Origin of the sequence: Streptomyces sp. NPDC091279 (assembly GCF_044757465.1) — a bacterium.
Classification (GTDB): Bacteria; Actinomycetota; Actinomycetes; order Streptomycetales; family Streptomycetaceae; genus Streptomyces.
This window is the reverse complement of sequence record NZ_JBIVVA010000019.1, coordinates 57349-115019: the sequence shown is the minus strand read 5'-3', so window position 1 is coordinate 115019 and position 57671 is coordinate 57349. Positions and strand designations below refer to the sequence as shown.

Annotated in this window: 45 protein-coding genes and 1 riboswitch (1 of these 46 running past the window's edge); of the genes, 13 read left to right on the top strand and 32 right to left on the bottom strand. The window is 71.1% G+C overall.

The genetic code is table 11. The annotated features are described in order from the left end of the window. Window positions 1–35 carry the end of a septation protein SepH gene (gene sepH, locus ACIQOU_RS34595; RefSeq protein WP_401543845.1) on the top strand. The gene continues 997 nt to the left of window position 1, outside the view, so the window shows 35 of its 1032 coding nt (coding positions 998–1032); its start codon lies beyond the left edge, outside the window; its stop codon occupies window positions 33–35. A 91-nt stretch (window positions 36–126) separates the two neighbouring features. Here the strand turns inward: sepH and ACIQOU_RS34590 are convergent, their stop codons facing one another. After that, window positions 127–960 carry a sulfurtransferase gene (locus tag ACIQOU_RS34590; protein ID WP_401543883.1) on the bottom strand — a complete coding sequence of 278 codons (834 nt, stop codon included), beginning with the start codon at window positions 958–960 and terminating at the stop codon, window positions 127–129. Window positions 961–1243: 283 nt separating this feature from the next. On the opposite strand from ACIQOU_RS34590, the gene ACIQOU_RS34585 reads away from it, so the two are divergent. Next, entirely contained in the window at window positions 1244–2047 is an 804-nt protein-coding gene (locus tag ACIQOU_RS34585; RefSeq protein WP_401543843.1) for a VOC family protein, read from the top strand. Window positions 2048–2060: 13 nt separating this feature from the next. Here the strand turns inward: ACIQOU_RS34585 and ACIQOU_RS34580 are convergent, their stop codons facing one another. From ACIQOU_RS34580 to ACIQOU_RS34565, 4 genes are all read right to left on the bottom strand, one after another. Then, a complete protein-coding gene (locus ACIQOU_RS34580; protein WP_401543841.1) occupies window positions 2061–2708 on the bottom strand; it encodes a thymidine kinase in 648 nt (215 codons plus the stop codon). Between the two features lie 37 nt (window positions 2709–2745). Next, window positions 2746–3933, bottom strand: coding sequence for an alkaline phosphatase family protein (locus ACIQOU_RS34575; RefSeq protein ID WP_401543839.1), 1188 nt, complete (start codon window positions 3931–3933; stop codon window positions 2746–2748). Beyond that, on the bottom strand, window positions 3933–4520 hold the full coding sequence (locus ACIQOU_RS34570) for a DUF5998 family protein (RefSeq protein WP_401543837.1): 588 nt from the start codon (window positions 4518–4520) through the stop codon (window positions 3933–3935). Before ACIQOU_RS34570 ends, ACIQOU_RS34575 begins: the two co-directional genes overlap by 1 nt. Before the next feature lie 163 nt (window positions 4521–4683). Beyond that, window positions 4684–7509, bottom strand: coding sequence for a GNAT family N-acetyltransferase (locus ACIQOU_RS34565; RefSeq protein WP_401543834.1), 2826 nt, complete (start codon window positions 7507–7509; stop codon window positions 4684–4686). 198 nt (window positions 7510–7707) lie between these two features. On the opposite strand from ACIQOU_RS34565, the gene ACIQOU_RS34560 reads away from it, so the two are divergent. Then, window positions 7708–7989: an HPr family phosphocarrier protein gene (locus tag ACIQOU_RS34560; RefSeq protein ID WP_401543831.1), complete on the top strand. Its 282-nt coding sequence runs from the start codon at window positions 7708–7710 to the stop codon at window positions 7987–7989. A gap of 252 nt (window positions 7990–8241) precedes the next feature. Here ACIQOU_RS34560 and ACIQOU_RS34555 read toward each other — a convergent pair whose 3' ends face one another. The 4 genes from ACIQOU_RS34555 to ACIQOU_RS34540 all read right to left on the bottom strand — a co-directional run bounded on the left by ACIQOU_RS34555 (window position 8242) and on the right by ACIQOU_RS34540 (window position 13090). Next, window positions 8242–8934: a GntR family transcriptional regulator gene (locus ACIQOU_RS34555; RefSeq protein WP_401543828.1), complete on the bottom strand. Its 693-nt coding sequence runs from the start codon at window positions 8932–8934 to the stop codon at window positions 8242–8244. Window positions 8935–9123: 189 nt separating this feature from the next. Beyond that, on the bottom strand, window positions 9124–9906 hold the full coding sequence (locus ACIQOU_RS34550) for a M23 family metallopeptidase (RefSeq protein ID WP_401543825.1): 783 nt from the start codon (window positions 9904–9906) through the stop codon (window positions 9124–9126). A gap of 12 nt (window positions 9907–9918) precedes the next feature. Then, window positions 9919–10080, bottom strand: a riboswitch (cyclic di-AMP (ydaO/yuaA leader). A 242-nt stretch (window positions 10081–10322) separates the two neighbouring features. Continuing rightward, window positions 10323–11711 (bottom strand): M16 family metallopeptidase, encoded by a 1389-nt coding sequence (locus ACIQOU_RS34545; protein ID WP_401543822.1) that lies wholly within the window; start codon window positions 11709–11711, stop codon window positions 10323–10325. Next, on the bottom strand, window positions 11708–13090 hold the full coding sequence (locus ACIQOU_RS34540) for a M16 family metallopeptidase (RefSeq protein WP_401543819.1): 1383 nt from the start codon (window positions 13088–13090) through the stop codon (window positions 11708–11710). Before ACIQOU_RS34540 ends, ACIQOU_RS34545 begins: the two co-directional genes overlap by 4 nt. Window positions 13091–13370: 280 nt before the next feature. On the opposite strand from ACIQOU_RS34540, the gene ACIQOU_RS34535 reads away from it, so the two are divergent. Then, window positions 13371–15827 carry a DNA topoisomerase (ATP-hydrolyzing) subunit A gene (locus ACIQOU_RS34535; RefSeq protein WP_401543816.1) on the top strand — a complete coding sequence of 819 codons (2457 nt, stop codon included), beginning with the start codon at window positions 13371–13373 and terminating at the stop codon, window positions 15825–15827. Between the two features lie 450 nt (window positions 15828–16277). On the opposite strand, the gene ACIQOU_RS34530 is transcribed toward ACIQOU_RS34535, so the two are convergent. Next, entirely contained in the window at window positions 16278–17369 is a 1092-nt protein-coding gene (locus tag ACIQOU_RS34530) for a CobW family GTP-binding protein (protein WP_401543814.1), read from the bottom strand. 580 nt (window positions 17370–17949) lie between these two features. Here ACIQOU_RS34530 and ACIQOU_RS34525 point away from each other — a divergent pair. Continuing rightward, window positions 17950–18846 carry a DUF6082 family protein gene (locus tag ACIQOU_RS34525; protein ID WP_401543811.1) on the top strand — a complete coding sequence of 299 codons (897 nt, stop codon included), beginning with the start codon at window positions 17950–17952 and terminating at the stop codon, window positions 18844–18846. Between the two features lie 1121 nt (window positions 18847–19967). Here the strand turns inward: ACIQOU_RS34525 and ACIQOU_RS34520 are convergent. Beyond that, window positions 19968–21134, bottom strand: a complete 1167-nt coding sequence (locus ACIQOU_RS34520) for a citrate synthase/methylcitrate synthase (RefSeq protein ID WP_401543809.1) — start codon at window positions 21132–21134, stop codon at window positions 19968–19970. Window positions 21135–21243: 109 nt separating this feature from the next. Between ACIQOU_RS34520 and ACIQOU_RS34515 the strand changes: the two genes are divergently transcribed. From ACIQOU_RS34515 to ACIQOU_RS34500, 4 genes are all read left to right on the top strand, one after another. Further along, the gene (locus ACIQOU_RS34515; RefSeq protein WP_401543807.1) at window positions 21244–22500 is read left to right on the top strand and encodes a citrate synthase; all 1257 of its coding nucleotides are present in this window, start codon (window positions 21244–21246) and stop codon (window positions 22498–22500) included. Window positions 22501–22553: 53 nt separating this feature from the next. After that, window positions 22554–23516 (top strand): sucrase ferredoxin, encoded by a 963-nt coding sequence (locus ACIQOU_RS34510; protein WP_401543805.1) that lies wholly within the window; start codon window positions 22554–22556, stop codon window positions 23514–23516. Between the two features lie 215 nt (window positions 23517–23731). Continuing rightward, window positions 23732–25402, top strand: coding sequence for an ATP-binding protein (locus ACIQOU_RS34505; RefSeq protein ID WP_401543802.1), 1671 nt, complete (start codon window positions 23732–23734; stop codon window positions 25400–25402). Further along, a complete protein-coding gene (locus ACIQOU_RS34500) occupies window positions 25399–26079 on the top strand; it encodes a response regulator (RefSeq protein ID WP_401543800.1) in 681 nt (226 codons plus the stop codon). Before ACIQOU_RS34505 ends, ACIQOU_RS34500 begins: the two co-directional genes overlap by 4 nt. Before the next feature lie 42 nt (window positions 26080–26121). Here ACIQOU_RS34500 and ACIQOU_RS34495 read toward each other — a convergent pair whose 3' ends face one another. The 3 genes from ACIQOU_RS34495 to ACIQOU_RS34485 all read right to left on the bottom strand — a co-directional run bounded on the left by ACIQOU_RS34495 (window position 26122) and on the right by ACIQOU_RS34485 (window position 28915). Then, window positions 26122–27171 (bottom strand): ABC transporter substrate-binding protein, encoded by a 1050-nt coding sequence (locus tag ACIQOU_RS34495; RefSeq protein WP_401543797.1) that lies wholly within the window; start codon window positions 27169–27171, stop codon window positions 26122–26124. 63 nt (window positions 27172–27234) lie between these two features. Beyond that, a complete protein-coding gene (locus tag ACIQOU_RS34490; protein WP_401543794.1) occupies window positions 27235–28110 on the bottom strand; it encodes an ABC transporter permease in 876 nt (291 codons plus the stop codon). Beyond that, entirely contained in the window at window positions 28100–28915 is an 816-nt protein-coding gene (locus tag ACIQOU_RS34485) for an ABC transporter ATP-binding protein (RefSeq protein ID WP_401543792.1), read from the bottom strand. Before ACIQOU_RS34485 ends, ACIQOU_RS34490 begins: the two co-directional genes overlap by 11 nt. 160 nt (window positions 28916–29075) lie before the next feature. Between ACIQOU_RS34485 and ACIQOU_RS34480 the strand changes: the two genes are divergently transcribed. Next, window positions 29076–29768: a response regulator gene (locus tag ACIQOU_RS34480; protein ID WP_401543789.1), complete on the top strand. Its 693-nt coding sequence runs from the start codon at window positions 29076–29078 to the stop codon at window positions 29766–29768. Between the two features lie 51 nt (window positions 29769–29819). On the opposite strand, the gene ACIQOU_RS34475 is transcribed toward ACIQOU_RS34480, so the two are convergent. From ACIQOU_RS34475 to ACIQOU_RS34450, 6 genes are all read right to left on the bottom strand, one after another. Beyond that, window positions 29820–31412 (bottom strand): cation acetate symporter, encoded by a 1593-nt coding sequence (locus ACIQOU_RS34475; protein ID WP_401543786.1) that lies wholly within the window; start codon window positions 31410–31412, stop codon window positions 29820–29822. After that, window positions 31409–31978: a DUF485 domain-containing protein gene (locus tag ACIQOU_RS34470; RefSeq protein WP_401543881.1), complete on the bottom strand. Its 570-nt coding sequence runs from the start codon at window positions 31976–31978 to the stop codon at window positions 31409–31411. The genes ACIQOU_RS34475 and ACIQOU_RS34470 overlap by 4 nt, the downstream gene beginning before the upstream one ends. Before the next feature lie 69 nt (window positions 31979–32047). Beyond that, a complete protein-coding gene (locus ACIQOU_RS34465) occupies window positions 32048–32728 on the bottom strand; it encodes a response regulator (RefSeq protein WP_401543783.1) in 681 nt (226 codons plus the stop codon). Beyond that, window positions 32725–33876, bottom strand: coding sequence for a sensor histidine kinase (locus ACIQOU_RS34460; RefSeq protein ID WP_401543780.1), 1152 nt, complete (start codon window positions 33874–33876; stop codon window positions 32725–32727). Before ACIQOU_RS34460 ends, ACIQOU_RS34465 begins: the two co-directional genes overlap by 4 nt. Continuing rightward, window positions 33873–34397 (bottom strand): DUF1453 domain-containing protein, encoded by a 525-nt coding sequence (locus ACIQOU_RS34455; protein WP_401543777.1) that lies wholly within the window; start codon window positions 34395–34397, stop codon window positions 33873–33875. The genes ACIQOU_RS34460 and ACIQOU_RS34455 overlap by 4 nt, the downstream gene beginning before the upstream one ends. A 259-nt stretch (window positions 34398–34656) precedes the next feature. After that, entirely contained in the window at window positions 34657–36780 is a 2124-nt protein-coding gene (locus ACIQOU_RS34450) for a type IIA DNA topoisomerase subunit B (RefSeq protein ID WP_401543774.1), read from the bottom strand. A 440-nt stretch (window positions 36781–37220) separates the two neighbouring features. Here ACIQOU_RS34450 and ACIQOU_RS34445 point away from each other — a divergent pair, with 440 nt between their 5' ends. After that, window positions 37221–37451, top strand: coding sequence for a hypothetical protein (locus ACIQOU_RS34445; RefSeq protein ID WP_401543771.1), 231 nt, complete (start codon window positions 37221–37223; stop codon window positions 37449–37451). 107 nt (window positions 37452–37558) lie between these two features. Here the strand turns inward: ACIQOU_RS34445 and ACIQOU_RS34440 are convergent, their stop codons facing one another. From ACIQOU_RS34440 to ACIQOU_RS34410, 7 genes are all read right to left on the bottom strand, one after another. Next, on the bottom strand, window positions 37559–38431 hold the full coding sequence (locus ACIQOU_RS34440) for a serine protease (RefSeq protein WP_401543768.1): 873 nt from the start codon (window positions 38429–38431) through the stop codon (window positions 37559–37561). Between the two features lie 137 nt (window positions 38432–38568). After that, window positions 38569–40098 (bottom strand): RNA polymerase sigma factor, encoded by a 1530-nt coding sequence (locus ACIQOU_RS34435; protein ID WP_401543765.1) that lies wholly within the window; start codon window positions 40096–40098, stop codon window positions 38569–38571. A 416-nt stretch (window positions 40099–40514) separates the two neighbouring features. After that, entirely contained in the window at window positions 40515–41402 is an 888-nt protein-coding gene (locus ACIQOU_RS34430) for a FadR/GntR family transcriptional regulator (RefSeq protein WP_401543762.1), read from the bottom strand. Between the two features lie 162 nt (window positions 41403–41564). Then, window positions 41565–43487 carry an ATP-binding cassette domain-containing protein gene (locus tag ACIQOU_RS34425; RefSeq protein ID WP_401543760.1) on the bottom strand — a complete coding sequence of 641 codons (1923 nt, stop codon included), beginning with the start codon at window positions 43485–43487 and terminating at the stop codon, window positions 41565–41567. Window positions 43488–43647: 160 nt separating this feature from the next. Further along, window positions 43648–44403, bottom strand: a complete 756-nt coding sequence (locus tag ACIQOU_RS34420) for an NUDIX domain-containing protein (RefSeq protein ID WP_401543757.1) — start codon at window positions 44401–44403, stop codon at window positions 43648–43650. Window positions 44404–44544: 141 nt separating this feature from the next. Further along, window positions 44545–46491, bottom strand: coding sequence for a glycogen debranching N-terminal domain-containing protein (locus tag ACIQOU_RS34415; protein WP_401543755.1), 1947 nt, complete (start codon window positions 46489–46491; stop codon window positions 44545–44547). Window positions 46492–47199: 708 nt separating this feature from the next. Continuing rightward, entirely contained in the window at window positions 47200–48807 is a 1608-nt protein-coding gene (locus tag ACIQOU_RS34410) for a DUF4192 domain-containing protein (protein ID WP_401543752.1), read from the bottom strand. Window positions 48808–49049: 242 nt separating this feature from the next. Between ACIQOU_RS34410 and ACIQOU_RS34405 the strand changes: the two genes are divergently transcribed. Together ACIQOU_RS34405 and ACIQOU_RS34400 are read left to right on the top strand one after the other, a co-directional pair. Then, window positions 49050–51215 carry a RecQ family ATP-dependent DNA helicase gene (locus tag ACIQOU_RS34405; RefSeq protein ID WP_401543749.1) on the top strand — a complete coding sequence of 722 codons (2166 nt, stop codon included), beginning with the start codon at window positions 49050–49052 and terminating at the stop codon, window positions 51213–51215. A gap of 409 nt (window positions 51216–51624) precedes the next feature. Then, entirely contained in the window at window positions 51625–52248 is a 624-nt protein-coding gene (locus ACIQOU_RS34400) for a hypothetical protein (protein WP_401543747.1), read from the top strand. A gap of 440 nt (window positions 52249–52688) precedes the next feature. Here the strand turns inward: ACIQOU_RS34400 and ACIQOU_RS34395 are convergent, their stop codons facing one another. The 5 genes from ACIQOU_RS34395 to ACIQOU_RS34375 form a co-directional block, all read right to left on the bottom strand. Next, entirely contained in the window at window positions 52689–53303 is a 615-nt protein-coding gene (locus ACIQOU_RS34395) for a hypothetical protein (RefSeq protein WP_401543744.1), read from the bottom strand. Window positions 53304–53371: 68 nt separating this feature from the next. Then, window positions 53372–54073, bottom strand: a complete 702-nt coding sequence (locus ACIQOU_RS34390) for a ribonuclease HII (RefSeq protein ID WP_401543741.1) — start codon at window positions 54071–54073, stop codon at window positions 53372–53374. 1147 nt (window positions 54074–55220) lie between these two features. Beyond that, complete coding sequence (locus ACIQOU_RS34385; protein WP_401543738.1) at window positions 55221–56138, bottom strand: ADP-ribosylglycohydrolase family protein; 918 nt, start codon at window positions 56136–56138, stop codon at window positions 55221–55223. Window positions 56139–56150: 12 nt separating this feature from the next. Beyond that, window positions 56151–56810, bottom strand: a complete 660-nt coding sequence (locus ACIQOU_RS34380) for a histidine phosphatase family protein (RefSeq protein ID WP_401543736.1) — start codon at window positions 56808–56810, stop codon at window positions 56151–56153. Between the two features lie 118 nt (window positions 56811–56928). Next, window positions 56929–57534: a YdbC family protein gene (locus tag ACIQOU_RS34375; protein ID WP_401543733.1), complete on the bottom strand. Its 606-nt coding sequence runs from the start codon at window positions 57532–57534 to the stop codon at window positions 56929–56931. Between the last annotated feature and the right edge of the window lie 137 nt (window positions 57535–57671).

Sequence of the window (57671 nt, the reverse complement as noted above, 5' to 3'; positions counted from 1 at the left end):
TCTTCGGCACCCGCCGCAAGAAACAGCAGGAGTAATTTTCGGCCACCCCGACCGGCACCGCCGACCCGGCCGTGTACGAACGGTGGTGAGGGCCCGCGTCCGGGAACGGCGCGGGCCCTCTGCCGTTCACTGCGGGTCGGGGCCGACCGCGACCGGGCGCTCGGGGTCCGCCGACCACTGCGACCAGGAGCCGACGTACAGGGCGGCCGGAATCCCCGCGACCGCCAGCGCGAGCACCTCGTGCGCGCCGGAGACACCGGAGCCGCAGTACACGCCGACCCGCGTGCCGTGCGCCGCGCCCAACGCCGTGAAGTGGTCGGCGAGTTCCCGGGCCGGCCTGAACCGCCCGTCCGGGTCGACGGTCTCCACGGTGGGCGCCGACACCGCGCCCGGGATGTGCCCGCCGACCCGGTCGATCGGCTCGACGTCACCCCGGTACCGCTCCCCCGCGCGCGCGTCGAAGAGCACCCCGGAGCGGGCCAGCGCCGCCGCCTCGTCGGCGTCGAGCAGTCCGTCGGCGCCCGCGACCGGCTGGAAATCGCCCTCGGCCGGGGTCGGCGCTGCCGTCTGCCGTTCGCCCGCCCAGGCCGGCAACCCGCCGTCCAGGACCCGCACATCGGGGTGGCCCGACCAGCGCAGCAGCCACCACGCGCGGGCCGCCGCCCAGCCCTGGCCGCCGTCGTAGACGACGACCGGCCGGCGCACCGCGACGCCCGCCCGGCGCATCGCGGCGCCGAACACGTCGAGGTCCGGCAGCGGATGGCGGCCGTCGGCGCCGGGGGCGTCGGCCAGTTCCGTGTCCAGGTCGACGTAGACGGCGCCCGGCAGATGCCCGGCGGCGTACTCGGCACGGCCGGCCCCCTCGGCGGCGCCGAGCTGCCAGCGGACGTCGAGCAGGACCGGCGGGTTGGGTCCGGCGAGCAGGGCCGCGAGTTCGGTGGCGGAGATGATGGCGTTCATGTCCGCCATCCTCGCGCACAGGGGTGGCCGCACCGTCGGCATCCGGCTACTCTCCCCGCCGACGGACCGGCGCACGGCGTCGCGACGTTCCGTTCCGGTGGTCGACATCTCCTTGCAATCCCCTTGAAACGGGCGGAACATCGCGGTCCGGTCATTCTGCCGGCGCCGGTGATGAGCGCGGCGTGCCCGGGGCGCGTGGTGGTGCCGGGGGTGCGAGCATCGGCACGGGGACGCGTACAGCGGCAGCGACACGGCCACCGCGAGGGGCCGGGGAGAGAGTGACATGACCGAGGCACGGCGACCGTCCGGCCCGAACGGCGAGCGGCACGCGGGGCGTCCGCCCGGCACGCCTTCCTGGGTGAGTCTGATGGTCCACGGGGTCGCCGCGACCCAGGAGTTCTACGGGGCGCTGTTCGGCTGGGAGTTCCGGCCGGGGCCGCAGCAGCTCGGCCCGTATGTGCGGGCGCTGCTCGACGGTCACGAGGTGGCCGGAATCGGTCAGTTGCCGCCGGACCGGCATCTGCCGATCGCCTGGACGCCGTATCTCGCCTCGGACGACGTCGACCGGACCGCCGACGCGGTGCGGGGGTGCGGCGGGACCATCGGGGTGGGGCCGTTGGACGCGGCGGAGGCGGGGCGGCTCGCGATCGGCTCGGACCCCTCGGGCGCGGTCTTCGGGATCTGGCAGGCGGCGCGCCATCCCGGCACGAGCCTGACCGGGGTGCCGGGCACGCCCGCGTGGAACGAGCTGGTGACCTTTGAGACGGGGAGCGTAGTCAAGTTTTACCAGACGGTGTTCGGCTATACGCAGGACGCGGTGGTCTCCCCCGACTTCGACTACGTGACCCTGCGGGTGGCGGGGCGGCCGGTGGCCGGGCTGCACGGGGTGGGCGCCGCGCTGCCCCGGGAGCGGGGGCCGCACTGGCTGACGTACTTCGAGTCGGCCGACGTCGACGGCTCCCTCGCGCGCGTGCGGGAGCTGGGCGGGCAGATCCTCACCCCGGCCCACGACTCCGCCCACGGGCGGGTGGCGGTGGTGGCCGATCCCGAGGGTGCCCGGTTCTCGCTGATCGAGCGTCCGCGCTGAGCCGGGGCCCCGGTCAGGCCGACGACACGGGCAGGACGTCCGGGGAGAGGGCGGCCGCGCGGGACGCCGCCGCCGTCATCCGGCGTCGGTGGTGGCGGCGGCACAGCACCTCGTAGCCGACGGCCTCGGCCTGGTTGACGTCGCCGACGACCACCTGGGCACCCTCGACGACCATCTGACCGCCCACCGTACGGGCGTTGTGGGTGGCGCGGGCGCCGCACCAGCACAGCGCCTCGACCTGGAGCACCTCGACCCGGTCCGCCAGCTCCACCAGGCGCTGGGAGCCAGGGAACAGCTTGGTGCGGAAGTCGGTGGTGATGCCGAAGGCGTAGACGTCGAGGCCGAGGTCGTCGACCACGCGCGCGAGCTGGTCGATCTGGCCGGGGGCGAGGAACTGCGCCTCGTCGGCGATCACATAGTCGGCCCGGCCGCCCCGCGAGAGGTGGTCGACGAGATGGGCGTACAGGTCCTGGTCGTCGCGGACCTCCACGGCGTCGGTGACCAGGCCGAGGCGGGAGGAGAGCTTGCCCTCGCCCGCCCGGTCGTCGCGGGTGAGGATCATGCCGGTCAGGCCGCGCGCGGAGCGGTTGTGCTCCATCTGGAGAGCCAGCGTCGACTTCCCGCAGTCCATCGTTCCGGAGAAGAACACCAGCTCGGGCATGGCGGAGTGAGCACCTTTCGGCAGGGGCGGGGATCGGTCAGGAGCGTACTTCGAGCAGCGGGACGAGCTGCTCGGCGGGGGTCATCGAGCCGTGGTTGCCGACCATCGCGGACTCCTTCGGCTCGCGTTCGGAGGCGACGATCAGCACGTCGTCCCGGGCTGCCGCGACGACGTCGCCGAGGCGCCCGTACACGCGCTCGTCGACGCGTGGGCCGAACCAGCCCGCCTCGATCGCCTCGTCGCGGGAGGCCACCCAGAACTGTTCCCCGAGCACCTCGCGCCAGCAGGTCAGCACGTCGTTCTGGGCGCCGGGCACCGCGTAGACGTGCCGGGCGCGGCCCTCGCCGCCCAACAGGGCGACCCCGGCGCGCAGTTCCCAGTCGGCGTCGAAGTCGATGCGGTGGTCGTCGTCGAAGGGGATGTCGAGCATGCCGTGGTCGGCGGTGACGTACAGGGCGCTGCGCGGCGGGAGTTGCTCGGCGAGGCGCTGGACGAGGCGGTCGACGTACATGAGTTGGCCGCGCCAGGTGTCGGAGGCGACGCCGAAGCGGTGGCCGGCGCCGTCCAGTTCGGCGTAGTACGTGTAGACCAACGACCGGTCCCCGGCGGCGAGTTCCTCGGCGGCGAGGTCCATGCGGTCCTCGCCGGTGAGCTTGCCGCGAAACGTTCCGCCGCTGAGGGCGACCTTGGTGAGCGGGGTGTTCTGGAAGGTCGGCGCGGAGACCTGGGCGGCGTGCACGCCCGCGTCCTGGGCGAGTTGGAAGACGGTGGGGTAGGGCTGCCAGACGTGCGGTGCCGTCCAGGGCTGCCAGCGCAGCTGATTCATCAGCGCGCCGGTGTCGGGGTCGCGGACGGTGTAGCCGGGCAGGCCGTGCGCGCCGGGCGGGAGTCCGGTGCCGACGGAGGCCAGCGAGGTCGCCGTCGTCGCCGGGTAGCCGGCCGTGATCGGGCGTCCGGTGCCGCCTCGGGAACTCGCCAGGAGCCCGTTCATGAACGGGGCTTCGAGGGGGTGCGCCCTCAGCTGCTCCCAGCCGAGGCCGTCGATCAGGAAGACGCAGGCGCGGTCGACGGGGGTCAGCTCCTCGATGCCGGCGGGCAGTCCCGGCACGCCCATGCCGGTGGCGAGGGTGGGGAGCAGGTCGGCGAGGGAGCCGCTGCCGTACTGGGGCAGCGGGGCGGAGTCGGGGGCGAGAGGCTGCGGGTCGTCCCAGGCGGGCTGGGCCATCAGCGGGTGACGTCCGCGGTCGCCTCGGAGAGCGACTGCGCGAAGGCGAGGGCCTGGCGGACCGTCTCCGGGCCGTCGCCCGCCTCGCTGACCCGCAGGCTGAGGTCGTCGGCGGTGGAGCTGCCGGTGTAGCCGTGGTCGGCGTCGCAGTTGGGGTCGCCGCAGGCGGCCGGTTCGAGGTCGATCCGGGAGACGGCGCCCCAGCCGATGGTGAGCACGACCTCGCGGGGCAGGGTGCCGGGCGCGTACTGCTCGGGGTTGGCGACCACGCGGCTGAGGACCACCGAGGAGATGCGGTCGATCTTCACGGACTCGGTGGACGTGGTGGCGTAGGGCGTCGGGGAGGTGCTGTCGGCGGCCTGCTCGTCGGTGTGGCTGACGATGAAGCGGTTGCCGGTGAGGACGAGCACGGTGACGTGCCTGCGCACCTCGTTCTGGTCGAACGTCGTCTCCTGGTGGACCAGGTACGACCGGATGGGCTCGCCGCCCACGGCGGCCTCCACCGCCTCGGCCACGAGGGCCGGGTAGTAGCCGCTGCGCTCGATCGCCGCACGCAGCCCCTGGGTCGTCGTACTGGTCTTGGCCATGTGTCCCATCCTAATCCGTGGGCGGGGGCGGCCCTGCCAAGTCGGGGGCGACGGGCTGCGCGGGGAGCGCCGGACGCGGCGGCGCGGTCGGGTCCCGGGGTCCCGGTCCGGCTCGAACACGGCTGTCCTGGGCGGGCGTTCGAGCCCGGTCGCCGGGTGTCCCTCAGTACACCGGGAGGGTGCGGGGGCCGAGGTCGTCGCGGGCGGGCGGGGGCGACAGGCGCAGGGAGGCGCCGAGGACGGTGAGGCCGCGCGGGGCGACGACGACGGGTTCCAGGGTGACGGCGACGACCTCGGGGTGGTCGTCGACGAGGCGGGAGACCCGCAGGAGCAGCTCCTCCAGGGCGGGCGTGTCGACGGGGGTCGAGCCGCGCCAGCCGAACAGGAGAGGGGCCGTGCGGATCGCGCGGACCAGGGAGAACGCCTCCCGGTCGGTGACCGGCACCAGGCGGTGGGCGGTGTCGCCGAGGAGCTGGGATGCGGCTCCGGCGAGCCCGAAGGAGAGCACGGCTCCGGCGGCCGGGTCGATGACGGCCCGCACGACGGTGTCCACGCCGCGTGGCGCCATCGCCTGCACGACCGGGCGCAGTTCCCGGGGCGTCCCGAACAGCTCGCACAACTCGGCGTACGCCCGCCGTAGTTGCTCCTCGTCGGCGAGGTCGAGCCGGACGCCGCCGAGATCCGCGCGGTGGCGCAGATGCGGCGCGGTGGCCTTCAGGGCGACCGGGTAGCCGAGGCTTTCGGCGGCGCGGGCGGCGTCGTCCGGGGTGCGGGCGGGCGTGGCGGTGCGGACGGTGATGCCGTACCGGCCGAGCAGTTCGCGGGTCTCCTCGGTACCGAGGGTGAAGCGTTGGCCGCGCGTGAGCAGGCCTGCTATCTGTCGGGCGGCGCCCTTCTCGTCGATGTCCTCGAACTCGGGGACCCGGCCGGGTTCGGCGCTCTCGCGTCGCCACTGGGCGTACTTCACGGCTTCGGCCAGCGCCCGGACGGCGCGCTCGGCCGCGGGGTAGGCGGGGATGAGCCGCGGGGCGGTCTCGGTGGCGGGCGCCGGTTCGGGGGCCGGTGGCGGGAGCTGCTGGGAGGGGCGCAGGCGGCGGGTGCCGGTGGCCGTCGGGTCGGCGCGCGGCGCGGTGCCGGTGGCGGCGGAGAGGGCCGCGGCGAGGCCGCCCAGCTCGACGTGGACGACCAGGACGGGCTTGCCTGGAGCCTGTTCGGCGGCCGATCTGAGGGCCGCGGCCAGCTCGGCGTCGGCCACCGGGGCCTCGCCGATCGCGGGGATCGCGGTGACGATCACGGCGTCGCAGGAGTCGTCGCCGAGGGCGCCGAGCAGGGACGCGTGGAAGTCGGCTGCGGTGGCGGCGGTCGTCAGGTCGAGGGGGCGGGCGGGGCGCAGCCCCTCGGAGAGGCAGGCGTCGTAGGTGAGCAGGCCGAGCGATTCGGAGTTGCCGAAGATCGCGACCCGGGGGCCGGACGGGAGGGGCTGGCGGGCGAGGAGGAGGCCGGTGTCGACCAGCTCGGTGATGGTGTCGACGCGGATCACCCCGGCCTGCCTGAGCAGTTCGGTCACCGTGGCGTGCGGGAGCCGGGTGGCGCGGACGGCGTGGCCCTGCGGGGTGGAGCCGGCGCTCTGCACGACGACCAGGGGCTTGGCGGCGGCGGTGCGGCGGGCGAGGCGGGTGAACTTGCGGGGGTTGCCGATCGACTCCAGGTACATGAGGACGACGTCGGTGTCGGGGTCGTCGTACCAGTACTGGAGGACGTCGTTGCCGGAGACGTCCGCGCGGTTGCCGGAGGACACGAACGTGGAGACGCCGGTCACGCCGGTGACGCCGCCGCCGCGCCGGTGCAGCCGGGACAGCAGCGCGATGCCGATGGCGCCGGACTGGGCGAACAGGCCGATCCGGCCGGGGCGGGGCAGCTCGGGGGCGAGGGAGGCGTTGAGGCGGACCCCGGGGGCGGTGTTGATGATCCCGAAGGCGTTCGGGCCGACGACGCGCATGCCGTACGTGCGGGCGCGGCGCACCAGCTCGCGTTGGCGCGCGCGGCCGTCGGTGCCGCTCTCGGCGTACCCGGCGGAGACCACGACCAGGCCCTGGACGCCGTGTTCGCCGCACTCGGTGACGACGTCGAGGACGCGCTCGGCGGGTACGGCGACGACGGCGACGTCCACGGGCGCGTCGATGTCCCGTACGGAGCGGTGGGCGGGGACGCCGTCGAGGGCGGCCGTGTCGTCGGGGAAGCCGCTGTTCACGGCGTAGAGGCGGCCGGTGTAACCGGCGTCCTTGATGTGGTGCAGGATGCCCCGGCCCACTCCGCCGGGGACGCGTCCGGCGCCGATGACGGCGACCGAGCCGGGGACCAGCAGCCGGCGCACGGAGCGGGCCTCGGCGCGCTGCTCGCGCGCGTGCTGGACGGCGAGGGAGCGGTCGGTGGGTTCGAGGCCGAACTCCAGGCGGACGACGCCGTCCTCGAAGCTGCGCCTCTGGGTGTAGCCGGCGTCCGTGAACACCTTGATCATCTTGTTGTTGGCGGGCAGCACCTCGGCGGCGAAGCGCCGGATGCCGCGCTCCCGGGCGACGGCGGCGATGTGCTCCAGGAGGGCGGAGGCGACGCCGCGTCCCTGGTGGGCGTCCTGGACCAGGAAGGCGACCTCGGCCTCGTCGGAGGGCCCGGAGGCGGCCATGCCGTCGGCGTCGATGCGGTCGTAGCGTACGGTGGCGATGAACTCGCCGCCGATGGTGGCCGCGAGTCCCACCCGGTCCACGAAGTCGTGGTGCGTGAAGCGGTGGACGTCCTTGGCGGACAGGCGAGGGTAGGGCGCGAAGAAGCGGTAGTACTTCGACTCGTCCGAGACCTGCTCGTAGAAGCTGACCAGGCGATCGGCGTCATCGACGGTGATCGGCCGGATGCGCGCGGTACCACCGTCGCGCAGCACCACGTCGGCCTCCCAGTGAGCGGGGTACTCGTGCCGGTCCGACGCGGTCTGCATGGGCCCCAGAGTACGGCTCGCGTCTGACAACGGCGCGAGGCAGAGTCTGTGGAGAACGCGCGAGGACGGGAGCACCGGACGGCGGGCCGAGGCCGCGGCCCGACGACCGGTTCCGGGGCGGACACGGGTCCGTTCCGGGCTTCTTCACGTGTGGGAAACTGGTCTAGACAACCCTGAGAAACTGAAGGGCAGCATCACATGGCTGAGCGCCGCGTCAACGTCGGCTGGGCCGAGGGCCTCCACGCCCGTCCCGCCTCCATCTTCGTCCGGGCCGCCACGGCCGCCGGTGTCCCGATGACGATCGCCAAGGCCGACGGCAACCCCGTCAACGCGGCCTCCATGCTGGCCGTCCTGGGTCTGGGCGCCCAGGGGGGCGAGGAAGTCGTCCTGGCCTCCGACGCCGAGGGCGCGGACGCCGCGCTGGACCGGCTGGCCAAGCTGGTCGCCGAGGGCCTGGAGGAGCTGCCCGAGACGGTCTGAGCGCCTCGCGCACCACGCCGGAGCCGCGTCGCCCTTTCCGGGCGGCGCGGCTTCGCCGTTCCCGGGCGGCGGGCGTGCATCGGACAGCGTGCGGGAATCGGACAGCGTGCGTGGAATTCGCCGTCGCCGCGATCCGGAATCACCGATCGCGGGCATACGTGGGGCGCGTCGCCACAATTGCCGACGCGCGTGAATTCAGGCAGCGGAAAGGAACGTCCACCGAATTGCACTTCTTTGTATACGGCGCCCGTGTTAATGACGCAGGCCCGACATGTTTACGGGAGGTTGCGAGTTCCTCACACGATCGGCGCGGTCGGGGCCGCCGAAACGCAGCCGGTGGCCCGCGGTCGAGCGCTCGGTGTGCAGGGCGGTGATCGCCCGCGCGCGCTCGGCGTCACCGCGGGTCACCGCGTCCACGATCGCGCCGTGCTCGGCCCAGGACTCGGCGGGGCTGAGCGGCGCGTCCACCGCGTACATCCAGGCGATCTTGTGGCGCAGCTGGGTGAGCATCGAGGTCAGGGCGGGGCTGCCGGCGGCCTGGGCGAGGGTCTCGTGGAACCAGCCGCCCAGTGAGCGCAGATCCTCGCTGTTGCCCCTCCTGGCGCGCTCCTGACCCAGCCTGACCAGGCCGCGCAACACCTTGAGGTGGGCCTCGGTGCGCCGCTGGGCGGCCCGGGAGGCGCCGAGCGGCTCCAGGAGCAGGCGCATCTCCAGCAGGTCGGCGGCCTCCTGCTCGGTCGGTTCGGCCACGCACGCGCCCGCGTGCCGACGGGTTACGACGAAGCCCTCCGCCTCCAGGGTGCGCAGCGCCTCGCGCACGGGGACGCGGGAGACGCCGTAGCGGCGGGCGAGGAGTTCTTCGGTGAGCCGGCTGCCGCGCTCGTAGGCACCGGCGACGATGTCGTCCCGGATCGCCGTGCACACCGAATGCGCCGGAATACGCATGACAGCCTCCGCATTAATCCCCGTGAAACGTCGCCGATTGACGCGTGTTCATTGACTCTATGGCAATGAGCGAGAATTTCCGATGGCGGACCGGAATCCATGGATATTTTTTGGACAGCGGGGCGTGGGAAACGAGGAAAACCCCGGCTCACAGGGAACCGGGGTTTCACACGAGGCGCTGGGGTGCCGTCAGACGCTCACACCGTGGGCGCGGAGGTAGGCGACCGGGTCGATGTCGGAGCCGTACTCGGGGCTGGTCCTGGCCTCGAAGTGGAGGTGCGGGCCCGTGACGTTGCCGGTGGCGCCGGAGAGGCCGATCTGCTGGCCCGGGGTGACCGTCTGGCCCGCGGAGACGCCGATGGACGACAGGTGGCCGTACTGGGTGTACGTGCCGTCGTTCATCTTGATGACGATCTGGTTGCCGTAGGCGCCGCCCCAGCCGGTCTCGACGACGGTGCCGGAGCCGACCGCGTGCACGGAGGTACCGCTCGCGGCGTGGAAGTCGACGCCGGTGTGGCTGCCGGAGGACCACAGGGAGCTGCCGGCCTGGTAGCCGGTGGAGACGTAGGAACCGCTGATCGGCAGCACGAAGGCGTTGAGGCGGGCGCGCTCGGCGTCGCGGGCGGCACGCTCCTTGGCCTCGTGCTCGGCCTTGGCCTTCGCCTCGGCCTTCTTGCGCGCGGCCTCCTGGGCGGCCTCCTTGCGGGCGGCCTGTTCGGCGGCCTGCTTCTGCGCGGCGGCCTGGGCGTCGATCCTGTCGGCGACCCGGTCCCCGAGGGTGACGACGGGGGTGAGACCGGTCTGCTCGACGGCGTTCTCGGTGAAGCCGACGTTCTCGGCGGCGAGCGCCGGGGCGGCCAGGGTGCCGACGACGCCGGTGGTGGCGAGGGCCGCGATGCCGGCCGCGCGGGCGGTGGTGCGCTGCGTGCGGGTGGGCCGGCGGTGCTTCCCGGTGGCGCAGTTGAACGCCATGTGGTGGCTGGTCCTTTCCTTCCCTCTCGCCTACCGGGTTAGCTGACGGGTTCGGAGCAGGAAGGTCTCCTACGGACCCCCTCGACCAGCGCGGGCGTCCGATTCACCCCAGGGACTGCGTGGGTCCCCGGCTCCCCTGGCTCGCGCCGTGGGGGGACTCGGCGATGACTGCCCGGTGCCGCGGGATGCGGCGCGGTGCCTGACGGACAGCCGGGGAGACGCTAAGCGGGCCGCCGTTCGATCCTCAAACGGATCACTGTTTTTGTAGCGCATCCCACAGGGCAGACGGGCAGCCTCTCCCTCAATTCGGACACTCCGCGGCCATGTCGGGGACACCGGAAGGCCCCGGCGACGTCTCCGTCACCGGGGCCTGTCCTGACGACTCCTCAACGTCGTTCCCGCGCGCGGGTGCCCGGCTACTCCGCGGCGACGACGGTGACGTCGCCGATGCCGAGGGCCTCGACGGGCTCCTTGATGGCGGCGGCGTCCCCGACGAGGATCGTGACCAGACGGTCCACCGGGAAGGCGCTGACGACGGCCGCGGTGGCCTCCACGGTGCCGGTGGCGGCCAACTGCCGGTACAGCGTGGCCTGGTGATCGTCCGGCAGATGCTGCTCGACCTGGTCGGCCAGGGTGCCCGCGACGGCCGCGGCGGTCTCGTACTTGAGCGGCGCCACGCCGACCAGGAACTGCACGGCGGCGTCCCGCTCGGCGTCCGTCAGCCCCTCCTGCGCGACTCCGCGGACCACCTTCCAGAGGTCGTCGAGGGCCGGTCCGGTGTTCGGCGTGTCGACGGAGCCGCTGATGCCGAGCATCGCGATCCCGGTGCCGTCCGGCGCCGAGCGCAGCACCTGGGTGAACGCCCGCACGCCGTAGGTGTAGCCCTTCTCCTCGCGCAGGACGCGGTCCAGGCGGGAGGTGAGGGTGCCGCCGAGGCAGTAGGTGCCGACCACCTGGGCCGGCCACACCCGGTCGTGCCGGTCGGCGCCGACGCGGCCGATCAGCAGCTGTGTCTGGACGGCTCCGGGGCGGTCGACGATGACGACGCGTCCCCGGTCGTCGGCGGTCACCGGGGGCATCTTCCGGGCCTCGGCGGGGGCGCCCGTCCAGGCGCCCAGGGTGTCGCCGAGCAGGGTGTCGAGGTCGATGCCGGTGAGGTCGCCGACGACGACCGCGGTGGCCGTCGCGGGGCGGACGTTGCTCTCGTAGAAGGCGCGGACGGCCGCCGAGTCGATGGCGCGCACCGACTCCTCGGTGCCCTGGCGGGGCCGGGACATGCGCGAGGTCTGCGGGAACAGCTCCTTGGAGAGTTCCTTGGCGGCCCGGCGGGACGGGTTGGCCGTCTCGTGCGGGATCTCGTCGAGCCGGTTGTCGACCAGCCGTTCGATCTCGCTGTCGGCGAACGCGGGCGCCCTGAGCGCGTCGGCGAGCAGTCCGAGGGCCCGCTCCAGGCGGGACGCCGGCACCTCCAGGGCGATGCGGACACCGGGGTGGTCGGCGTGCGCGTCCAAGGTGGCGCCGCAGCGCTCCAGTTCGGCCGCGAACTCCTCGGCGGAGTGCTTGTCGGTGCCCTCGGAGAAGGCCCGCGCCATGATCGTGGCGACGCCTTCGAGGCCGGTCGGCTCGGCGTCCAGGGGCGCGTCCAGGCCCACTTCGACGGCGACGACCTGCTGGCCCGGGCGGTGGCAGCGCAGGATCGTCAGGCCGTTGTCGAGGGTGGCCCGCTCGGGTGCCGGGAAGGCCCAGACCTTGGGCTCGCCGCCCTGCGGCTGGGGGTGGAAGTCCATCGTGGCGAGCTCGGTCACCGGGCCGCCTCCTCGGTCTCGTCGGTGGCCGCGGCTTCCGGCGCGTCGGCTTCGGTGTCGGTGTCGGTGTCGGTGTCGGCAGTGGGCTCGTAGACCAGGACCGCGCGGTTGCGCGGATGCAGGCGCGCCTTGGCGACCTCCTGGACCTCCTCGGCCGTCACGTCCAGGACGCGTCCGACGGCGGTGAGGGCGAGCTGCGGGTCGCCGAACAGGACGGCGTACTTGCACAGTTCGTCGGCGCGGCCGTGGACGGTACCGAGCCGGTCCAGCCACTCGCGCTCCAACTGCGCCTGGGCGCGCTCCATCTCCTCGGCCGTCGGCCCCTCCTCGGCGAACCGGGCCAGCTCCTCGTCGACGGCCCGCTCGACGGCGGCGACCTCCGCCTCGCCCGACGTCTTCACGTCGAGGATGCCCAGCGAGGGCGCCCCGGCGAAGCGCCACAGCCCGCCCCACGCGGTGACGGCCGTACGGTCGCGGCGCACCAGGCGGTTGTAGACGCGGGAGGACTCGCCGCCGAACAGGACGGTGAGCGCCAGGTCGGCCGCGTCGCACGCACGCGTACCGTCCGCCGGCATCCGGTAGGCGGCCGTCAGCGCGCGCGAGGGGACGTCCTCCTCGACGACCTCGCGCAGTTCGTCGCCGATGATGTCGGGCAACGAACCGTCACGGGGCGCGGGCTTGCCGTCGTAGGACGCGATCGAGCCGAAGTACTTCTCCACCCAGGCGAGCGTCTGCTCCGGGTCGATGTCCCCGACGATCGACAGGACAGCGTTGTTGGGCGCGTAGTAGGTGCGGAAGAACGCGCGCGCGTCCTCCAGGGTCGCCGCGTCCAGGTCGGCCATCGAGCCGATCGGCATGTGGTGGAAGGGGTGGCCCTCCGGGTAGGCGAGGGCGGCGAGCTTCTCGATCGCGGTCCCGTAGGGGACGTTGTCGTAGCGCTGCCTGCGCTCGTTCTTGACGACATCCCGCTGGTTCTGAAGGGATTCCTCGTCGAGGGCGACGAGGAGGGAGCCCATGCGGTCGGCCTCCAGCCAGAGCGCCAGCTCCACCTGGTGGGCGGGCATGGTCTCGAAGTAGTTGGTCCGCTCGAAGCTGGTGGTCCCGTTGAACGAACCGCCCGCGCCCTGCACCAGCTCCGCGTGCCCGTTGCCCTTGACCTGTCCCGAGCCCTGGAACATCAGGTGCTCGAAGAGGTGAGCCAGGCCGGTACGCCCCTTGACTTCGTGGCGTGAACCCACGTCGTACCAGAGGCACACCGCCGCGACCGGGGTCAGGTGGTCCTCGGAGAGCACCACGCGCAGACCGTTGGCCAGGCGGTGCTCGGTCGCTGTCAGGCCCCCGGAGCCGGCCTGGTTGGTGGCCGTGTGACCCATCGGCATGTACGTCCCTTCGATCGCGGATGCGGCGGCGGGAACCGCGGTTCCCCCACCGGTCCTGCCACTGTATGCAAGCGTGCGGACCGGCGGCGAAGTTCCCGGACGACGTACGCCCACAGCGGATCGCGTAGCCTGCGGGCAGCCGAGCCGAGGTCGGGACGTCGCCTGACGTCACCGGCGTTGTCAGCGATGTCAGTGCCTCGGTCCACAATGGTTCGTGTCAGATCCCGTTCATGCTCGCGTTCATGCTTGAGCCACCAGAAAACAGGAGGAGCCGGCAGCGATGGCCCGCCGCAGCACGAAGACCCCGCCGCCCGAGGACGCGTACGAGGAGAAGATCCTCGACATCGACGTCGTCGACGAGATGCAGGGCTCCTTCCTTGAGTACGCGTACTCGGTCATCTACTCCCGAGCCCTGCCCGACGCGCGCGACGGTCTCAAGCCGGTGCACCGTCGCATCGTCTACCAGATGAACGAGATGGGCCTGCGCCCCGACCGCGGCTACGTGAAGTGCGCGCGTGTCGTCGGCGAGGTCATGGGCAAGCTCCACCCGCACGGCGACGCGTCGATCTACGACGCCCTGGTGCGCATGGCCCAGCCGTTCTCCATGCGCGTGCCCCTCGTCGACGGCCACGGCAACTTCGGTTCGCTGGGCAACGACGACCCGCCCGCCGCCATGCGGTACACCGAGTGCCGTCAGGCCGAGGCGACGAGCCTGATGACGGAGTCGATCGACGAGGACACCGTCGACTTCGCGCCGAACTACGACGGCCAGGAGCAGGAACCGGTGGCCCTGCCCGCCGCGTTCCCCAACCTCCTGGTGAACGGCGCCTCGGGCATCGCCGTCGGCATGGCGACGAACATGGCGCCGCACAACCTCGCCGAGGTCATCGCCGCCGCCCGGCACCTGATCCGCTACCCGAACGCGGATCTGGACACCCTGATGAAGCACGTCCCCGGCCCCGATCTGCCCACCGGCGGGCGGATCGTCGGCCTGTCCGGCATCCGGGACGCATACGCGACGGGCCGCGGCACCTTCAAGATCCGCGCCACGGTCGAGATCGACACCGTCACGGCCCGCCGCAAGGGCCTGGTCGTGACCGAACTGCCGTTCACCGTCGGCCCGGAGAAGGTGATCGCCAAGATCAAGGACCTGGTCGGTTCGAAGAAGATCCAGGGTATCGCCGACGTCAAGGACCTCACCGACCGCGCGCACGGCCTGCGCCTGGTCATCGAGATCAAGAACGGCTTCGTGCCCGAGGCCGTCCTGGAGCAGCTCTACAAGCTGACGCCGATGGAGGAGTCCTTCGGCATCAACAACGTCGCGCTGGTGGACGGCCAGCCGCTGACGCTGGGTCTCAAGGAGCTGCTGGAGGTCTATCTCGACCACCGCTTCGAGGTCGTCAGGCGGCGCAGCGAGTACCGCCGCAAGAAGCGGCGCGACCGCCTCCACCTGGTGGAGGGCCTGCTCACGGCGCTCGTCGACATCGACGAGGTCATCCGGCTGATCCGTTCGAGCGAGAACTCCGCGCAGGCCAAGGAGCGCCTGATGGAGCGCTTCGGCCTGTCGGAGATCCAGACCCAGTACATCCTGGACACGCCGCTGCGGCGCCTCACCAAGTTCGACCGCATCGAGCTGGAGTCCGAGAAGGACCGGCTCAACGCGGAGATCGAGGAGCTGACCCGCATCCTGGATTCGGACGCGGAGCTGCGCAAGCTGGTCTCCACCGAACTGGCCGCGGTGGCCAAGAAGTTCGGCACCGAGCGGCGTACGGTCCTGCTGGAGGCGTCCGGCGCCCCGGCTGCCACCGTGCCGCTCCAGGTCGCGGACGACCCGTGCCGGGTGCTGTTCTCGTCGACGGGGCTGCTGGCCCGTACGGCGAACGGTGAGCCGTTCCCGGACGACGGCGAGGCGCGGCGGGCCAAGCACGACGTGATCGTCTCGGTGGTGCCGGCGACGACCCGTGGTGAGATCGGCGCCGTCACGTCGACGGGCCGGTTGCTGCGGATCAACGTCATCGACCTGCCCCAGCTGCCGGAGACGGCGACCGCGCCGAACGTCGCGGGCGGGGCGCCGGTGTCGGAGTTCGTCTCCCTGGAGGGCGACGAGACGCTGGTCTGTCTGACCACCCTGGACGAGTCCTCCCCGGGTCTCGCGCTCGGCACCGCGCAGGGCATCGTGAAACGCGTGGTCCCCGACTACCCGTCCAACAAGGACGAGTTGGAGGTCATCACCCTCAAGGAGGGCGACCGGATCGTCGGCGCGATCGAGCTGCGCACCGGCGAGGAGGACCTCGTCTTCATCACGGACGACGCGCAGTTGCTGCGCTACCAGGCCGCGCAGGTGCGCCCGCAGGGCCGTCCGGCGGGCGGGATGACGGGCATCAAGCTGACCGACGGGGCGAAGGTCATCTCCTTCACGGCCGTCGACCCGGCGTCGGACGCGGTGGTGTTCACGGTCGCGGGCTCGCGCGGCACGCTGGACGACTCGGTGCAGACGACGGCCAAGTTGACGCCGTTCGACCAGTATCCGCGCAAGGGCCGGGCCACCGGCGGCGTGCGCTGCCAGCGGTTCCTGAAGGGCGAGGACTGCCTGTCGCTGGCCTGGGCGGGCGCCGTCCCGGCCAAGGCGGCCCAGAAGAACGGCACTCCGGTCGACCTCCCGGAGATCGACCCCCGCCGAGACGGCTCGGGCGTATCACTGGCGAAGACGGTGTCGGTGGTGGCGGGCCCGCTGTAGGACCCGTCCCCGGGTCGCCCCCTACGCGCGCGTGCCGAGCGTACGTACGCGCAGGGACCGGCCCGCTCTCACCTCCGGGCTCCTTGCCGGTGCGGGAGGGGGTGCGGTTCTGGTGGAGGCGGGGCTCCGTAGACGCCGTTACCGGGTCGCCTCTACACGCGCGCTACCTACCGGCTCGGCCCCTACGCGCGCGTGCTGTGCGCGCACGCCGGGACCGGCCCAACTCCCGCCCCTGGACGCCTCGTCGACGTGCGAGGCGCGGTGTCGGTGGTGGCAGGGCTGCCGTAGGCGCCGTTACCGGGTCGGCCTCTACGCACGCGCGTGCTGTGCGCGCACGCCGGGACCGGCCCAACTCCCGCCCCTGGACGCCTCGTCGACGTGCGGGCGCGGAGGGAGGTGATGGTGGGGCCGCTGTAGACGTCGTTACGGGGCGGGCCCTACGCGCGCGTGCTACGCCTGTGCGTCAGGGGCGACGCCGTTCCCGTCTCCGGGCTCCTCGTCGGTGTGCGAGGCGTCGCGGACGTAGCGCAGGACGCCCCACATGGCGTGTTCGTCGGCTGCCTGCGGGGTGTCGCTCGTGCAGGCATCCAGTTCCTTGCCGAGCGTGGGCGCGTCGATGCCGGAGCCGATGAGGACGAGTTGGGTGCGGCGGTCGTCGTCCGGGGTCCAGGGCTCGGGGTAGAAGCGCAGGAACCGTCCGACGGCGTGGACGGCGTACCGGTTGCGTGGGTCGTGGGCGCCGAAGTCGACATATCCCTTGATCCGGTACAGCCCTTCGGGTCTGCGGTCGAGGAACTCCATCGTCCGCCGGGGGTCCATGGCCGTCTCCGCCGTGAACGACACGCTGTCGTAGGCCGCGTGCAGATGACCGGCGTGGTCGTGCCCGTCGCGGTCGTGCAGGTCGTCGAAGGTGAGCTGCCCGATACGTTCCTCGCCGGGCCGGCAGTCGAAGAGGAACTCCGGGTCGATCCGGCCGTATCGCGCGGGGACGATCGCGGCGCCGTCGACAAGGGAGGCGACGCGAGCGAGGACCCGTTCGGCATCGGGCGCGCGGTCGAGCTTGTTCACGACGACGAGGTCGGCGAGGGCGAGATGGCGGTCGATCTCGGGGTGCTTCGCGCGCGTGTCGTCGAACTCGGCGGCGTCCACCACCTCGACGAGCCCCCCGTACACGATCCCCGGCTGATCGCTGGCGAGGATCATCCGGACGAGTTCCTGGGGTTCGGCGAGACCGCTGGCCTCGATGACGATGACGTCGATACCGGCGGCGGGCCGGGCGAGCCGGTCGAGGTACTGGTCGAGTTCGGTGACGTCGACGGCGCAGCACAGGCAACCGTTGCCGAGCGACACGGTGGAGTCGCCGAGCGCCCCGGCGACGGCCATGGCGTCGATCTCGATGGCGCCGAAGTCGTTGACGATCGCGCCGATCCGGCTGCCGCCGCTGCGGTGCAGGAGGTGGTTGAGCAGCGTGGTCTTGCCGGAACCGAGGAACCCTGCCAGCACGACGACCGGGATCTGCCGGGCACTCCGACTCACTGCCATACCTCGCCCTGCCTCTCGCACGCCGCCGCACACGCCGGATCACGCCCCCGCGCACCCGCGGGGAGGCAACGCCGACCTCGGAATTCCGGTCCAGGATACGAGCCGGGGGCACCTCCTTGGGGTGAGGTGTTGTCGGCTGGGGGGGGGCGGGCTGACGGGGAGGCGTGAGCGGGGGGCGTGAGCGGGGGAGCGCTCGCGTGAGTCTGCCGGGGGTGTGCGCGGGGCGCATGGGGAAGGGTGAGCTGGTGACTCGCTCCTCTGATCCTGGCGGCCGGATACGCGCGGGGCGGACGGGAAAACGCGAGCGGGCAACTCGCTCGGCTGAGCCTGCCGGCAGTGTGCGCGGGGCGCATGGGAAAGCGCGCGGGCAACTCGCTCGTCCGTGCGCCCGGAGCGGACGGGGGCGAGGTGCCGGTTCGTGCGACCCTCGCTTCCCTCTGTGCGCCGTTTCTCCGCCTTCCTGCCGGTCATACGCGTCGGCACCCTGGGAGGAGGCAAGCGCCGCCCTTCGCTCGCCGCTCCCCCACAGTCGATCCGCACCCCGACGAGCGGCGGACGGCCGCCTGAATCGGGGGTTGACATGACCAGATGGAACGCCGGTCCACGGGGACTCTGTTTCGCGAGTACAGCCGGGCTGGGGGTCGCGGTCGGGGCCCTCGCCGCAGCCTGCGGTGCCGCCGTTGGCGCCTTGGTGGCGCAACGCCGGATACTGGGTGAACTGCGGGGCAGGGTCGATCAGTTGGAGGGGCAGCTGCTGGAAGGGCAGGCGCTGGAGGGGCGGCGGCAGGAGGGGCAGCGGCTGGAGAGGGTACGGCTCGAAAAGTCGGGGTGGGAAGGGCAGCGGGCGGAGGGGCAGCGCCGGGAAGGGCACCAGCAAGAGGGGCTGCGGCTCGAAGGGCAGCGGCAGGAAGGGCTACGGCTCGACGTGGAGCACCTTGAAGTGCGGCGCCTTGAGGTGGAACGCGTGGAGGGGCAACGGCTCCACGGGGACGCCGCCCAGCCTCGACGTCGGGACAACCTGGCCCAACAGCAGCTGCTGCACTGGGAGTTCCTCGGCAAGGCCGCCGACGATCCCCACCTCGCGGAGGCGCTGGACGCCTTCGAGGCCCCGTCATCGCCGACCCGGCGGGCCCCGTACCTGTTCGCCAACTCCCTCTACACCAACCAACTGTTCGCATACCGGGTCGGCAACATCGACCGCCAGGAACTCTTCGGCTTCCTCCACGGGCTGCTCCAGAACCCCATCGTCAGGGAGTACTGGCATGCGACTCGACATCAACGGGGCGCCATGGCCGACGGCTCCGGCACCCTCGGCGGCTTTGACCGCTCCGACGGTTCCGACGGTTCTGACGGCTCCGACGGTTCTGACGGTTCTGACGAAGCAGCGCTGGGCCGTGTGGTCGATGACCTGCTCCAGCAACTGGAGGACGCGGAGGGGGAGGAGTGGTGGGTGGTGGGGGAACCGGGGGTGGAGTGAGTTGGCGGTGGGCGGGGTTGAGCAGGGGGCGGGGGTTGAGCAGCCGGGGGGGGCGGCGGGGTTGAGCAGGGGATGAGGGTTGAGCCGCGAGGGGCGGGGGTTGAGCAGGTGGACGGGGTGGCAGGGGCCCGGGGTGGAGTCGTGGTGGGTTGATGCTGGTTGACGGGGCGTCGGGGTGATGGACGGGACCGTCCATCGGTTGATGAGACTGCCGGATGGTTGATGGGGCCGTCAGGTAGTTGACCGGGATATCGACCTATTGACCGGCCGTCGGGTTGGCGGACCTGCGGTAGATGTTGAGGCTTTGGGCGCACCGAGTACGTCAACTCCATGAACCTCGTCAATGCCGTCAACTGCATCAACGTCGTCAACCCGGACAGCGCCTCGTCCGCGCCCTCTTGGGCTCCCCCGAACCAGTAACGGCGAAGCGATCAGGCGCTTTGACGCGTGGGTGGCTAGCGCGTGGGTGGCTAGCGCGTGGGTGGTTAGACACGCTGGTCGTTGGCAGTTGACCTTTCAGGCACCTTGGCGGATCGGCCGCCCCAGGCTCGTAGGCGAGTCAGCTCCTCCGGGGACGTAGCTGGCCGGATGCGCAAGCGATCGACAGCCGCCCCCTCCGGACACTGGGCGCCTGCCGCTCCGGGCACGTAGACGAGAACGGCCGTTCCCGGCGCCTGGCCATTCGTTCGCCCGGCCGCCTGGCCGCCTGGCCGCCTGGCCGCCTGGCCGCCTGGCCACACCATCAGCTCCGAGAGCGGCTCAGCGAGGTCCGCCCCGCATGCCCACCGAGATTGGCCGGGGCCCAAAGCCAGGCCGGTCCAGGCACCCCATCGAGGTCAGCCCGCGCATCCAGCAAGGTCGGCCACTTCGACCACCTCACCATTCCGCACGCCCAGATGACCCCAACCCGCCACCAGACAACCCAGTTGGAGCGGCCGGAGAGCGCGATTCCCCCGCCCAGGGCACCCCCGCCCGTCCGGGGCACCCGCCCATTCAGGACCGCGCCCCGCCCCCAAGCTCCACAAGAAGCCACGCCCGGACACCGCCCCTCACGGAGCCTCCGCCCCACAAGCCCCCCACCTCACAAGGCCCTCGGCCCTCGCCCCGCAGAGCCGCCCGCCTCAAGAAACCTCCGGCACCCTCACCGGCGCCGCCGGCCCCACGTACCGTGCCACCGGCCTGATGATTTTCGAGTCCTCCGCCTGTTCCAGGATGTTCGCACTCCAGCCCACCACGCGGGCCGCCGCGAACGTCGGGGTGAACAACTCGCGAGGCAGGCCGCAGAGTTCCATGACCACGCCCGCGTAGAACTCGACGTTCGTGTGCAGTTCCCGCCCCGGCTTCAACTCCGCCAGGATCGACTCCACTTGACGCTCCACCCGCACCGCGAACTCGACGCGCGCACCGCCGAAGCTCTCGGCCACCTCGCGCAGCATGCGGGAACGAGGGTCCTCCGTCCGGTAGATCGCGTGGCCGAACCCCATGATGCGTTCGCCCGCGAGGACCCGCTCGCGAATCCAGGGATCGATGCGGTCGGGCGTGCCGATCGCGTCGAGGGTGTCCAGCGCACGGCTCGGCGCCCCACCATGCAACGGTCCCGAGAGCGCGCCGACCGCTGCCACGAGACAGGCGGCCACGTCCGCGCCCGTCGACGCGACGACCCGCGCCGTGAAGGTTGATGCATTGAATCCGTGATCAATGGTTGAGATCAAGTATTGCTCGATCGCCCTGGTCTGCCGCGGGTCAGGTTCCGAACCCGTCAACATGTACAGGTAGTTGGCCGCACAGGAGAGGTCGTCGCGTGGTTCGACGGGGTCAAGACCCTGGGCGAGCCGGTACAGAGCGGTGAGCAACGTAGGAACCGCCGCCGCAGCAGCGACCGCGTCCCGGCGACGTTCACCCGCGTCGATGTCGTACACCGGGCGGAACCCCTTCGCCGCACCGAGCAGCGACAGCGCGGTGCGCAGGCCGGAGAGCGGACCGGACCTGCCGGTCGCCGCCGCGATGTCGGGCAGCGCGGCACGCACCTCGTCGGGCAGTCGCCGCAGGGCCGTCGTCTCGGCGATGAAGGCGGCGCGCTGGGTGGCGTCCGGCAGTTCGCCATGGACCAGGAGATGCCATACGTCCTCGAAACTGCGGGTATGCGCGAGGTCGACGGCGGAGTACTGCCGGTAGTGGTAGAAGCCCTCGCGCCCTCGGACGTCGCCGACCTCGGTGTCGGTGACGACGACGCCGGCGAGCCCACGCGGTACCTCGATGGGGGCGGCCCCAGACCTGTTGACGAGCATGATTCCTCCCTGGACTTGATTCGACTGTCCACTCTTGACTCATCCTCTGTCAATATTGATCGAGTCAATGCACTCAATCCACCTGTCCTTCTGCCGATACGGTGACCCCATGCGCGATCCAGAGCCCTCCCCCAGTCACGCCGAACGGCGACTGACCACCAAGGAGACCGCCGAACTGCTGGGCGTGAAGCCCGAGACCGTGTACGCGTACGTGAGCCGCGGCCAACTCGGCAGCCGACGCGTCCCCGGCGGCCGGGGCAGCACCTTCGACGCCGACGAGGTCACCGCACTCGCCCGGCGCAACAGACGGGACAGCGCGGGGGGTCCGGCCACCGGCGGCGAACTCTCCGTCCGCACCCGCGTCACACTCATCGAGGCGGACCGCTACTACTTCCGGGGCGTCGACGCCACCGCGCTCGCCCTGCGCCACTCCTACGAAGAGGTCGCGGAGTGGCTGTGGACCGGCCGGATGAGCCCGGGCGTGGAGTTCACCGCGCCCGCAGCCTCCGTCGCCGTCGCCCGCCGTGCCGTCGACTCACTGCCCGAACACACCGGCCCCACCGACCGGTTGCGGGTCGCGACGATCGCCGCCTCCACGGCCGACCCGCTGCGCTTCGACCTCTCCGAGGACGCCGTGCTCGGCACCGCGCGCACGCTGATCCCCACCCTCGTCGCCGCCCTTCCCCAGGCCGGTCGCGGCCACCGGGACGAAGGACCACTGGCCCGCCGACTGTGGGGACGGCTGAGCGGAAAAACACCCGCCGAAGCCTCCCTGCGCGTGCTGGACACCGCGCTTGCCCTCCTCGTCGACCATGACCTCGCCGCCTCGACGCTGGCGGTGCGGGTCGCCGCGTCGGCACGCGCGCACGCGTACGCGGCCGTTTCCGCGGGGCTCGGCGTCCTGGAGGGCCCGCTGCACGGCGCGGCGGGCGGACACGCCCACCGACTGCTCCTCGACGTGCTCGACCAGGGTGACGCCGCCCCCGTGATCGCCGAGGAGTTGCGCGCCGGACGCCGTATCCCCGGGCTCGGCCACCGGCTGTACCCCGGCGAGGACCCCCGCGCGCGCGTGCTGTTCGGCCTGCTGGAGGAGATTCCCGAGTCCGCCCCGGCCCTCGCGGCGGCCCGCGACATCGTCGCCACCACCGCCCGGCACGCCCCGCTGCACGCCAACGTCGACCTGGCGCTCGCGGTCTTCACCGCGTCCAGCGGCATGCCCTCCACGGCCAGCGAGACGATCTTCGCCGTCGCCCGCACCGCGGGCTGGATCGCCCACGCGCTGGAGGAGTACCAGGAGCGCCCGCTGCGGATGCGTCCGAGCGGGCACTACGTGGGCCCGCGGCCACCCCAGCCCCTTCCGGAGTAGGCCCGGCCGCGACCGGAAGTCGCCACCGGCGAAGTCAGGTTAGGCTCACCTCTGTGAGTACGTGCTCAACTGTCTCCCGGCAGCTCGACGAGCCCCTCGCGGGAACCGCAGCCACCGCGAGCACCTGGCTGCTGCTGGAACAACCCGGTCCCTGGGGCGTCAAAGCGCTCACATCCAGCCATCTCGACCCCGTGCTCGGCCAGGCCCTGGAAGCGGCCGCGGAGGGCATGGGCGTCCGCGTCGCACTCATCCGCCGCCCCGGCCGGCACGCCGACTCCGGCGGCCCCTCGGAACGGCGGGTGTACGCAGCCCACACCGTGCCGGGCCGGGCGTGGCTGCGCTCCGCCACCACCCGCGATCCCCGGGAACTGCTCGCGCTGGATCTCGGCGCGCTCGGCGCGGGCGACCACCGCGGCTTCGACGCGGTTCTCGGCGGGCAGGCGCACACCGGCGATCCGCTCGCGCTCGTCTGCACCAACGGCAAGCGCGACCGCTGCTGCGCCCTGCTCGGCCGCCCGCTCGCGGCGGAACTCTCCGCATCCGGGGCCGAGGGCGTCTGGGAGGTCACCCATTTGGGTGGACACCGCTTCTCGCCGACGCTGCTGGTCCTGCCCTACGGATACGCCTACGGGCGCGCCGAGGCGCACACGGTCAAGGAGATCCTGCACAGCGTCCAGGACGGTCGGATCGTCACGGAGGGCTGTCGCGGCTGCTCCGCCTGGGAGCGCCCCGGTCAGGCGGCCGAACTGGCCGTGCGCACCGCCCTGCACGAACACACGGCCGGCGTGCTGGACGTCGTGCGGACGGATGGTGCGGCGCCTCGCTGGGAGGTGACCGTCGCGCACGTCGACGGACGTCGCTGGCGGGTCGTCGTCGCCCAGGGGGCGTCGCTGCCGCCGCGCCCGGAGACCTGCGGGACATCGGTCCTGGGGGCGCCCGCGCGGATGGATGTGGTGTCGGTGCGCGAACTGACGCCGAGCGCGCCCGCCAGCGGAGAGCCCACAGCGGTGGCATAAGGGCTGGTCGCGGCGGGTCGCGCCGGTCGTGGTGGCATGGATGCATGCAGCAGCAATGTGGTGCCGATGGTCGTCGCGTCGAGCCATATACCCACCCGCTGCATCAACCATTGATCACTGCTCAAGTTTTGGTCACGGCAGCAGCAAGCATTGATCAAGAGATCCACACCACACCTTCTACGGCAGCTCGCACACCTGCACGTACCTTCATGGGTATGAGCCCCACTCCCCCCGCACGCCGGTTGCGCCTCGGCATGCCCAGACGGGCGTTCTCCCAGGTGCTGCTGATGCAGGTGACGATCGCCGCGGGGGTCGCCGTACTCGTGACCGGGCTCTTCCTCGAACCGCTCAGCAAACAGCTCGACAACGAGGCAATGCAGCGCGCCCTCGCCATCGCACAGACGACGGCGGAACAGCCGCAGATCGCGCGGGACGTCCAGAACACCGCCCCGACCGTCGACGGACCGGTGCAGCGGGCCGCCGAGCGCATCCGGGAGGCCACCAGGGCCGAGTACATCGTGGTGATGGACTGGCGTGGGGTGCGCTGGTCGCACACGGACCTCCAGCAGATCGGCAGGACCGTCTCGACCGACCCCACCGACGCCCTGGCGGGCAAAGAGGTCGTCGAGATAGACAGCGGGACCCTGGGCCGCTCCGCACGCGGCAAGGTGCCCCTGCGCGCCGCCGACGGCTCCATCATCGGCGCCGTCTCGGTCGGCATCGCCTACGACAGCGTCCGGGCCCGGCTGCTCAGCGCCATACCGGGACTGCTCGCCTACGCCGGCGGCGCCCTGGCGGTCGGCGCGCTGGCCGCCTGGCTGATCTCCCGCCGGGTCCAACGGCAGACCCGCGACCTGGCCTTCTCCGACATCTCGGCGCTGCTCTCGGAACGCGAGGCGATGCTGCACGGCATCCGTGAAGGCGTCGTCGCCCTCGACCGCAGCGGCCGGATACGCCTCCTGAACGACGAGGCGCACCGCCTCCTGGGCATCGACGACGAGGCCGTCGGCACCCCTCCCGACGAGGCGCTCGGCGAGGGACGCACCACCGACATCCTGGCCGGCCGTGTCACCGGCACCGACCTGCTCACCGTGCGCGGCCAGCGCGTCCTGGTCGCCAACCGGATGCCCACCGACGACGGGGGCGCCGTCGCCACCCTGCGCGACCGCACCGAACTGGAGCAGCTCGGCCGCGAACTCGACTCCACGCGCGGCCTGATCGACGCCCTGCGCGCCCAGGACCACGAGCACGCCAACCGCATGCACACGCTGCTGGGGCTGCTCGAACTGGAGATGTACGAGGACGCCGTGGAGTTCGTCGGCGAGGTGGTCGGCGACCATCGCGCGACGGCGGAACAGGTCACCGAGAAGATCCAGGACCCGTTGCTCGCCGCCCTGTTGGTCGGCAAGGCGACCGTCGCCGCCGAGCGTGGCGTCGCCCTGTGGGTGTCCGACCGCACCAGGTTGCCCGACCGGTTGATCGATCCCCGGGGGCTCGTCACGATCGTCGGGAACCTGGTGGACAACGCGTTGGACGCGGTGGCCGCCACTCCGCACGCACGCGTGGAGGTCGAATTGCGTGCCGAGGGGCGGACCGCCGTCCTCAGAGTGCGCGACACCGGGCCGGGAATCCCTGCCGAGCAGCATGAGTTGATCTTCACCGAGGGCTGGTCCACCAAGGAACCGCCCGCGCACCGCGAACGGGGCATCGGCCTCTCCTTGGTGCGCAGACTCGCCGAACGTCAGGGCGGCAGCGCGACGGTGGGCGACGCACAGGGAGGCGGCGCCGAGTTCACCGTCGTGCTGCCCGAGGCGTTGGCCGAGTCCGCGCCGGGAGCGGCCCTGACCGCCCGCGCCGACACGCCCGTCGAGGAGGAGTCGCGATGATCGAGGTCCTGATCGTGGACGACGACATACGGGTCGCGCGGGTCAACGCCGCGTACGTGGAGAAGGTCCCGGGCTTCCACGTCGTCGGGGAGGCGCACAGCGCGGCCGAGGCGCTGCGTCGGGTGGAGTCGCTGCCCGGCCTCGATCTCGTCCTCATGGACCACTATCTGCCCGACGACACGGGGCTCGCAGTCGTCCAGGAGATGCGCAGGCGCGGCCACCAGGCCGACGTGATCATGGTGACGGCGGCCCGGGACGTGTCGACGGTGCAGGCCGCGATGCGACAGGGCGCGCTCCAGTACCTGGTCAAGCCGTTCGCGTTCGCGGGGCTGCGCGCGAAGCTGGAGGCGTACGCGGAGCTGCGCCGCACGCTGGACGGCGGCGGCGAGGCCGAACAGGCCGAGGTGGACCGCATCTTCGGCGCACTGTCCGTGTCCTCGGAGCCCGGGCTGCCCAAAGGGCACTCCCCGACCACCGCGGAACTGGTGCGCCGTTCCCTGATGAACGCCGAAGGCCCGCTGTCGGCCCAGGAGATCGCCGAGCGCACCGGCGTGAGCCGGCAGACCGCCCAGCGTTACCTGAAGCTCCTGGAGCGCACCGGACGGGCCCGGCTCACGCTCAAGTACGGCGACGCGGGCCGCCCCGAACACCGTTACGTGTGGGCGACCCGCGGCTGAGGAGAGGGCGTTGAGAGGGCCGGACGAAGGATCTCGCGGATGTCAGCCCTTGGCCTTCTCCACGAACTCGCTGGTGTAGGTCTTGGCGAGATCGACCTTGGCGTTCTTGACGTTGGGATTGAACGCCTTGAGCACCTTCTCCACGGTCTCGGGACCGTTGTCCGGCATCACCCCGTCGTGAGTGAACATGGGCAGCGTGCTGCCGATGGCCTTCGCATAGAGGATGCCGTTGCCCTGCTTGTAGTCGGCGGGCATCTTGTCGGCGATCTCCGAAGCGCTATGGGTGGACATCCACTTGAGCGTCTTGACGAATGCATTGACCAACTTCTGGACGGTGTCCTTATGTGCATTCACCCAGTCCGTCTGCATGTACAGACTTGACGACGGATACGGTCCACCGAGCGCCTCCTGCGACCCCTCGGGCGTCCGCATGTCCAGAAGGACCTTGCCCACCTTCTGGTCGAGGATCGTCGCGACGGTCGGGTCGGTCGTCATACCGCCGTCGATGGCGCCCTTCTGCAACGCCGCGATGAACGTCGGTCCCGCGCCGACGGCGACCGATGTGAACTCATGGACGTTGACGCCGTTCTTGACCGCGAGGTACTTGGTGAGGAAGTCGGTCGACGAGCCGAGGCCTGTGACGCCGAGTTTCCTGCCCTTGAAGCCCTTGGGCGAAGTCACCTTGTCCGCCGCCTTGGTGGAGACGATCTCCACCTCGCCCGGCGCGTGCGAGAACTGCACGACGGACTCCACGATCTTGCCCTTGGTCTGGAGGTCGAGGGTGTGGTCGTAGAAGCCGACGGTCCCCTGCACCTGGCCGGAGACGAGCGCGGTCTCGGCCTGCACTCCGGCGGGCTCGCTCAGCAGCTCCACGTCGAGGCCCTCGGAGTCGAAGTAGCCGAGCCGCTGGGTGAGCATCGCGGGCAGGTAGATCACCTTGTCCAGGCCGCCGACCATGATCTTGACCTTCGTTCCCTTGCCGCCCGAACCGCTGGAGGCGGTGCCGGACGCCTCGTCGGCGCACGCGGTGAGGGAGGAGAGGGCGAGCAGGCCGACGGCGGCCAGGGCGCCGTATCTGGCGGTTGTGCGCATGACGGTTCACGTCCTTGTGAGATGGCGATGCGGGAGACAGCCGGGGGGGGAGGCGGGCCGGGATCAGCGGTCGGAGTCCGACGGCTTCCAACGGAAGATGCGGCTCTCGGCGAACGTCAGCAGGCCCTCGGCGACGAGCGCGACGACAGCAAGGATGACCATGGCGGCGTACACCCCGGCCGAGTTGAAGGTGCCCTGCGACTGCGCGACGAGCAGGCCGATGCCCTTGGTCGCGCCGATGTACTCGCCGACGATGGCGCCGATGAGGGCGAAGCCGAAGCTGACGTGGAGGCTGGTGAAGATCCACGAGGTGGCGGACGGGATGACGACCTGAAGCGTCACCCTGCGGTCGCTCGCGCCGAGAATCCGCGCGTTGGCGACCAGGTTGCGGTCGACCTCGCGCGCGCCCTGGAAGGCGTTGAAGAACACCGGGAAGAAGACCAGGACGACGGCCGACGCCACCTTGGAGGCGGGCCCGAGCCCGAACCAGATCACAAAGATGGGCGCGAGGACGATCCGGGGAATTGAGTTGAGCACCTTGATGTATGGACCAAGTACATCGGCGAGAAAGGTGATCCGCCCCAACGCAATACCGAACACGACACCCGCGATCACACCGAGAATCCAGCCGAGCAGCGCCTCGTACAGCGTGTACCAGACCTGCTCGCCCAGGGAGCCGAGGGCGGTCCCGTGGAGCACCCAGGTGTAGATCTGGTCCCAGATCTTCGACGGCATCGAGAAGTTGAACGTATCGATCACGTTGGCCCGGGAGAGCACCTCCCACAGACCGAGCACGACGATCAACAACAGGGCCCGCACGGTCCCCACGATGATCGTGCGTCTGCGGGCGGCACGCGCGCGTGAGTGTGCGCGATCGGTCTTCTCGGGCCCGACGGTGGCCGGCGCGGCCGCGGTCTCGGGCAGGGTGTCAGGAGACATGGGCGGCGCCTCTCTCGCGGGTGATGCGGACCTCTTCGCCGAGGGACTCCCAGATCTCGCGGTAGATCTCGATGAACCGCGCCTCAAGACGCACTTCCTCGACCCGGCGCGGGCGGGGCAGATCGATGTCGAAGACGTGTTTGACGGTGGCGGGCCCGGCGGTCATGACAACGACCTTGTCGGCCAGCGCGATCGACTCCTCCAGGTCGTGGGTGACGAACACGACGGAGGAGCGCGTGCCCTCCCACAGTTCCAGCAGCTCGTCCGACATCAGGGCCCTGGTCTGCACGTCGAGCGCCGAGAACGGCTCGTCCATCAGCAGGATCTCGGGGTCGTTGACGAAAGTTGCGGCGAGGGCGACGCGCTTGCGCTGGCCGCCGGAGAGCTGGTGAGGGTAGCGGTCCTCGAAGGCGGTGAGTCCGACCCGGGCCAGCCACTCGCGCGCCTTCTGCCTCGCCTCCGCCTTGGGCACCCCTCGGAAACGGGGACCGGCCATGACGTTCGACAGGACCGTGCGCCAGGGGAAGGTGGCGTCCTGCTGGAAGACGAAACCGACCTTGTCGCCGACGCCGTTCACCGGCTCCCCGGCGACCAGGACTTCCCCCTCGGTGGGCTCCTCCAACCCGCTGACCAGCGTCAACGTCGTCGACTTGCCGCAGCCCGTGGGGCCGACGACCGCCACGAACTCCCCACGCCCGACCGTGAGGTCCAGGCCCCTGACCGCCGTGTGCAGTCCCCCGGACGGTGTCCTGAACGTTTTGCTCGCGCCCCGCAGCTCGATGGCGGGGCTGATGTCTGCGCTCATGAACCGGACCGTAGAAGTGATGCGGGCCACAACATCAGCCTTATGGGCGCATGCCGTTCTTTTGCCTGCAACAGCCTGTTGTGCTCGTTCTGCTCGCGTTACAACAGCGGAGCCGAAACAGGGGCTTGACGCCCGCATGGCCTTGACGGAAAGAGGCCCGATGATTGACGTCCTGGTGGTCGACGATGACTTCCGCGTCGCCGAGATCAACGCCAAGTACGTGGGCAAGGTTCCCGGTTTCCGGGTCGCCGCCCGCGCGCACAACGCCGCCCAGGCACTGTCCCACGTGCAGCGGGGGACGATCGACCTCGTCCTCCTCGACCACTACCTGCCCGACCAGACCGGGCTCCAACTCATCCACCGGATGCGGGAACAGGGCCACGGCACCGACGTCATCATGATCACCGCGGCCGGCGACGTGACGACCGTCCAGGCCGCGATGCGCCTGGGCGCCCTGCACTATCTGGTCAAGCCGTTCACCTTCTCCGCCCTGCGTACCCGCCTCGACTCATACGCAGCCCTGCGCCGTACCGTCGAACGTGTAGGAGGCGGCGGCGTCGCGGGCCAGGAGCAGGTGGACCGGATCTTCAGCGCCCTGCGCACCACGGCGGCGCCTTCCTCACCGGGCCTGCCCAGCGGGCACTCCGAGCCCACGACCGACCTGATCTGCCGCGTCCTCCACCGCGCCCCGCACCCGCTCTCGGCCCACGAGGTCGCCGCCGAGACCGGCCTGAGCCGCTCCACCGCCCAGCGCTACCTGCGCCACCTCGAACAGGCCGGCCGTCTCCTCCTCACCCTGAAGTACGGCGACATCGGCCGCCCGGAGCACCTGTACGCGTGGGTGGCGCCGTAACCCACGGCAGCCACCCACAGAGCGATGCAACGACGCTGAGGAACGCGTCCGCTAGACGGCTCCCGCTCCGGTCAGTGAACGCACCTCGGTCTCGGCATGCTTGGCCTCGTCGGCGATCTGGGCGGAGGTGACCGTGCCGAGCCAGCCCGCGACAAAGCCGAGCGGGATCGACACGAGTCCCGGGTTCTGGAGTGGGAAGTACTGGAAGTCGACCCCCGGGAACAGGGACTCCGGGCTGCCCGACACCACCGGGGACAGGACCACCAGCAGTAGCGCGGGGACGAGTCCGCCGTACACCGCCCACACCGCGCCCCTGGTGGTGAACCCTCGCCAGAACAGCGAGTAGAGCAGCACCGGCAGGTTCGCGGACGCGGCGACCGCGAAGGCCAGGCCCACCAGGAAGGCGACGTTGAGGTCGCGGGCGAGCAGCCCGAGCGCGATCGCGACGACGCCGACACCGACCGCGGCGACCCGGGCGACGGCCACCTCGCTGCGCTGTTTGGTGTGACGGCGTCGCAGGGAGGCGTACAGGTCGTGTGCGACGGACGCCGAGGAGGCGAGGGTGATGCCGGCCACCACCGCGAGGATGGTCGCGAAGGCCACGGCGGCGACGATCGCGAACAGCACGGTGCCGCCGGTGGAGTTGGTGCCGCCTCCGAGGTCGAGGGCGAGCAGCGGAACCGCGGTGTTCCCGGCCGCGTTCGACGCGCGGACCGCGTCCGGTCCCACGATCGCCGCCGCTCCGAAGCCGACCACGATCGTCATCAGGTAGAAGCCGCCGATGAGTCCGATCGACCAGAGCACCGAACGGCGTGCGGCCCTCGCCGTCGGCACGGTGTAGAAGCGGGACAGGATGTGCGGCAGACCTGCCGTGCCCAGCACCAGTGCGAGCCCCAGGCTGATGAAGTCGAGGCGGGCCGTCCAGTCCCCGCCGTACTTCAGCCCCGGTACCAGGAACGCGTCCCCGTGTCCGCTGCGCTCGGCCGCCGTGAACAGCAGTCGGCCGAAGTCGCCGTGGAACCGCACCAGGACGAGTGCGCTGAGTGCGATCGTGCCGCCGAGCAGCAGAACCGCCTTCACGATCTGAATCCAGGTGGTGGCCCGCATCCCTCCCAACGACACATAGATCACCATGAGTGCCCCGACGCCGACGACCGTCCAGTCCCGGGCCGCGCCGCTCGTGCCCCCGAGCAACAGCGCCACCAGGCTGCCCGCGCCGACCATCTGCGCCACCAGGTAGAGAACGGACACGGTGACCGAAGAAGTTCCCGCCGCGATGCGTACCGGCCGCTCGCTCATCCGCGCCGCGACGACGTCGGCGAGTGTGAACCGCCCGCAGTTGCGCACCAGTTCGGCGACCAGGAACAGCACGACCAGCCATGCCACCAGGAATCCGACGGCGTACAGCAGGCCGTCGTACCCGAAGAGCGCGATGAGCCCGGAGATGCCCAGGAACGACGCGGCCGACACGTAGTCGCCCGCGATGGCGAAGCCGTTCTCCATCGGCGAGAAGAGCCGCCCGCCCGCGTAGAACTCCTCGGCCGAACCGTGCCGTTTGCGGCTCACCACGGTGGTGATCCCGAGCGTGACGGCGACGAACGCGCTGAACAGCACGAGCGCCAGCGTCTGGTGATGCCCCGTCATGAGACACCGCCTTGCACGGTGCGCGTCAATTCCTGGGTGTCCCAGCGCAGTTCGAGTGCGGCCCGGTCCCGCCGCAGCCGCGCGTGCCGGGCGTAGGCCCACGCGAGGACGAAGGTGCTGAGGAACTGCCCGAGTCCCGCGACCATCGCCACGTTCACCGAACCCACCACATGTACCGCCATCAGACCGGGTGCCGTCGTCGCCAGCACCACGTAGCCCACGTACCAGGCGAAGAAGGCCGCACAGGCGGGCACCACGAACCCCCGGTACCTGTTGCGTACTTCCTGGAATGCCGCGCTGCGCTGCACCTCAAGGTAGATGTCGGCCGTGGCGGCGGCCCTCTCCTGGGCCGTCGTAGGCGGCGGTACGACCTCGGGTGTCGGCAAGGACGCGGGGCCTCCTGGCCCGGCCAACTCGCCCCAGCCTGATGCCAGTGCGTCGTACCCGGGGTCGTCGTGCCCGGCTCCTTCGGACGTCTCGATGGGGGTGCGCTGACGGCCCACCTGAAGTGGGGCCGAACTCTCGGCTCCCCCGCCTCCGCGGGAGCGACCATTACGTGACTGCATACTCAAGGATGGACAGAACGGGAAGATCCCCGACACATCTTCCTGGGCTTCTTCACCCCAACAGGTGACTCAATTCGCTGAGGGGTGGGCGAGTCCCTTGACGTATGCGTAGCGCACCGCCTGCGCACGGTCTTTGAGCCCCGTCTTCGCGAAGAGGTTGTTGATGTGCGTCTTCACTGTCGCCGTCGACACATGGAGTCTGCGGGCGATCTCCTGGTTGCTGAGGCCTTCGGCGATCAGCGCCAGGACTTCGACCTCTCGTGTGGTCAGTCCGTCGGGCGGCTCGGCGGCCACCACCGGCTGCGGCTCCGGCTCGGAAAGCCGCTCCAGCAACCGTCGTTGGATGCTCGGCGACAGGCCGGCGTCCCCGGACAGCACGCTCCGCACCGCCCGCACGATCTCGTCGCCGCCCGCGTCCTTGGTGAGATATCCCCGCGCCCCCGCGTGCAGCGCCGGGAACAGCGACTCGTCGTCCCCGAACGTCGTCAGCACCACGACCTGCGTCCCGGGGTACTCCGCGCGGATGCGCCGGGTCGCCTCGACTCCGTCGCACCGGGGCATGCGCAGGTCCATCAGCACGACGTCCGGGGCCAGTTCGGCCACCAGGCGCACGGCCTCGATCCCGTCGCTCGCGGCGCCGACGACCTCGATTCCGGGCAGCAGCCCGAGCAGCATCACGATGCCCTCACGGACGACGGTCTGATCGTCCGCGACCACCACGCGGGCCGGCATCTCCGCCTCTGCCGTCATGCAGGCACCCTCAGCGTCACCACGAACCCCTCCTCACCCGGCCCTGCCTCCAGCGAACCGCCCAGCAGCTCGGCACGTTCGCGCATTCCGAGCAGACCGTACCCGGCTCCCGCCGCGGCCAGTTCGCCCGGCGGCCCCCCCGAATCCCGTACATCGAGGGTGACTTGATGTGCCCCGTAGTCCAATCGCACCGTCACCTGGGCGCCCGGCGCGTGCTTGCGGACGTTGGTCAGGGCCTCCTGGGCGACCCTGCGCACCGCCTGTGACGCCTCGGCCGCCAAGGGTCTGCGTTCCCCCGTAATGGTGGCCTCGGCACCCCCTGTAGTGGCGACCAGTTGGGTCAGGAAGTCCTCCAATGGGGTCAATTCGCCCCGCAGCGCGGACAGCGCCTGCCGTGTCTCGTCGAGGCCGTCCCGGGCCATGCCGCGCGCTGCCACGACCCGGTCGAGAATCTGTTCCCGGTCGGCGCCCCGCTCGATCAGCAGGCGGGCCGCCTCCAGGTGCACGAGCTGCGCCGACAGGCTGTGGGCCAGGACGTCGTGGATCTCCCGCGCGATGCGGGCCCGCTCGGCGAGCGCCGCCGACTCCGCTTCCGCCGCCCGCGCGGCCCGCTCCTGGGCGAGCAGCCGTTGTGCCGTGCCTCGGGCGTCGGCGTCCAGGCGGAGCGTGTATCCGCCGAGGCCGAGGGCCGCGCCCGTGACGAGGGTGGTCAACGGGCTGTCGTTGTTCACCGCCCCGTACAGGCCCAGTGCCACTCCGGCGACGGGGAGCCCGAACGCCAGCGGCAGCCGCTCCAGTGCGACGACCGCGCAGCCGCACCAGGCGACGAGGGCCAGGACCTGGAATCCCGAGGTCTGGGCGAGCACGCCGACGCCCTCCGCGAGCGCCACGAGGGCCAGGGACGGCCACAGCCGGTGGCGGAACGTGGTCCGGTAGAACGACCAGCCGAGGAGAGCCGCCAGCAGAACGACGCCGACGCCCACCAGCATCTGCCACCCGTGTGCGTGGGTGCTGGTGAAGGTGCTTCCCAGCAGTACGCCGAGCACGAGCAGCCGCACGGTCCAGGCGAGCAGCCGTCGGTGCGGTGAGAGTCCCCTCCGCCCGAGCGCCTCCGGCGAGGGCCAGCGTGTCCACGCGTTCCGTGTCACACGCGCTCCTTCCAGGCGGGGCGGGCCTTGCGGTCACCGTATGCCGGGCCGGTTCCCGATGCCGGGGCGAGGGACTGGGAGCGCCAGAACAGGATTCCGGAGCGGACGAGGAGGGTGGCGGCGAGGGCGACGAGCAGGGCCGAGCTGTGCTGCTGGACGCCGAGGGCCGAGCCGAGGGCGTAGAGGCCGACGCGCAGGGCGATGCCGACGATCCAGACGGTCACGCTCGTCCTGGTGCTCTTGCTCCACACGGTGCCGTCGGGTTCCGTCCAGATCCGGGTGGTCCAGGCCCAGCCGACTCCGGTGGCGAGGCCCACCAGCAGCTCCGCGGCGAGCAGGGTGACGGATGTCGTGGCGTGGTGGCTGTCGATGAGGCCGGGTTCGCGCAGCGCCACGAAGCCGAGGATCACCGGCAGGAGCCACCAGCGGCTTCCGGTGCCTATGCGCTGTGCGCGGAACTGCCGCACCAGGACCAGTACGACGACCGCCGCGATCACGAGCACGTTGACAAGCCCGGACATCAGAGCCTCCGTGAGCGAGAGGTGAGGTGTCGGCAGCGGGTGCTGTCGACACCTCAGACGCTACGGAATCTCGCAGGTCAGCAGATCGGAGCAGGGGTGGATGGTGGGTGGAACCCGCGCCGCCGCGTTCTCCACCCACGGGTGGAGTTCGGCTCAGGGGCAGGCCGGGTGGTCATCAGGGTCGGGGGCGGGATCGGGGGCCGAAGCCCGGCGCCCGCCCCTCCTCCCGGGCCCGCCCCTCCCCTGTCGAGCGCGGTGGCTAGGCGTCGATACGTGAGCGGTCCAGCGTCGCCGCCGAGCTGGAGATGAACTCCTTGCGTGGGGCGACGTCGTTGCCCATCAGCAGGTCGAAGACTCCTTCGGCCGAGTCCAGGTCGGAGAGATTGATCCGGCGCAGCGTGCGGTGGCGCGGGTCCATCGTCGTCTCGGCGAGTTGGTCGGCGTCCATCTCACCGAGGCCCTTGTACCGCTGGATGGAGTCCTTGTACCGGACGCCCTTGCTCTGGAACTCCAGGAGCTTGTCGCGCAGCTCGCGGTCCGAGTAGGTGTAGACGTACTTGTCCTGGCCCTTCTTCGGCTGGACCAGTTCGACGCGGTGCAGTGGCGGGACGGCGGCGAAGACCCGTCCGGCCTCCACCATGGGCCGCATGTAGCGGTGGAAGAGCGTGAGCAGCAGGGTCCGGATGTGCGAACCGTCGACGTCGGCGTCGGTCATCATGATGATCTTGCCGTAGCGGGCCGCGTCGATGTCGAAGGTCCGGCCCGAGCCGGCTCCTATGACCTGGATGATCGCGCCGCATTCAGCGTTCTTCAGCATGTCGGTCACGGACGACTTCTGGACGTTCAGGATCTTGCCGCGGATCGGCAGCAGCGCCTGGAACTCGGAGTTGCGGGCGAGCTTGGCGGTGCCGAGCGCGGAGTCGCCCTCGACGATGAACAGTTCGCTGCGGTCCACGTCGTCGCTGCGGCAGTCCGCGAGCTTCGCGGGCAACGACGAGGACTCCAGGGCTGTCTTGCGACGCTGGGCGTCCTTGTGCTGGCGGGCCGCGATGCGGGTGCGGGCGGCGGCGACCGCCTTCTCCATGACGACGCGGGCCTGTGCGGCGGCGTCTCGCTTGGTGGACGTCAGGAACGCCTTGAACTCCTTGGAGATCACGGTGTTCACGATGCGTCGGGCCGCCGAGGTGCCGAGCACCTCCTTGGTCTGCCCTTCGAACTGGGGTTCGGCCAGTCGGACCGTGACGACGGCGGTGAGGCCCTCCAGGGCGTCGTCCTTGACGACGTCGTCCTCGGCGACGCGCAGCAGCTTCTTGGCGCGCAGCACCTCGTTCATGGTCTTGGCGATCGCCTGTTCGAAACCGGCGACGTGGGTGCCGCCCTTGGGCGTGGCGATGATGTTGACGAACGACTTGAGCGTCGTGTCGTAGCCGGTGCCCCAGCGCATGGCGACGTCGACGCCGAGTTCGCGGGTGACCTCGGTGGGTGTCATCTGGCCGTGGTCGTCGAGGACCGGGACGGTCTCCTTGAAGGTGCCCTGGCCGGAGAAGCGGAGTACGTCGCAGACCGGCTTGTCGCTGGCCAGGTACTCGCAGAACTCGCTGATGCCGCCATCGAAGCGGAAGGACTCCTCGCCCTTGCTTCCGCCGTCGCCGAGGCCGAACTCGTCGCGGACGACGATAGTCAGGCCCGGCACCAGGAAGGCGGTCTGGCGGGCGCGCTGGTGCAGGTTGTCCAGGGAGAGCTTGGCGTCCTTGAGGAAGATCTGGCGGTCGGCCCAGTACCGCACGCGCGTGCCCGTACGCGCCTTGGTGATCCTCTTGACCTTGCGCAGCCCGCTCGTGGAGTCGAACGCGGCATCGGGGCCGGCCGCAGCGAAGGCGCCCGGCACACCGCGCCGGAAGCTGATGGCGTGGGTGTTGCCGCTGCGGTCCACCTCGACGTCCAGGCGGGCGGAGAGGGCGTTCACCACGGAGGCGCCGACGCCGTGGAGGCCGCCGGAGGCGGCGTAGGAGCCGCCGCCGAACTTGCCACCGGCGTGCAGCTTGGTCATCACGACCTCGACGCCGGACAGCCCCGTCTTGGGCTCGACGTCGACGGGGATGCCCCGCCCGTTGTCCCGCACCTCCACCGAGCTGTCGTCGTGGAGGATCACCTCGATGTGGTCGCAGTAGCCGCCGAGGGCCTCGTCCACGGCGTTGTCGATGATCTCCCACAGGCAGTGCATCAGACCGCGACTGTCGGTCGATCCGATGTACATGCCCGGGCGCTTGCGTACGGCCTCTAGTCCTTCGAGGACGAGGAGGTGCCGCGCGGTGTAGTTGGAAGCGTCCCGGTCTGCTCCTGCCAGCAGCGCTGTGGACGGCACGGACGTCTCGGCGGTCACGCGGTTCGCTCCTCGCTGAATTTCAGATGGTGCCCTTCTGGGTAAGGGCGCGGCTTGGTTCGCCGCCAAGAGGGTACCGAGGCCTGGTAGAGCCGTTGTAACGCCACCCTCGTCTCGTCTTCAGACTAGTCCAGCGTCGCATGCCTGTTCGATCCCTCGTTGGGGTGAAGTACATATCACGTTCCCTTCGGGGCATGAACCATTTAGGCTCCGGGCACGTCCTCAACAACAACCGGCAAGCCAGCCGGGACGACGGACGCTGACAGACAGCAAGATCTGTAACACTCATGGACACGCAATACGGCACATTCGCCGCCACCGGCAGCAGTCAGCCGGCCTCGAAAGATTTTTTTCGAGGAAAGGCCCCGAGCGGGAACGTTTGGGGGCTGGTTGGATGTTGACCCTGGTACGACAGCTCGTCGAGCTAGAGAAGAGGCGACGTGACTACTGTTCTGACCCCCGCGAGCCCGCTGACGGCCGCCGATCGCTGCGACCGCTGCGGCGCCCAGGCATACCTGCGCGTCGTCTTGCTCAGCGGCGGCGAACTGCTCTTCTGCGCCCACCACGGGCGCAAGTTCGAGCCGGAACTCAAGAAGATCGCCGCTGAGATACAGGACGAGACGGAGCGCCTGACGACCATTCCGGCATCCACCTCCGAAGAAGAGCGCTGACACTCGCATTCCACGACGAGCCAGCTCCGGCCCAGGCCGGCGACACGGGCGGCGCGGCCCCTGTTCATCAGGGACCGCGCCGCCCGCGCTCGTATCCGGATGCCCTCTCAGGCGCCGTCAGAGCCTCCCAGGGGCTCTGCGGCGTCCACCGTGCGCCCCTGCGCCTCGACCGCCTGCACGGCGGCTGAGACGCGCGTGTAGACCCCTGGGCTGCCCGCGCGACCGCAGCCGCTCCCCCAGGACACAAGGCCGATCAGTTTGCCGTCGGCGACCAGCGGCCCGCCGCTGTCCCCCTGGCAGGCGTCCCGGCCTCCGGAAGCCTCCCCGGCGCACAGCATGCTGTCGGCCTGATAGGTGCCGTCGGCGCTGCCGGGGTAGGCCGTCCGGCAGCGCGCGTCGGGCAGCACATGCACGCGTACGGCATGCAGCGTGCGCGCATAATCACCGCCCCCTGTGACGTCGCCCCAGCCGGTGACCTGAGCGCTCGTCCCGGTCCGGTACGCGGGGTCGCCGTCCGGCGCCATGCCGATGACCGCGTTCTGGGACACAGGGTCGGCGAGGGTGAGCACGGCGAAGTCGCCCGCGTTGCTCTCGCTGTTGTAGCCGGGATTCACCCAGACGTCGCGGACCCGGATCTCGTGCCCCTGGTCGGACACCAGGTCCGTGCGGCCGGTGATGACCTTGAGGTCGTTCACCTTGTCCGGTGGCGCGCCCAGGACGTCCTCGCCCATGCAGTGGGCGGCGGTGAGCACCTTCGTACGGTCGATCACCACGCCCCCGCAGAACTGTCCCGCTCGGGTACCCCCGAACCGGTCACGGCTGGACAGGGCCACCGTCCACGGGGCTTGCGAGACATCGATCGGGAACCCGCCGACGACCACGTCGGCGGAGACGGGCGCGGCCGACAGCAACGGTATGGCGGTGATCGCGGCCATCAGGACCAGCGGCCGGGCCAGTGCCCGGACAAACGGACGGCGCATGCACGCGCTCCTCACTCTGGGGTGGTCATGAGACACCCAGGGTGGTCCCTTCCGTCGTCCCGCGCACCCGCGCACGGACGCCGACGGCCCGGTTCCCCCGAAGGGGAACCGGGCCGTCGGCGTCGTAGCGGCGCGACCTAGTCGAGGTAGTCGCGCAGCACCTGGGAACGCGACGGGTGGCGCAGCTTCGACATGGTCTTCGACTCGATCTGGCGAATGCGCTCGCGGGTGACGCCGTACACCTTGCCGATCTCGTCGAGGGTCTTCGGCTGACCGTCGGTGAGACCGAAGCGCATGGAGACGACACCGGCCTCACGCTCGGAGAGGGTGTCCAGGACGGAGTGAAGCTGCTCCTGGAGAAGCGTGAAGCTGACCGCGTCGGCCGGGACGACCGCCTCGGAGTCCTCGATGAGGTCGCCGAACTCGCTGTCGCCGTCCTCGCCCAGCGGGGTGTGCAGGGAGATCGGCTCGCGGCCGTACTTCTGGACCTCGATGACCTTCTCGGGGGTCATGTCGAGTTCCTTGGCCAGCTCCTCCGGGGTGGGCTCGCGGCCCAGGTCCTGGAGCATCTGGCGCTGCACGCGCGCGAGCTTGTTGATGACCTCGACCATGTGCACCGGGATACGGATGGTGCGGGCCTGGTCGGCCATCGCGCGCGTGATGGCCTGCCGAATCCACCAGGTGGCGTACGTGGAGAACTTGTAGCCCTTGGTGTAGTCGAACTTCTCGACCGCGCGGATCAGGCCGAGGTTGCCCTCCTGGATGAGGTCCAGGAAGAGCATGCCGCGACCGGTGTAGCGCTTGGCCAGGGAGACCACCAGACGGAGGTTGGCCTCCAGGAGGTGGTTCTTGGCGCGGCGGCCGTCCTCGGCGATGATCTCCAGCTCGCGCTTGAGCTTCGGGGCGAGCTTGTCGGCGTTGGACAGCTTGTCCTCGGCGAACAGACCGGCCTCGATGCGTTTGGCGAGTTCGACCTCCTGCTCCGCGTTGAGCAGGGGGACCTTGCCGATCTGCTTGAGGTAGTCCTTGACCGGGTCGGCGGTGGCGCCCGCTGCGGCGACCTGCTGGGCCGGGGCGTCGTCCTCGTCCTCGTCGGAGAGTACGAAGCCCGCGTTCTCGGTGCCTTCGGGCTCGTCGCCGGCCTTGGCCGGGGTCTCCTCAAGCACCTCTTCCTCAAGGACCTCGGCGTCGTCCTTCTTGCCGCCGGCCTTCTTCGCCACCGTCTTCTTGGCGACGGTCTTCTTCGCCGTGGCGGCGGTCTTCTTGGCTGCCGTCTTCTTGGCGACGGCCTTCCTGGGAGCGTCGCCCTCGGCGGAGTCCTCGGCGGCGGGCACCGCGGGGGCGGCGGCCTTCTTGGCGGTCACCGTCTTGGTCGCGACCGTCTTGGTGGCGGTGCGCTTGGCCGGACTCTTCGCTGCGACGCTCTTTCGGGTGCGCTTGGGCTCCGCGGCACTGACCATCAGCGTCACACCCTCTTCCTCGAGGATCTGGTTGAGGCTGCGCAGTACGTTCTTCCACTGAGTGGCCGGAATCTGGTCAGCTTCGAAGGCCCGACGCACATCGTCGCCGGCGATCTGCCCCTCGGCCTTTCCCCGCTCAATCAGAGCCATGACAGAGACGGACTCGGCGATCTCCGGCGGGAGCGTACGGGATGTGCTGGCCGACACGAACAACCTCTCGGAACGTTGAAAAACGGCTTCCGGCCCCGTCCACAGCGGACAGGAGCCGACCACCGGCTTACGGATGGGCCGACGGTGCGGGCGGTTGCCGGGAGGATGCACAGCGCCGAAACCGGCGTCCGTATTCCCTCCTCGGCGGTCACCTCTTAGGTCATCGCGCAGCTTCGATGAGCGTTACGCCCAACCTGCGTGGCCCGAGTCACACCCCGTAAGCGCTCAAAAACGGTCAGATACGGGCAGAGGAGGTCGCACGGCATCGGGTTCAGGGCATCCTCGCCGCGCCACCCCGAGGCGCCGTCGGGCCCCGCAGCACCCCGAGAGGTTCTGCGGGGCCCGACGGGACCCGCGGCAGCGACGGCGTGAGGCCGAGGGGCGGCCCCGGGCACGCCACCCATGGTGGGGGGTCAGTGCTCGCGCGGGGCGGGCACCACGCGCTCCACATCGGGGTGGACGGTGAGCAGTTGACGCATGGCGACCTCGGCCGCCGCACCGTCGCCCGCGGCGAGCGCCTCGACGATCCTGCCGTGGCACCCCAGGGAGGCTTCGTTCGGGCGGTCGCATCCGGTGACGGGGCTGCCGGAGACCTGGAGCGCGGCCGAGACGATCCCGGAGAGGTGCTCCAGCATCCGGTTGCCCGCGAGCTGGATGAGCAGGGAGTGGAATTCGGCGTCCGCGCGGGAGAAGGTCAGGGCGTCGCCCTGGGCCATGGCGTGGCCCATGATCTCGACCATGTCGGCGAGCCGCTGCTGGACGTCCTCGCGCCCGTGCCCGGCGGCCAGTCGCGCGGCGAGCGGTTCGATGGTCCAGCGCAGCTCGCTCAGCTCACGGCGCTGGTCGTCGCGCTGCGGTCCGAACGCCCGCCATTCGATGATGTCGGGGTCGAGGAGGTTCCAGTCGCTGACGGGACGCACGCGCGTGCCGACGTTCGGGCGGGCGCTGACCAGGCCCTTGGCCTCAAGGACACGGAGCGACTCGCGGACGACGGTGCGGGACACCTCGAAGCGCTGGCCGATCTCCTCGGGCACCAGCGGGCGGTCGGCGCCCAGGTCGCCGGAGACGATCATCTGGCCCAGCTGTTGGACGAGTTGGCCGTGCAGCCCGCGCCCGCGGCTGCCCGCGGCCCGTCGGCCGACGCGGCCCAGATCGGACTCCCCGCCCTCCCAGGAAGGGATGCCGACGCGGTCGGGGCCGGGCGCGTCGGCGTAGGGGTAGCGGTCGAGTTCGCCCGGGCCGGCGAGACCGGAGTCTGCGGAGCGGGCGGCGGTCATCATGGTGTGCGCAAGGGTACTCACGAGACCTTTGTCGGCGCTGTCTCCAACTCCCTTGAGGTCTTTGGTGAAAAGCACACGAAAGGGTGATCGCTCACCCCGTCGCAATTGACGACTAATCGGACAGAAATGGGCTTTCCCAGGGGAGTTGCGCACAGGGGCACGCCCGAGGGGTGCGAAGGACCGTCATCGGACCCTGCTCCGCAGGGTCGTCAGCAGGTACGCGCAGAGCAGGACGGTGACCGACAACACCAGCGCGCTGCCCACGGGTTGGGCGAGGACACGTGCGGCGGCGACCATGTACCGCTCCCCGCCGAACGGCCACTGCATCAGCAGCAGCTCACGCAGCCGCAGCGGGAATCCCGCCGCCGTCCGCACCGACGGTCCTTCCAGCGCCTTGTGCACGAGTGGAACGACGGCCACCGGAACGGCGAGAACCGCCGCGAGCCCGGCCGTGGTGGACCGGAAGACACCGGCGGCCAGCACTCCGGCCCAGGCGCATCCGATGACGAGCCCGAGCCAACTCGCGCTCGACGAAAGCCAGTCGGCGGGAACTTGTGCGAGCTCCCGTCCGTAGACGAGGTAGAGCATTTCGGCGTCGCAGCCGATCGTGAGGAAGGCCAGCGTCGTCGCGGTGGCCGCGGCGACGACGAGCTTCGCGACGAGCAGCCCCAGCCGCCGGGGCACGGTGCCCCGGTCCGCCGCCAGCGCGGGGTGGCGGAACTCATCGCCGAAGGCCAGCGCGCCGAGCAGCCCGGCGCCGAGTGCCGCGGGCGGCAGGGGCAGCTGCTGGGGCCACGCGGCCAGCAGACGGGCCTGCGGGGTGTGTCCGACCCGGGCCAGCAGTACGGCGGTGAGGGCGGACGTGACGAGGACGGCGGCGCCGACGAGGAACCCCGTGCCGATCCCGGCGGCGCGGCGGATCTCGTAGCGCAGGGGGCGGAGCGGGCTGGGCGCGGAGCGGACCGAGATGGGGGGCGGGAGGGACGGGAGGACGTCGAGGGTGCGTGGACGGGCGGTGCGTCGGGGGCGATCCGGGCCCTGCGCGTCCGAGCCGCTCTCGGTGCGGGGGGCAACGGTGGCCCCGGGGGTGGGCAGTTGTGGAGCTTCGCCGGGATCTTCGAGCGTGGCGTCCGGGGCGAGGGCCTTCGGCGTCGCACGGGGTTCGTGGGTGACCGGCGGCGCCGGTGACGTCTCCGGCGGCAACGTCTCCTCGGCGTCCGTCCCGGCACCGGGGCCCATGTCGCCGATCTCGTCGGCGAGTTGGTGGACGAGGATGCCGTGGCGGAAGGCGGTCTCGCCGACTTCGGCGCAGGTACCGCCGTACACGGAGAGGCGGTTGCCGCCCTCTCGGACGACTTCGACGGAGCGGTGGGCGGTGCGTGCCTCCTTGGCGAGCAGGGCGGCGAGGCGGGTGGCGTGCGGGCTGCGGACCACGACGCGGGGGCGCAGCCGGGTGCGGGCGAATTCGGTGGCGTCCTGGTCGGCGACGACTCTGCCCTGGTCCAGGGTGACGACCCGGTCGGCGCTGCGGGCCGCCTCCTTGGGGTCGTCGGCGGTGAGCAGGACCGTGCCGCCTTGGACCGCGTGGGCGCGCAGCATGCCGTGCAGCCAACGGATCTCGCGGGCGGAGAGCCCTTCGGCGGGGTGGTCGAGGACGAGTGTGTGCGGGTCGGAGAGCAGGACGCAGGCCAGGCCGAGGCGCCGGTCCATGCCGCGGGAGAGGGTGCCGAGGCGTTCGTCGCGCAGGCTGACCAGGCCGACCACCTCCAGGACCTCGTCGGCGCGGCGGACCGTGACGCCGGCGGCGGCGCACAGCATGCGGAGGTGCCCTCGGACGGTGCGGGCCGGGTGGCCCGGTACGTCTCCCAGCAGGACGCCGACCTCACGGGAGGGGTGGGCGATGCGGTGCAGGGGGCGGCCCCTGAAGTAGGTGATGCCACGGCCCTGTTGGAGTTCGAGCATGAGTCTGAGCGTCGTCGTCTTGCCCGCCCCCGTGCTGCCGAGGAGGGCGGTGACATGCCCGGCGTGCGCTTCGAAGGAGACGTCGTCGACGGCGGGCGGAAGGTCCTTGCGGGGGTTGCTGGTCAGTCCGAAGGCCTGGATCACCCGCAGCAAGATAGCGCGCTATGACCAGAAATCTGGTCATAGTGACCAGATTTCTAGTCACACGGCACCAGCCCCGAGCACGGCGGCGACCGGTGCGACGGTAACCGCGTTCGGTACTCGTTCCTGATCCCGGCTCCGCAGCGTGCCCCGGGCCGGGTCCTCACACTTCGGGGCGCAGCATGGGCGGGTTGAGGAGGGTGGCGCCGCCGGCTCGGAAGAGCTGGGCCGGGCGGCCGCCCTGCCGGGTGGTGGTTCCACCGGTCGGGACGAGGAAACCCGGTGTGCCGGTCACCTTGCGGTGGAAGTTGCGCGGATCGAGGGCCACCGCCCACACCGCCTCGTACACCCGGCGCAGTTCACCGACCGTGAACTCGGTGGGGCAGAAGGCCGTGGCGAGCGAGGAGTACTCGATCTTGGAGCGAGCGCGTTCCACACCGTCGGACAGGATCTGTGCGTGGTCGAAGGCGAGCGGCGCCACCGGTTCGCCGTCGCGCCCGTGGCCGCCTTGGAGGAGTTCCTCGACCGGAGCCCAGCGCGCGTTGCTGGCGTCGCCGCCCGCCCTGGGGGCGGGCAGGTCCGGGGCGAGTGCCAGGTGGGCAACGCTGACCACGCGCATCCGGGGGTCGCGCCCGGGATCGCCGTAGGTCGCGAGCTGTTCCAGATGCGCGCCGTTGTCCTGGACGGGACCGGCCGGTTCGTGCGCCCGCAGCCCGGTCTCCTCCGCCAGTTCCCGTGCGGCGGCCTGTGCCAGGTCCTCGTCGGCCCGCACGAAGCCGCCCGGCAGCGCCCAACGCCCCTGGAACGGTGACTCGCCCCTGCGAATCGCCAGCGCACACAGAGCATGACGGCGCACGGTCAGCACGACCAGATCCACGGTGACGGCGAACGGGGGGAAAGCTGACGGGTCGTAGGGCATGCGGCGATCATAGTCGTCTGCTTGACGATAAACACTCCCTTCGTCGGCCCTTCGGTGGCTGATCCCGCCCGACCCGGCGGAGGCCTCTACGGTCACCGTGGGTCGGTCCGGAGCGTCGGCCGTATACAGGTCCCTTCCAGCTCACACCCCCAATTGCAGGCCGTCGGCCGCCTCTTCGACCATGGCGAGGCCGAGTCTGCTGACCCGCACGGAGAAGGGTGCTCCGGCGACGCGCAACCCCGTCAGGTTGATCTCGCCCAGCGGCATGCCGGGCCAGGGGTGCAGCGCGACCTTCCCCGCCGGGGTGTCCGGCCGGATTCCCGCGAGCGTGGTGACCAGGAGCACCCCAGCTGCCGCGGCGGTGGCGGCGGGACGGCATGCCGCCGGGTGCAGGAGGGGAGCGCTCCCTTCGGTGCGCTGTTCGCCCGCGTACATCTCGGGCAGCCGGTGGCCGAAGGCGGCGGACGCGGCGAGTGCGCCACGCAGCAGCGAGGACGCCTCCTTCTCGTAACCGGCGGACGCGAGGCCCGCGACCGCGACCGCCGTCTCGTGGACCCGCACAGCGCCGCCGCGATGGCCGAAGGGGTTGTAACCGGTCTCCTTCGCGCCCAGTCCGCGCAGTCCCCAGCCCGAGTCCATGGCCGGGGCGCCGAGCAGTCTCGCGAGCTGCCCGGTCTGTACTCGGTCCAGCAGGCCGGGGGCGAGTCGGCCGCCGCCCAGCAGACCGGTGTCCAGAAGGTGGGCGGCGGTGCCGACGAGGTGCGGCACCGGCGTTCCGTCCGGCAGCCGGGCCGCCGCCGGTCTGCCTCCACTCCGGTCGTCGATCCAGAAGTCCGCCCGGAACGCCTCCCGCAGCCTCTTGGCCCACTCCCGCAACTCGGCGGCTCCCGGTCTCCCGCAGGCCTCCAGCAGATCGGCGCCCAGCAGCGCGGCCCGGTGGGCGTGTGCCTGGGTCTCGCACCGGACGGGTCCGCCCGGCTGGGGGTCGCAGAGGTAGGTGCCGTCGCCGACGTTCGTCAGCAGCCAGGACAGGCACCGCTCGGCGGCGGGCAGCAGCTCCTCCACGTCGGGTTCGGGCAGCCCCCAGCGGTGGGCCTCCGCGAGGAGGGCCGGGAACAGCAGCGTGGCCTCGGTCCCGGTGCAGCTCGGCGGGAGCCGCGTACCCGCGTCCCGCCTCGCCCCGGGGATCATGCCGGACCTGCCATCCGGTCCCCGGAGTTGGGCGCGTGCGAGGGTGCGCAAGGTGCCGGCGGCGAGTCTGGTCCCGAGGGGCAGCGTCATCCGGGCGGCGGCGAGCGCCTCGGCCGGAGCCAGACCGCAGCGCCAGGGCGCTCCCGCCGCGAGGTAGGTGTCCATAGGGTGTGCCGGGTCGCGCAGGAGCAGGGCCTGGAGATCCTCGATGCTCGTGCGCAGGAGCTGCTGGATTCCGGGGTCGTCGCCGGAGGCGTGCGCGGTCGCGAGCGGGCTGGTCGCCGAGCGGGCCACCGTGCGCAGGGGTGCCTCTCCCTCCTGCCGTACACGGAGTTCGAGGGTGCGGCTGCCGCCCGGGGGCAGTTCGAACTCCCAGCGCAGCAGCCCTGTGGCGGCCAGCATGTCGGTGGGTGGGGGGTCCGTGGTGACGGTCGAGGTCGCGGTGGGACCTGACCAGCGCAGGCCGGAGTCGTGCACGCTGGCGGGCAGTTCGGGCCCTGAAGTGCCGGAGGCGATCGCGCCCAGGTCGGCCAGGTCCGTGCCCAACGCCATCTCGATCGGCACGCGCAGGGGGCGGGAGGTCGAGCTGCTCAGGGTGATCAGCTCGGTCCCGTCCGCGTGCCGGACCCGTTCGACGACCACGTCCGGGTCCGGACCACCGAGCGGCGAGGTGCGCAGGGTGCCGACGAAGCGGGCTCGGTCGGCACCTGCCATCCGGGCCTGGACGGCCACCGGTTCGTACCCGGCCACCCGGAGCCGGCACCGGGACAGCAGGCGCCGGCCCGAGCGGTAGAAGCCCTCCAGCCCCTGGCCCGTCAACTGGCCCTGCTCCGTGGAGATCGCGAGTCCCGGAAGGCCGACGCAGATCAGGACCGTGTGCGTGGCCGGCAGACCCACGGACCGCCTGGGCGGCGGGACAGGTCCCGTCGCCGACGCGGTGCGGGACGGGGACGCGGTTCTCTGCCGGGGAGCCCCGAACAAGCCACGGGACGCTGTCAGGGGCGGAGAGGGCGGCGGGGCCTGGTGTGCCAGGCCGACCGGCGCTCCGCCCGGTGGGGATGACGCCGCACCCGGCCAGGATGACCCGAGTGACCTTGTCGAGGAGGGCTCCCGGGGTTCGGCCAGGCTGCCTGTTCGTTCCGGCGCCGCGACCCCGGCCCAGTACGGCCTGGAGGACCGTGCGGGCGTGGAATCCCGGTCGTTGGTTGGTCCGGAGGTCCGGCCGCCGGACGTGAAGCTTCGGTCGGTGACCGGTCCGGAGGAAGTCGGTGATCCGTCGGTGCCAGGGGCGTCGTCGGCGGAGAAGGGAGAAGTCGGCTGATGCATGAGGAGGCTTCTTCTGCGCTCTCTGCGCCTTGGGCGGATACGGCGCCAAGTGAGGAGTTCCGGTCGGGCGAGGGCGGTACGGCAGCAGGGCCCGGCCGAGGGTTCCGCCACTCAGGTGAACGGAGCGGACCTCCTCCGGGTCACGCCCTTGACGTCCCGGCCCTGCTGGACGGCGCTGTCGGTGCACCTCACTCCCGTCGGTTCCCGGCCCCGCCGGGCGCGCGGGCGCGCTGCGGACTTCGACGCCGCCCGTCGAAGCCGCCTGCGTCCGGGCCCTGCTCACGCCCCGTCCTCGGCTCCGTCGACCGCCGGGCGGGTGTCTCCGGAGCGGCCTTCGCAGCGCTGTGCGACCCCCTTCCGCGGGGTGCTCGGGCGCGTACCACCGGCCCGCTCACCACCGGGGTGCGTACCGCCGGCCCCCGGGGAGCCAGGTGTACGCGGGCGCGGGATGCTCGCGCCGTTCCCGCGAACGTTCGACCTCGGGCGGGGCTGCGTGACACCCGCGCGGGTCCAGCGTCGGCCGTGGGAGCGCTCCGGCGTCGGCATGAAGTCGGCCGCGTCAGCCGACGGCAGCTCCGTCTGCTGCTCCACCCCACCGCCGGACTGCTCCGGTACCGCGAGTGCCGGGTACTGCACTCCGGTCTCTCGGCGGCCCCGCCGTCCCGTGCGGAGACAGCGGCGGATGGACTCCGGGTCGAGCCCCTCGTTGCAGGCCTGGTGGAGCAGTCGGGCGAAGAGATATTCGGGGTCCGCGCCCAGGGCCATGGCCAGGGCCTCGCGGGCTTCCAGTTCGTCGCCGGTGGACCAGGCGACCCAACCGGCGAGGCTCAGCGGCGCCGCCGCGTGCTCGGCGTACGGGCCGACACAGCGGCGGGCCAGGGCTCGCCAGAGCCGGAGGGCCGGGCCGGCCTCGTCGCCCTCCATCCATTCAGCCGCGTGATCGCGGGTCACCCGGTCCTGGAGGCCGAGGATCAGGGTCGCCGCCTCGTCGTGGCCGATCAGGTCGTCGTCGCGCATGTCGGCCGGGAGAATCCCGGACACGGCCGGGGCTCCGGCGAGGCGGCGCATGACGCGCTCGGCCAGATCCAGGGTGTCCGTGGCGACGTCGGCTCGGTCGCTGTCGTCCAGAATCCTGGGGATCAGCGCCATACCGGCGGCGTCCAGAGCCGTCTCCTGCTCCAGCGCGGCAGCGGTCTCCCAGGGTTGCAGCCTCACCCGCAACTCACGCAAGGTGCCTCGCACCTGGAGGCCGGCGTAGGTGGCGGCGGCTGCCAGCACGGACGTACCGGGCAGGCCCATCGGCAGGCCCGTGGACGGACAGCACTGGCTGTCGCAGGAGTAGGACCAGAAGCGGCCGTCCGCGATGCACAGTGCCTCGACCACCGGCACGTCGAGGTCGCCGCACGCGAGACGCAGTTCCTGGGCAAGGGGTTGCAGTCGTCGCATGACCTCCTGCCCCGTCTCTCCCCTCGCGGGCTCCTGGCAGAGGTAGACGACCATCTGCTCGGGCCGTGCGCCCCTGCGCTCGCTGCCCGTCACCAGGCCGTGGACCAGTTGGCGGGCCGCCGAGGCCCAGTCGTCCGCGTTCGGCGGAATGCCGAGTCGGGCCCGGCCACCGAACCTGCCGCGGACGTCCTTCTCGTGCAGGGCGACCAGCACCATGCTGTCCTCGGGTCGGTACCCGAGGAGATAGGGCAGGGCATCGGCCAGCTCCGCGGGCGTGCGCAGGGTGATCTGGTGTCCGGCGCCGTGGCCGACGTAGGCGGTCGGCTCGGTGTACGTCTCGGGTCGGGCAGCGGCGCCGTGTCCGTCGTTGGCCTCGTACTCCCCGTGTCCGGTCGTCTTGCCGTTTTCGGATGATCCAGTGGTTTCGCCGTGATTCGTCATGCGCTGACGATCTCGCGGACCTGAGAATCTGGTGCGGCCTGTGGAAAAGTCCGGCCAGGAACACGACAACCCGTCACCTGCCCAACAGCTCTGACCTGCGGAAAGACCCATCCGACCGTCCCGTTGAAAGTCATACCGGGCTACCGGCCTGGCAATTCCGGTGCCGCCGACTTCGCCGGGCAGCCCGCGATCCCCGACTTCCTCGGCCGGGATTGTCAGTGCCGTCCTGTTGGATGGGAGGCATGGAGCACACGAGCAACGCGGAACTCCGGGCGGCGGCCGATACGGTCCTCGCCCGTCTCGTCGGGGACGCGACCGGCGCGGCCCGGCTGCGCGAGGACCAGTGGCGGGCGATCGAGGCGCTGGTCGCCGACAGACGCCGGGCGCTCGTCGTGCAGCGCACGGGGTGGGGCAAGTCCGCCGTCTACTTCGTGGCGACCTCGCTGCTGCGCGCACAAGGCAGCGGCCCGACGGTGATCGTCTCCCCTCTCCTCGCGCTGATGCGCAACCAGGTCGACGCCGCCGCCCGGGCCGGCATTCACGCGCGCACCATCAACTCCTCCAACACGGAGGAGTGGGGGACCGTGCAGGAGGAGATCGCGGCCGGCCAGGTCGACGTCCTGCTGGTCTCGCCGGAACGGCTCAACAACCCCGACTTCCGCGACGAGGTGCTGCCCGCGCTCGCCGCCGCCACCGGCCTCCTCGTGGTGGACGAGGCGCACTGCATCTCCGACTGGGGCCACGACTTCCGCCCGGACTACCGGCGGCTGCGCACCATGTTGGGCGACCTCCCGCCGGGCGTCCCGGTCCTCGCGACCACCGCCACAGCCAACGCACGCGTGACGGCCGATGTGGCCGAGCAACTGGGCACCGGAGGCTCCTCCGACGCCCTGGTGCTGCGCGGACCGCTGGACCGGGAGAGCCTGAGCCTGAACGTGCTGCGGCTGCCGGACGCGGCGCACCGCATGGCCTGGCTCGCCGACCACCTGGACGACCTGCCGGGTTCCGGCATCATCTACACGCTCACCGTGGCCGCCGCCGAGGAGGTCACCGCCTTCCTCCGGCACCGCGGTCACACCGTCGCCTCGTACACGGGCAAGACGGAGAACGCCGACCGGCAGCAGGCCGAGGACGACCTGCTCGCCAACAAGGTGAAGGCCCTGGTCGCCACCTCAGCCCTCGGGATGGGCTTCGACAAGCCGGACCTCGGTTTCGTGGTGCACCTGGGCTCCCCCTCGTCGCCGATCGCCTACTACCAGCAGGTGGGCCGCGCCGGCCGCGGAGTCGACCATGCCGAGGTGCTGCTGCTGCCCGGCAAGGAGGACGAGGCGATCTGGGAGTACTTCGCCTCGCTCGCCTTCCCGTCCGAGGAACTGGTCCGGCGCACCCTCGACGTCCTCACGCGCGCGGAACGCCCCCTGTCGTTGCCCGCGCTGGAACCGCTGGTGGAGCTTCGCCGCTCCCGCCTGGAGTCGATGCTGAAGGTCCTCGACGTGGACGGGGCGGTCAAGCGGGTCAAGGGCGGTTGGATCGCGACCGGGCAGGCCTGGGCCTACGACGCCGAGCGGTACGCGTGGGTGGCGCGGCAGCGCGGGGCGGAGCAGCAGGCGATGCGCGACTACGCGTCGACGTCCGACTGCCGGATGGAGTTCCTGCAACGGCAGTTGGACGACGAGGGCGCCAAGCCGTGCGGTCGCTGCGACAACTGCGCGGGGGCCCGGTTCACTGCGGACATGTCCCCGGCCGCGCTGGACGCGGCGCGTGTCGATCTCGGCCGGGCGGGGGTCGAGGTGGAGCCGCGGCGTATGTGGCCGACCGGGCTGCCGGCGGTCGGTGTCGACCTCAAGGGCCGCATTCCGGCCGGTGAACAGGCGGCCGTGGGGCGGGCGTTGGGGCGCCTGTCGGACATCGGCTGGGGCAACCGGCTGCGCCCGATGTTCGCGGCCCAGGCGTCGGACGGTCCGCTGCCGGACGACGTGGCACAGGCCGTCGTCGGGGTCCTCGTCGACTGGGCCAAGGGGCCCGGTGGCTGGGCGTCCGGGGCGGCCGACGCCCAGCAGCGCCCGGTGGGTGTCGTCACCGTCGCCTCACGCACGCGTCCCCGGCTGGTGGGTTCCCTGGGCGCGCGGATCGCCGAGGTCGGCAGGCTCCCGTTGCTGGGCTCGCTGGAGTACATCGGCGACGACTCCCGTATCCCGCGCAGCAACAGCGCCCAGCGTCTGAAGGCGCTCGACGGGGCACTGAGCGTGCCGTCCGAGTTGGCTTCCGCCCTCGCCGAGACCCGGGGTCCGGTGCTTCTGGTGGACGACTTCACCGAGACCGGGTGGACGCTCGCCGTCGCGGCCCGGATGCTGCGGCGTGCCGGTGCGCAGGAGGTGTTGCCGCTCGTTCTGGCCGTCCAGGGCTGAGCGCGACGGCAGCCACGGCACGCGTTCCCCGCACGCGCGTGCCGTGCGCGCCACCCGTCCCGTCCGACCCATAGCCTCCGCGTACACCGCCACCATCCGGACCGCCCCCGGGGTTCCCCGTCCGTGCGCCCCGGCTTCCTCGGCCACGGTCGCCCCAACGAGGCACGAACGGGAGGTGAACGACCATCCCACGCGTCGCCCCAGGACGCATCGGGTAGGGATATAACCCGCGGAACGCCATATTTCGGTCGTCAGCCCCAATTGCTCGTTGCCGCATCCCAGTTCGACAGCAAGAATTGAACTCCGCTCCCGCACGGCTCGTCCGTGGTCCGGTAGGGCTCTGCTGCGGTGTGCGCTCCCCCGAATCCGACCCCGCCCGCAGTGTGGGCGCGTAGCCGAAGGGAGGACCGTGACTCTCGGACTTGCCCCGTCCTCAACGGCGTCTGCCGACCTGTCCGCCGCTTCCGCCAACCCCTTGGCCCGTATGCTCGAACCGGCGGAGTGGTCAGCCGCCGGAATCCCCCTGCTGCGCAACCCCCGTGAGGTCGTCAGCGGGCTCCACTCCCGGCACCGCCCCGGGCTGGCGACCGCGGTCGTGGCCGTGCTCGACCAGGACGAACGGCTGCGGGCGAGCGCGTCGTTCACCCGCAGACAGGCTCCGGCCGACGGCTGGATGTTCCGCAACGCGCTGCTGGCTCAGTTGCGCCGGGTCATCCCGCACGATCTGCGCCGCCGCACCCCGGTACGCACCGCCGTGCTGCTCTACTGCCGTGACGGCGACCCGCAGTGGACCCAGGAGGACGGCGCGTGGATGTGGGGGCTGCGTGACGCCTGCACGCTGCACGGTCTGCGCTGCGGGGCGTACATCACGCTGACCCGGGACGGCTGGCAGGTCCTCGGTGAGGGGCGGGGCGGGCGCCGCCCGAGCGCGCACTCGACGCCGGAGCCCTTCGAACTCTCCGATTCCCCGCCGCCGTTGCCCCGGACGGGCGGCGCCGCCTCGGAGGTTCTGCGCCGCGCGGCGGCCCGCTAGAGAGCTGGACAGCCCGACGACGTGCCGTGCCACCCGCGCGGCACGCCTCCCGGCACACCCGCCGTCGGCGGGCCCTAACGGCAGTCCGGGCAACGTCACTCCGTGCTCGGGTTCCGGCGTTGGTACCGCTCACTCGCGGCGACTCGCCCGCCCGTAACCCGGCACCCCCGTCATGGGCGTGAACGGCGACCTCGCCCCCCTGCCGACGGTGGTCAAACGGAGCGCCAACTCCGGTGCGGGACAAGGCCTCTGCGGGCTCCGGGCTGCCTCCGCCATGCACCGGCGGACGTACTCCCGCGCATACCGGCAGGTGCGCACCGCGTACGCGGCAGACGTGCACCGCGTATGACGACGGGCGTGCCGAAACGCCCGCCGTGCTCAACGTCGCCTCAGCGGCGCCCGCGTCGCTCCGATGGCCTCGCGGGCCGGTCGGAACGGGCTCAGACGCTGGTGCCCAGCGCCGAGTTGATCGTCTGCGGGTCACCGCACACGATCAGCAGGGCACCGGCCCGGGTGCGGGCCAGGGGCAGGAGGCTGCTGACGACCGCGTCGGGACCGCCGTTGACGGCGACCACGACCACGGGACGCGTGGCGGCGCGATCGGCGACGGTGACGCCCGTGTAGAACACGTCGTCGCCTGCGGCGAGCTGCGCCCAGTAGGAGGCTTCACCGAAGGACAACTCGTGGGCGGCCCACGGGTGTTGTTCGCCGGTGGTGATGACGAGGACGTCGCCGGGGGCTCGCCCGGAGTCCAGCAACAGGTCCACGGCCTCCTCGGCGGCGTCGAGCGCGCCTTCCTTCGAGGCCGGGATCAGCTGGATCTGCGGGGTCGCCGGAGTCGTGACGGAGGCAGCGGCCGGACCGGACGGTCCGGGAGCAGCCACGGTCGCGTCTCCCGACGTGCGCTGCGCCGGCGGGGTGGGCCGGAGCGGACCAGGACGACCGGGTCGCGGCGGGGCCGCGGGACGGGGGCCGGGTACGGGGCGAGGGGTCGGCGCGGTGCGGGGACCCTGGGCACTCTCGTGAATCTGAGGCTCCTCGGGAATGAGAGGCATGAGCTGATATCTATCAAACATTAGTGCGGCTCGCACCAGTGGGTGGCACATCAGTGCGAGTGGGATCGTCAGAAATCGAAGCCGAGCTGGCCCTCGATCTCCGGAGTGCTTCCGTCCGCCCAGCTGCGGGCCTTCTTGAGGTGCCGCCACTGGGGCAGCGCATCAAGATACGCCCACGACAACCGGTGGTACGGGGTGGGACCCCGCTCCTCCAGTGCGGCCTTGTGCACGGGGGACGGATACCCGGCGTTGTCCGCAAAACCGAAGTCTGCATGGTCGACACCCAGTTCGGCCATCATTTTGTCGCGCTGAACCTTGGCGATCACCGAGGCCGCCGCGACGGACACGCACGACTGGTCGCCCTTGATGACCGTGCGGACCTTCCAGGGCTCCCCGAGGTAATCGTGCTTCCCGTCGAGGATCACCGCGTCCGGACGGACCGGCAGAGCCTCCAGGGCTCGTACGGCGGCCAGGCGCAGGGCTGCTGTCATGCCCCGTGCGTCGATCTCCTCCGGGGAGGCGTGCCCGAGGGCGAACGACGTCACCCACTCCCGTAGTTGCAGGTCCAGCACGTCACGACGCTTGACGGTCAGCAACTTGGAGTCGGTGAGGCCTTCGGGGGGCCGGCGCAGTCCGGTGACCGCCGCGCAGACGGTGACGGGTCCGGCCCAAGCGCCTCGCCCCACCTCGTCGACACCGGCAATGATCTTCGCCCCGGTCGTGGCGCGGAGTGAGCGCTCGACGGTGTGGGTGGGTGGTTCGTACGGCATGGCGGTCTTAGCCTACGCCGCCCGGATCACCCGGCGACACCCCGGCTCCCCGAGAGTCGGCCCAGTCGTTCGCGAGGCGCACTCGACCGACGCCCGACCGAAGCCCGACCTCGACGACGGAAGCGCGAACTGGCCGACCGTTCCCTCCACATCACCGCCCCTCTCTTCGCGCCCGTGCATCTTGAAGCGGCCCCTACCAGCAGCCGGAACGGCGTCGAAGACGTAGTCGACGACCATGTCCAAGCGGACCTCGTTCCGTTCCACGCCAAGGGCGGTGACACTCACTGACGTCGAACGGTGAGCTTCACGCCCGCTCCGAAGTTCACGCCACGAAAGCGCAGCCGCCCACGCCGGATCGCATTCGTGAATCACCACACGGGCGACGAGGCAACGTTCTTGCCACCGCTTCCCCGAGTGACCGCACATGGCTTCGCCCCGCTCGCCACCCCGCGCTCACGCCGGAGTTATTCGCCGACCACAGCCACTCGGGCACGTACGTGATCGCACTCGGCCCGGGACTGCCGACACATGCCGAGGATGACCTCCGGCCCTCTCAACGCCTTTCAGGAGATGGCCAGTTAGCCCGGGCCAACCGACCTGACGCGCCCGTCCGACACGACCGCATCCCCCAACGCAACGATGCCGACACGCCCCCAGACAACGGCCCACGCGACCATCCGGACCCCCAAGAACAACCCGACCAGACCGGCCGGAACCCCAGGCCCGACGGCCGACCGAGGCACCCGAAAGCAACGCCAGCAACACAAACGCCACCGCCGACACCGCGACCAGCACCAGCACCAGCACTGCCGTCGACGGAACAATCTCCATCGCCCCCACCCTCAAGCCCCCCTCGCATAGCCCCCGCCGCGTGCAACTCCAGAGATCCCACGGCGGATGCCACTACAACGGACTGGCCATCACGCAGAGTTCCCGACGAACACAGAGAGTTTCCTTCGCCTGACCGGCGCTTCCAGCCGCCGATTCGAGCGCGAACGATTCCCAGCCAAAGACCGAAAGCCCCACAGCCCCATCACGCCCCGCAACCCCCGCAACCCCCGCACCCCCCGCAACCCCCGTAACCAACCCAGGGAAGCAACCAGTCACTCCCCACCCCATCCGCCCCGCACCCCCGCGCAGAGCCCCCTCACGCACCCGACCCGCCGCCACCCGGCACCCACTCGGGCAACGTCTCCGTCTGTTCCAGCCACTCGCTCGGCGGGGTGCCGAACTTCCCCGCGGCCACCACACCGCCGGCGATCGCACAGGTGGTGTCCACGTCACCGCCGGCCTGTGCGGTCGTCCAGAACGCCCGTTCGTAGTCCCCCAGGGCACGCGCAGCGGACCAGAGCGCGAAGGGGACCGTGTCGAGGGCCGAGGTGCGGCGTCCGCAGCCGAGGACCGCCGCAGCCGTGGACGCGTCTTCGTCGAGCAGGTCGCGAGCGCGTCGAAGGCCGGCGCCGACCTCGCTCACCGGAATCAGGGCGACCACCCCGTCGAGGAGTGCCTCGGCGCCGGGCGGGCCACCCGGCGCGGTGACCAGGGCGGCTGCGGCGGCCACGGCCATCGCGCCGGCTACCGCCTCGTGGTGCTGGTGAGTGGGGTGCGCGGAGAGTTCCGCCTGATGCGCGGCCCGCTCCGGGTCGTCCGCGTACCAGGCACCCAGCGGAGCGGACCGCATCGCCGCGCCGTTGCCCCAGGAGCCCTGCCCGTCGAACAGGCCTGCGGCAAGCTCTCGCCAGTCGCCACCCTCCCGGACGAGCCTCAGCAGCCGGTTGACGGCGGGGCCGTACCCCCGGTCGAAGTCATGACGTTCGGCGAAGGAGTGGGCCAGCGCGTCCTGGTCGATGTGGTCGTGGGCGGCCAGGACGGCGACGACCGAGCAGGCCATCTCCGTGTCGTCCGTCCACTGCCAGGGCCCCGGCGGCAGCGCACGCTTCCCCAGCAGCGGGTGGTTCACCGGGACGAAGAACTGCGAGCCCAGCGCATCTCCCACCGCAAGGCCGCGCAGGCTGGCCAGGGCACGCTCCAGGCGCCCGTCGAGGGAAGCCGAGTCAAGGGTCATCGCGCCGTCGCCCTATCCGGTGATCCGGTACGGCTCCGGTTTCCGCCAGCTGTCGAAGGGCCGGTCCATCACATACTTGCCGTCCTCCCCGAGAACGAGCATGCGCATCTCGGCGTTCCCGGGATTGGACAGCGACTCGAACTCGTCGACCGTCCAGTGGAACCAGCGCATGCAGAAGAGCCGCATCGCCAGCCCATGGGTCACCAGCAGCACGTTCGACGGATGGTCGGGGGCCTCGAAGCTGCGGTAGAGGCTCTCCAGGAAGCCGCCGACCCGGTCGTACACATCGGCCCCGGACTCGCCCTGGGCGAACCGGTAGAAGAAGTGGCCGTACGCGTCCCGGTAGGCCTTCTGGAGGCGGACGTCCTCGCGCTCCTGCCAGTTGCCCCAGTCCTGCTCGCGCAGCCTGGGCTCCTCGCGCACCCGTATGCGCTCGGGGTCGAGGTGGAAGGCGCGCAGGGTCTCGTGCGTGCGGCGGTACGGGGAGACGTACACGCTGATGCGCTCGCGTCCGAAGACCTCGCGCAGCCGTTTTCCGGTCTCCTCGGCCTGCTGCCAGCCGCGGTCGGTCAGGGCGAGCGCGTGGTCGGGCTCCCGCTCGTAGACGGTGTCATCAACATTGCCCGTTGACTCTCCGTGCCGGACAAGGACGATGCGCCGTGGTCGTGCCATGCCAAAACCCTAGATCGTACGAGGCCGGATCGAGCACTCGTACGGGCTCCATACGGCGCAGGTCACACATTTCCTGCACCACGGGCCACTCCAGGGCACCTGTTTCACAGCTTCGGCCTCACACCGTCCAGGAAGGTTCCAGTTCCACGATGTCGCCGGTGAGGGCGGCGACATCGGCCTCTATCTGGGCCCGCAGGGCGAGCCGCTCCACGCGTTCGGCACGGTACTTTCCGTGTTCGGCGGCGGAGCGCCACATCGACAGCACCATGAACTCGTGCCCCGGCGCCTCGCCGAACAGACCGCGGATCATGCCGGGCGAACCGGCCATCGCCGGGTTCCAGACCTTCTCCTGCATCAGGGTGAAGTGCTCCACGCGCTCCTCATGGATGCGACAGAGGGCCACTCTGACCAGGTCGGCGTCCGTGAAGCGGGGCTCGAAGCCGGTCTTCACGTCGAAGCGATAGTCGAAGAGCCGGACCTGAGCATCCTTGAACGTGCCGGACTGTGTCGATGCCAGACGGTCATACGAACGGGCCATGAAGGAGTCATAGAAGGCGCGGCTCTCCCAGAACGCGAAGACATGGGCCACTCCCGGACGCTGCCGACTCCAGCCCCCGCCCTGTCCCCGGAACCCCGGCTCCCCCGGAAGCCCCGCCCATTTCCGCTGCCCGCGTTCAAACCCACGGCGGTCCACCACGGTGCAGCGAATCCACTTGACCAGCACCGCGCCATCGTACGGCCCGCGAACGTGGCCCTGGTCACTCTCTGGCGGACATCTGCACAGCGTTCATGCACGCGCGCGTGGCAGGATGGACAACCGGCCCTGTCCACCGGGCAGTTCGGGCCGGACGGCGCATACGG

Bases quoted from the DNA above. Each gene is read 5' to 3' on its own strand.
- ACIQOU_RS34465 (WP_401543783.1), bottom strand. From the start codon at position 32,728: ATGACGGCAGAGGCGGAGATGCCGGCCCGCGTGGTGGTCGCGGACGAT.
- ACIQOU_RS34570 (WP_401543837.1), bottom strand. From the start codon at position 4,520: ATGGCCAAGACCAGTACGACGACCCAGGGGCTGCGTGCGGCGATCGAG.
- ACIQOU_RS34525 (WP_401543811.1), top strand. From the start codon at position 17,950: ATGACCAGATGGAACGCCGGTCCACGGGGACTCTGTTTCGCGAGTACA.
- ACIQOU_RS34485 (WP_401543792.1), bottom strand. From the start codon at position 28,915: ATGAGCGCAGACATCAGCCCCGCCATCGAGCTGCGGGGCGCGAGCAAA.
- ACIQOU_RS34470 (WP_401543881.1), bottom strand. From the start codon at position 31,978: ATGCAGTCACGTAATGGTCGCTCCCGCGGAGGCGGGGGAGCCGAGAGT.
- ACIQOU_RS34565 (WP_401543834.1), bottom strand. From the start codon at position 7,509: ATGCAGACCGCGTCGGACCGGCACGAGTACCCCGCTCACTGGGAGGCC.
- ACIQOU_RS34575 (WP_401543839.1), bottom strand. From the start codon at position 3,933: ATGGCCCAGCCCGCCTGGGACGACCCGCAGCCTCTCGCCCCCGACTCC.
- ACIQOU_RS34555 (WP_401543828.1), bottom strand. From the start codon at position 8,934: ATGCGTATTCCGGCGCATTCGGTGTGCACGGCGATCCGGGACGACATC.
- ACIQOU_RS34585 (WP_401543843.1), top strand. From the start codon at position 1,244: ATGACCGAGGCACGGCGACCGTCCGGCCCGAACGGCGAGCGGCACGCG.
- ACIQOU_RS34560 (WP_401543831.1), top strand. From the start codon at position 7,708: ATGGCTGAGCGCCGCGTCAACGTCGGCTGGGCCGAGGGCCTCCACGCC.
- ACIQOU_RS34495 (WP_401543797.1), bottom strand. From the start codon at position 27,171: ATGCGCACAACCGCCAGATACGGCGCCCTGGCCGCCGTCGGCCTGCTC.
- ACIQOU_RS34515 (WP_401543807.1), top strand. From the start codon at position 21,244: ATGCGCGATCCAGAGCCCTCCCCCAGTCACGCCGAACGGCGACTGACC.
- ACIQOU_RS34405 (WP_401543749.1), top strand. From the start codon at position 49,050: ATGGAGCACACGAGCAACGCGGAACTCCGGGCGGCGGCCGATACGGTC.
- ACIQOU_RS34385 (WP_401543738.1), bottom strand. From the start codon at position 56,138: ATGACCCTTGACTCGGCTTCCCTCGACGGGCGCCTGGAGCGTGCCCTG.
- ACIQOU_RS34440 (WP_401543768.1), bottom strand. From the start codon at position 38,431: ATGCGCCGTCCGTTTGTCCGGGCACTGGCCCGGCCGCTGGTCCTGATG.
- ACIQOU_RS34420 (WP_401543757.1), bottom strand. From the start codon at position 44,403: ATGCCCTACGACCCGTCAGCTTTCCCCCCGTTCGCCGTCACCGTGGAT.
- ACIQOU_RS34535 (WP_401543816.1), top strand. From the start codon at position 13,371: ATGGCCCGCCGCAGCACGAAGACCCCGCCGCCCGAGGACGCGTACGAG.
- ACIQOU_RS34395 (WP_401543744.1), bottom strand. From the start codon at position 53,303: ATGCCTCTCATTCCCGAGGAGCCTCAGATTCACGAGAGTGCCCAGGGT.
- ACIQOU_RS34490 (WP_401543794.1), bottom strand. From the start codon at position 28,110: ATGTCTCCTGACACCCTGCCCGAGACCGCGGCCGCGCCGGCCACCGTC.
- ACIQOU_RS34410 (WP_401543752.1), bottom strand. From the start codon at position 48,807: ATGACGAATCACGGCGAAACCACTGGATCATCCGAAAACGGCAAGACG.
- ACIQOU_RS34540 (WP_401543819.1), bottom strand. From the start codon at position 13,090: ATGCCGATGGGTCACACGGCCACCAACCAGGCCGGCTCCGGGGGCCTG.
- ACIQOU_RS34550 (WP_401543825.1), bottom strand. From the start codon at position 9,906: ATGGCGTTCAACTGCGCCACCGGGAAGCACCGCCGGCCCACCCGCACG.
- ACIQOU_RS34580 (WP_401543841.1), bottom strand. From the start codon at position 2,708: ATGCCCGAGCTGGTGTTCTTCTCCGGAACGATGGACTGCGGGAAGTCG.
- ACIQOU_RS34390 (WP_401543741.1), bottom strand. From the start codon at position 54,073: ATGCCGTACGAACCACCCACCCACACCGTCGAGCGCTCACTCCGCGCC.
- ACIQOU_RS34455 (WP_401543777.1), bottom strand. From the start codon at position 34,397: ATGTCCGGGCTTGTCAACGTGCTCGTGATCGCGGCGGTCGTCGTACTG.
- ACIQOU_RS34520 (WP_401543809.1), bottom strand. From the start codon at position 21,134: ATGCTCGTCAACAGGTCTGGGGCCGCCCCCATCGAGGTACCGCGTGGG.
- ACIQOU_RS34380 (WP_401543736.1), bottom strand. From the start codon at position 56,810: ATGGCACGACCACGGCGCATCGTCCTTGTCCGGCACGGAGAGTCAACG.
- ACIQOU_RS34530 (WP_401543814.1), bottom strand. From the start codon at position 17,369: ATGGCAGTGAGTCGGAGTGCCCGGCAGATCCCGGTCGTCGTGCTGGCA.
- ACIQOU_RS34505 (WP_401543802.1), top strand. From the start codon at position 23,732: ATGAGCCCCACTCCCCCCGCACGCCGGTTGCGCCTCGGCATGCCCAGA.
- ACIQOU_RS34475 (WP_401543786.1), bottom strand. From the start codon at position 31,412: ATGACGGGGCATCACCAGACGCTGGCGCTCGTGCTGTTCAGCGCGTTC.
- ACIQOU_RS34590 (WP_401543883.1), bottom strand. From the start codon at position 960: ATGAACGCCATCATCTCCGCCACCGAACTCGCGGCCCTGCTCGCCGGA.
- ACIQOU_RS34480 (WP_401543789.1), top strand. From the start codon at position 29,076: ATGATTGACGTCCTGGTGGTCGACGATGACTTCCGCGTCGCCGAGATC.
- ACIQOU_RS34500 (WP_401543800.1), top strand. From the start codon at position 25,399: ATGATCGAGGTCCTGATCGTGGACGACGACATACGGGTCGCGCGGGTC.